Annotated in this window: 55 protein-coding genes; 43 read left to right on the top strand and 12 right to left on the bottom strand. The window is 58.2% G+C overall.

From position 1 onward, the window contains the following. Positions 1–58: 58 nt before the first annotated feature. Both bfr and FW800_RS26425 read right to left on the bottom strand, forming a co-directional pair. On the bottom strand, positions 59–529 hold the full coding sequence (gene bfr / locus FW800_RS26420) for a bacterioferritin (protein WP_005785266.1): 471 nt from the start codon (positions 527–529) through the stop codon (positions 59–61). Between the two features lie 200 nt (positions 530–729). Next, positions 730–948 (bottom strand): bacterioferritin-associated ferredoxin, encoded by a 219-nt coding sequence (locus FW800_RS26425; protein WP_005785268.1) that lies wholly within the window; start codon positions 946–948, stop codon positions 730–732. A gap of 244 nt (positions 949–1,192) precedes the next feature. Here FW800_RS26425 and FW800_RS26430 point away from each other — a divergent pair, with 244 nt between their 5' ends. Beyond that, entirely contained in the window at positions 1,193–1,795 is a 603-nt protein-coding gene (locus FW800_RS26430) for a peroxiredoxin (protein ID WP_003172097.1), read from the top strand. 68 nt (positions 1,796–1,863) lie between these two features. On the opposite strand, the gene rnt is transcribed toward FW800_RS26430, so the two are convergent. Both rnt and pyrC read right to left on the bottom strand, forming a co-directional pair. Next, positions 1,864–2,535, bottom strand: a complete 672-nt coding sequence (gene rnt, locus FW800_RS26435; RefSeq protein ID WP_005785271.1) for a ribonuclease T — start codon at positions 2,533–2,535, stop codon at positions 1,864–1,866. Then, the gene (pyrC, locus tag FW800_RS26440; protein ID WP_223017644.1) at positions 2,532–3,578 is read right to left on the bottom strand and encodes a dihydroorotase; all 1,047 of its coding nucleotides are present in this window, start codon (positions 3,576–3,578) and stop codon (positions 2,532–2,534) included. The genes rnt and pyrC overlap by 4 nt, the downstream gene beginning before the upstream one ends. 156 nt (positions 3,579–3,734) lie before the next feature. On the opposite strand from pyrC, the gene FW800_RS26445 reads away from it, so the two are divergent. The 3 genes from FW800_RS26445 to FW800_RS26455 all read left to right on the top strand — a co-directional run bounded on the left by FW800_RS26445 (position 3,735) and on the right by FW800_RS26455 (position 7,254). Further along, the gene (locus tag FW800_RS26445; RefSeq protein ID WP_446438809.1) at positions 3,735–4,643 is read left to right on the top strand and encodes a flagellar protein MotY; all 909 of its coding nucleotides are present in this window, start codon (positions 3,735–3,737) and stop codon (positions 4,641–4,643) included. A gap of 128 nt (positions 4,644–4,771) precedes the next feature. Next, entirely contained in the window at positions 4,772–5,989 is a 1,218-nt protein-coding gene (locus tag FW800_RS26450; protein ID WP_005785276.1) for an argininosuccinate synthase, read from the top strand. A gap of 632 nt (positions 5,990–6,621) precedes the next feature. After that, positions 6,622–7,254: a response regulator transcription factor gene (locus FW800_RS26455; protein WP_005785278.1), complete on the top strand. Its 633-nt coding sequence runs from the start codon at positions 6,622–6,624 to the stop codon at positions 7,252–7,254. 82 nt (positions 7,255–7,336) lie between these two features. Here FW800_RS26455 and FW800_RS26460 read toward each other — a convergent pair whose 3' ends face one another. The 4 genes from FW800_RS26460 to metG form a co-directional block, all read right to left on the bottom strand. Then, positions 7,337–7,516, bottom strand: coding sequence for a PA3496 family putative envelope integrity protein (locus FW800_RS26460; protein WP_005785279.1), 180 nt, complete (start codon positions 7,514–7,516; stop codon positions 7,337–7,339). Positions 7,517–7,623: 107 nt separating this feature from the next. Then, on the bottom strand, positions 7,624–8,262 hold the full coding sequence (gene nth / locus FW800_RS26465) for an endonuclease III (protein ID WP_032877527.1): 639 nt from the start codon (positions 8,260–8,262) through the stop codon (positions 7,624–7,626). 58 nt (positions 8,263–8,320) lie between these two features. Then, positions 8,321–9,289, bottom strand: coding sequence for an electron transport complex subunit RsxB (gene rsxB, locus FW800_RS26470; RefSeq protein WP_032877526.1), 969 nt, complete (start codon positions 9,287–9,289; stop codon positions 8,321–8,323). 87 nt (positions 9,290–9,376) lie between these two features. Continuing rightward, positions 9,377–11,428, bottom strand: coding sequence for a methionine--tRNA ligase (gene metG / locus FW800_RS26475; protein WP_078820415.1), 2,052 nt, complete (start codon positions 11,426–11,428; stop codon positions 9,377–9,379). Between the two features lie 172 nt (positions 11,429–11,600). Here metG and apbC point away from each other — a divergent pair, with 172 nt between their 5' ends. Next, positions 11,601–12,695, top strand: a complete 1,095-nt coding sequence (gene apbC, locus FW800_RS26480) for an iron-sulfur cluster carrier protein ApbC (RefSeq protein ID WP_032877523.1) — start codon at positions 11,601–11,603, stop codon at positions 12,693–12,695. A 462-nt stretch (positions 12,696–13,157) separates the two neighbouring features. On the opposite strand, the gene fdxA is transcribed toward apbC, so the two are convergent. The 4 genes from fdxA to FW800_RS26500 all read right to left on the bottom strand — a co-directional run bounded on the left by fdxA (position 13,158) and on the right by FW800_RS26500 (position 17,349). Continuing rightward, the gene (gene fdxA / locus FW800_RS26485; protein WP_003208688.1) at positions 13,158–13,481 is read right to left on the bottom strand and encodes a ferredoxin FdxA; all 324 of its coding nucleotides are present in this window, start codon (positions 13,479–13,481) and stop codon (positions 13,158–13,160) included. 142 nt (positions 13,482–13,623) lie between these two features. Next, positions 13,624–16,215, bottom strand: a complete 2,592-nt coding sequence (mutS, locus tag FW800_RS26490; protein ID WP_032877521.1) for a DNA mismatch repair protein MutS — start codon at positions 16,213–16,215, stop codon at positions 13,624–13,626. A gap of 281 nt (positions 16,216–16,496) precedes the next feature. After that, entirely contained in the window at positions 16,497–16,868 is a 372-nt protein-coding gene (locus tag FW800_RS26495) for a hypothetical protein (protein WP_032877520.1), read from the bottom strand. Then, complete coding sequence (locus FW800_RS26500) at positions 16,861–17,349, bottom strand: Panacea domain-containing protein (RefSeq protein WP_032877518.1); 489 nt, start codon at positions 17,347–17,349, stop codon at positions 16,861–16,863. The genes FW800_RS26495 and FW800_RS26500 overlap by 8 nt, the downstream gene beginning before the upstream one ends. A gap of 233 nt (positions 17,350–17,582) precedes the next feature. Here FW800_RS26500 and FW800_RS26505 point away from each other — a divergent pair, with 233 nt between their 5' ends. From FW800_RS26505 to recX, 38 genes are all read left to right on the top strand, one after another. After that, positions 17,583–18,326, top strand: a complete 744-nt coding sequence (locus FW800_RS26505; protein WP_177327421.1) for a LexA family transcriptional regulator — start codon at positions 17,583–17,585, stop codon at positions 18,324–18,326. A 590-nt stretch (positions 18,327–18,916) separates the two neighbouring features. Further along, positions 18,917–19,255: a phage holin family protein gene (locus FW800_RS26510; protein WP_005785384.1), complete on the top strand. Its 339-nt coding sequence runs from the start codon at positions 18,917–18,919 to the stop codon at positions 19,253–19,255. 23 nt (positions 19,256–19,278) lie between these two features. Beyond that, complete coding sequence (locus tag FW800_RS26515; protein ID WP_078820417.1) at positions 19,279–19,794, top strand: hypothetical protein; 516 nt, start codon at positions 19,279–19,281, stop codon at positions 19,792–19,794. 3 nt (positions 19,795–19,797) lie between these two features. Beyond that, complete coding sequence (locus FW800_RS26520; RefSeq protein WP_216090816.1) at positions 19,798–20,409, top strand: phage baseplate assembly protein V; 612 nt, start codon at positions 19,798–19,800, stop codon at positions 20,407–20,409. Between the two features lie 9 nt (positions 20,410–20,418). After that, on the top strand, positions 20,419–20,751 hold the full coding sequence (locus tag FW800_RS26525) for a phage baseplate protein (RefSeq protein ID WP_005785388.1): 333 nt from the start codon (positions 20,419–20,421) through the stop codon (positions 20,749–20,751). Then, a complete protein-coding gene (locus tag FW800_RS26530; protein ID WP_446438810.1) occupies positions 20,748–21,743 on the top strand; it encodes a baseplate J/gp47 family protein in 996 nt (331 codons plus the stop codon). The genes FW800_RS26525 and FW800_RS26530 overlap by 4 nt, the downstream gene beginning before the upstream one ends. After that, a complete protein-coding gene (locus tag FW800_RS26535; protein WP_103733416.1) occupies positions 21,740–22,378 on the top strand; it encodes a phage tail protein I in 639 nt (212 codons plus the stop codon). Before FW800_RS26530 ends, FW800_RS26535 begins: the two co-directional genes overlap by 4 nt. Further along, positions 22,375–22,908 carry a hypothetical protein gene (locus tag FW800_RS26540; protein WP_446438811.1) on the top strand — a complete coding sequence of 178 codons (534 nt, stop codon included), beginning with the start codon at positions 22,375–22,377 and terminating at the stop codon, positions 22,906–22,908. Before FW800_RS26535 ends, FW800_RS26540 begins: the two co-directional genes overlap by 4 nt. Before the next feature lie 59 nt (positions 22,909–22,967). Beyond that, positions 22,968–23,585: a hypothetical protein gene (locus tag FW800_RS26545; protein ID WP_078820423.1), complete on the top strand. Its 618-nt coding sequence runs from the start codon at positions 22,968–22,970 to the stop codon at positions 23,583–23,585. Further along, entirely contained in the window at positions 23,586–23,843 is a 258-nt protein-coding gene (locus FW800_RS26550) for a phage tail assembly chaperone (protein ID WP_078820424.1), read from the top strand. A gap of 85 nt (positions 23,844–23,928) precedes the next feature. Further along, positions 23,929–24,102, top strand: coding sequence for a hypothetical protein (locus FW800_RS26555; protein ID WP_164484409.1), 174 nt, complete (start codon positions 23,929–23,931; stop codon positions 24,100–24,102). A 2-nt stretch (positions 24,103–24,104) separates the two neighbouring features. Further along, positions 24,105–25,271: a phage tail protein gene (locus tag FW800_RS26560; RefSeq protein WP_446438812.1), complete on the top strand. Its 1,167-nt coding sequence runs from the start codon at positions 24,105–24,107 to the stop codon at positions 25,269–25,271. Then, on the top strand, positions 25,271–25,777 hold the full coding sequence (locus tag FW800_RS26565; RefSeq protein ID WP_446438813.1) for a phage major tail tube protein: 507 nt from the start codon (positions 25,271–25,273) through the stop codon (positions 25,775–25,777). The genes FW800_RS26560 and FW800_RS26565 overlap by 1 nt, the downstream gene beginning before the upstream one ends. A gap of 183 nt (positions 25,778–25,960) precedes the next feature. Then, a complete protein-coding gene (locus FW800_RS26570) occupies positions 25,961–26,533 on the top strand; it encodes a phage tail assembly protein (RefSeq protein ID WP_446438814.1) in 573 nt (190 codons plus the stop codon). 127 nt (positions 26,534–26,660) lie between these two features. After that, positions 26,661–28,205: a tail tape measure protein gene (locus FW800_RS26575; RefSeq protein ID WP_446438815.1), complete on the top strand. Its 1,545-nt coding sequence runs from the start codon at positions 26,661–26,663 to the stop codon at positions 28,203–28,205. Then, a complete protein-coding gene (locus FW800_RS26580) occupies positions 28,205–28,588 on the top strand; it encodes a phage tail protein (RefSeq protein WP_078820428.1) in 384 nt (127 codons plus the stop codon). The genes FW800_RS26575 and FW800_RS26580 overlap by 1 nt, the downstream gene beginning before the upstream one ends. Then, positions 28,581–28,793, top strand: a complete 213-nt coding sequence (locus tag FW800_RS26585) for a tail protein X (RefSeq protein ID WP_078820429.1) — start codon at positions 28,581–28,583, stop codon at positions 28,791–28,793. The genes FW800_RS26580 and FW800_RS26585 overlap by 8 nt, the downstream gene beginning before the upstream one ends. 9 nt (positions 28,794–28,802) lie before the next feature. Beyond that, positions 28,803–29,813, top strand: coding sequence for a phage late control D family protein (locus tag FW800_RS26590; protein ID WP_446438816.1), 1,011 nt, complete (start codon positions 28,803–28,805; stop codon positions 29,811–29,813). Between the two features lie 62 nt (positions 29,814–29,875). Next, a complete protein-coding gene (locus FW800_RS26595) occupies positions 29,876–30,073 on the top strand; it encodes a hypothetical protein (RefSeq protein ID WP_228391189.1) in 198 nt (65 codons plus the stop codon). 91 nt (positions 30,074–30,164) lie between these two features. Further along, positions 30,165–30,656, top strand: a complete 492-nt coding sequence (locus tag FW800_RS26600; protein WP_032893279.1) for a phage tail tube protein — start codon at positions 30,165–30,167, stop codon at positions 30,654–30,656. Between the two features lie 8 nt (positions 30,657–30,664). Next, on the top strand, positions 30,665–31,015 hold the full coding sequence (locus tag FW800_RS26605) for a phage tail assembly chaperone family protein, TAC (RefSeq protein ID WP_446438817.1): 351 nt from the start codon (positions 30,665–30,667) through the stop codon (positions 31,013–31,015). 29 nt (positions 31,016–31,044) lie between these two features. Further along, on the top strand, positions 31,045–31,299 hold the full coding sequence (locus tag FW800_RS26610; RefSeq protein ID WP_032803291.1) for a hypothetical protein: 255 nt from the start codon (positions 31,045–31,047) through the stop codon (positions 31,297–31,299). A gap of 62 nt (positions 31,300–31,361) precedes the next feature. Beyond that, complete coding sequence (locus tag FW800_RS26615; RefSeq protein WP_446438818.1) at positions 31,362–32,570, top strand: phage tail tape measure C-terminal domain-containing protein; 1,209 nt, start codon at positions 31,362–31,364, stop codon at positions 32,568–32,570. A gap of 28 nt (positions 32,571–32,598) precedes the next feature. Then, positions 32,599–32,937, top strand: a complete 339-nt coding sequence (locus tag FW800_RS26620) for a phage tail protein (RefSeq protein WP_005785426.1) — start codon at positions 32,599–32,601, stop codon at positions 32,935–32,937. Positions 32,938–32,988: 51 nt separating this feature from the next. Beyond that, entirely contained in the window at positions 32,989–33,672 is a 684-nt protein-coding gene (locus tag FW800_RS26625; RefSeq protein ID WP_057021849.1) for a phage minor tail protein L, read from the top strand. 2 nt (positions 33,673–33,674) lie between these two features. Continuing rightward, the gene (locus tag FW800_RS26630; RefSeq protein WP_005785430.1) at positions 33,675–34,448 is read left to right on the top strand and encodes a C40 family peptidase; all 774 of its coding nucleotides are present in this window, start codon (positions 33,675–33,677) and stop codon (positions 34,446–34,448) included. A gap of 33 nt (positions 34,449–34,481) precedes the next feature. After that, a complete protein-coding gene (locus tag FW800_RS26635) occupies positions 34,482–35,111 on the top strand; it encodes a tail assembly protein (protein WP_005785432.1) in 630 nt (209 codons plus the stop codon). Next, positions 35,108–35,767, top strand: coding sequence for a tail assembly protein (locus FW800_RS26640; protein ID WP_228309406.1), 660 nt, complete (start codon positions 35,108–35,110; stop codon positions 35,765–35,767). The genes FW800_RS26635 and FW800_RS26640 overlap by 4 nt, the downstream gene beginning before the upstream one ends. Before the next feature lie 59 nt (positions 35,768–35,826). Further along, on the top strand, positions 35,827–39,768 hold the full coding sequence (locus FW800_RS26645) for a phage tail protein (protein ID WP_446438819.1): 3,942 nt from the start codon (positions 35,827–35,829) through the stop codon (positions 39,766–39,768). Then, a complete protein-coding gene (locus FW800_RS26650; RefSeq protein WP_446438820.1) occupies positions 39,765–40,160 on the top strand; it encodes a hypothetical protein in 396 nt (131 codons plus the stop codon). The genes FW800_RS26645 and FW800_RS26650 overlap by 4 nt, the downstream gene beginning before the upstream one ends. After that, the gene (locus tag FW800_RS26655; protein ID WP_446438821.1) at positions 40,160–40,891 is read left to right on the top strand and encodes a hypothetical protein; all 732 of its coding nucleotides are present in this window, start codon (positions 40,160–40,162) and stop codon (positions 40,889–40,891) included. Before FW800_RS26650 ends, FW800_RS26655 begins: the two co-directional genes overlap by 1 nt. A 1,098-nt stretch (positions 40,892–41,989) precedes the next feature. Next, entirely contained in the window at positions 41,990–42,337 is a 348-nt protein-coding gene (locus FW800_RS26660) for a hypothetical protein (RefSeq protein WP_228309410.1), read from the top strand. After that, positions 42,334–42,546: a hypothetical protein gene (locus tag FW800_RS26665; protein ID WP_228309411.1), complete on the top strand. Its 213-nt coding sequence runs from the start codon at positions 42,334–42,336 to the stop codon at positions 42,544–42,546. Before FW800_RS26660 ends, FW800_RS26665 begins: the two co-directional genes overlap by 4 nt. Positions 42,547–42,742: 196 nt before the next feature. Next, positions 42,743–43,168: a structural protein gene (locus FW800_RS26670; RefSeq protein WP_228309412.1), complete on the top strand. Its 426-nt coding sequence runs from the start codon at positions 42,743–42,745 to the stop codon at positions 43,166–43,168. Between the two features lie 35 nt (positions 43,169–43,203). After that, positions 43,204–43,677 carry a lysis system i-spanin subunit Rz gene (locus FW800_RS26675; RefSeq protein WP_228309895.1) on the top strand — a complete coding sequence of 158 codons (474 nt, stop codon included), beginning with the start codon at positions 43,204–43,206 and terminating at the stop codon, positions 43,675–43,677. An 81-nt stretch (positions 43,678–43,758) separates the two neighbouring features. After that, the gene (locus FW800_RS26680; RefSeq protein WP_162524987.1) at positions 43,759–44,259 is read left to right on the top strand and encodes a nicotinamide-nucleotide amidohydrolase family protein; all 501 of its coding nucleotides are present in this window, start codon (positions 43,759–43,761) and stop codon (positions 44,257–44,259) included. An 83-nt stretch (positions 44,260–44,342) separates the two neighbouring features. Continuing rightward, positions 44,343–45,401, top strand: coding sequence for a recombinase RecA (gene recA, locus FW800_RS26685; RefSeq protein ID WP_005785454.1), 1,059 nt, complete (start codon positions 44,343–44,345; stop codon positions 45,399–45,401). 8 nt (positions 45,402–45,409) lie between these two features. Continuing rightward, on the top strand, positions 45,410–45,877 hold the full coding sequence (gene recX / locus FW800_RS26690) for a recombination regulator RecX (RefSeq protein ID WP_005785456.1): 468 nt from the start codon (positions 45,410–45,412) through the stop codon (positions 45,875–45,877). The last annotated feature ends 54 nt before the right edge of the window (positions 45,878–45,931 follow it).

The raw sequence follows: 45,931 nt of genomic DNA on the forward strand, positions 1-45,931 counted from the left end.
ACCTGCAATAAAAAGCCCCGTTTCTCTGACGAGAGCGGGGCTTTTTTGTATGTAGGGGTTATTCACCCATCTGCGATTGCAGGTAGTTCTCCAGGCTGACCTTGTCTATCAGGCCCAACTGGGTTTCCAGCCAGTCGATATGCTCTTCCTGGTCTTCCAGGATGTCTTCCAGCAGCTCACGGCTGCCGAAATCGCCTTTGGTCTCACAGTGGGCAATCGCTGCCTTGATGTCGCTGTGGCTTTTGCGCTCAAAGCCCAGGTCACTGCCGATCATTTCCTGAGTGTGCTCGCCGATGTTCAGCTTGCCCAGGTCCTGCACGTTCGGCAGACCTTCCAGGAACAGGATGCGCTTGATCAGCGCGTCGGCGTCCTTCATGGCCTTGATCGATTCTTTGTATTCACGCTTGCCGAGCTTTTCCAGGCCCCAATCGTCGTACATGCGCGCATGCAGGAAGTACTGATTGATCGCGACCAGTTCATTGGCAAGGATTTTGTTGAGTTGCTGGATGACTGAGATGTCGCCTTTCATGACTGGGGTCCTGCCCTGTAATAGCTGTGTATAAGGGGGAGTCTGAGCGGTGAAAATCCCAGTGTCAAACCTAAGTTATTGAATAATAAATGAAAATTAATCGGAATAAGAATGTTTGTGTTCCGCGTCTTGGCGCTAACTAATTGAATTACAGGCATAAAAAAACCGGACACAAGGTCCGGCTCTTTAAAACATGCCTATCAGGCGTGTGTAAATTCTGTCGAGTAGGGGATCGCGGCCTGGGCTGTTTGCAGCTGCGTCAGGGTTTCCCGTACCACTTGCTTGGCGAGGCAGGCGCATTTGCCGCACTGGCTGGCAACGCCCGTGGTTTCACGCACTTCTTTGTAGCTGCAGCAACCTTCGTAGATCGCTTCGCGGATTTGTCCGTCGGTGACGCCAGTGCAGAGGCAGACATACATAAGTGAGAACCGTCGCGGGTTTATGGCTTAAGTGCGATGGATCTTAATGTTAACGAGAATGATTGTCAAAATAGTTTCAGCAGCAATCCGAGAGGAATTGCCCGTGCGCTGACGAACGGTTTTTTCGGTGTATGATGGTCGGTCTTCACGAAGCGTGATTGCGTCATATTTCTGTCTGCTTCCACAGGCAGACTCGACCGGTCCTTTTACTTCAATCGTCACCCCCTATATCAGGAGATATCCAATGAGCGTACTCGTCGGTAAACAAGCCCCGGATTTTGACGTTCCAGCCGTCCTCGGCAATGGCGAAATCGTAGACAGCTTCAAACTGTCTGAAGCCATCAAAGGCAAATACGGCCTGGTATTCTTCTACCCGCTGGACTTCACTTTCGTCTGCCCTTCGGAGCTGATCGCCCTGGACCACCGCATGGACGATTTCAAGGCGCGCAACGTAGAAGTGGTTGCCGTGTCCATCGACTCCCATTTCACCCACAACGCCTGGCGCAACACCGCCATCAACGACGGCGGCATCGGCAAAGTCAAATACACCATGGCTGCCGACATGAAGCACGACATCGCCAAGGCCTACGACGTTGAGTCTGAAGGCGGCGTCGCTTTCCGTGGCGCGTTCCTGATCGACGACAAGGGCGTCGTGCGTTCGCAGATCATCAACGACCTGCCGCTGGGCCGTAACATGGAAGAGCTGATCCGCCTGGTTGACGCCCTGCAATTCCACGAAGAGCACGGTGAAGTCTGCCCTGCCAACTGGAAAAAAGGCGACAAAGGCATGAACGCTTCGCCAGAAGGCGTTGCCGCTTACCTGACCGAGAACGCCGGCAAGCTGTAAGCCTGCGTCGAGGTACAAAAAAACCGGCCTGAAAAGGCCGGTTTTTTTATGGGAGGGGCGGTGCAGGCTCAGTCGTTGAAGTCTTCCCAGCCACCCATCTGTTTCCAGCGGTTGACGATGCCACAGAACAGGTCGGCGGTCTTTTCGGTATCGTAGCGGGCCGAGTGGGCTTCACGACCATCAAAGTCGATACCCGCTGCCTGGCAGGCTTTGGCCAGTACGGTCTGGCCATACGCCAGGCCTGCAAGGGTGGCAGTGTCGAAGCTTGAGAACGGGTGAAACGGGTTGCGCTTCATGTCCAGGCGCGCCACGGCGGCATTCAGGAAGCCCAAGTCGAAGCTGCTGTTATGGCCGACCAGGATCGCGCGTTTGCAGCCATTGGCCTTCAGCGCCTTGCGCACGCCACGGAAGATATCGGTCAGTGCTGCTTCTTCACTGACGGCCATGCGCAGCGGGTGGTCGAGCTTGATCCCGGTGAACTCCAGGGCCGCGGCTTCGATATTGGCGCCTTCGAACGGCTCGACACGGAAGAAGTGGGTGTGTTCCGGGAACACGAAACCCTGTTCGTCCATGCCGATGGTGGTTGCGGCGATTTCCAGCAGGGCGTCGGTGGCGCAGTTGAAGCCACCAGTTTCTACGTCGATGACAACCGGCAGATAACCGCGAAAACGCTCGGCCATCGGGTGGCGCGAGCCGCCGCCACTGTGCTCTTGTTCGTCATCGTAATGGTCTTCACTCACTTGCTTTCCTCCAGCAGGCGCCAGCGCAGTGTTTCACCGGCGCGCAGCGGGATAACGGTCAGCTCGCCAAACGGCAGGCTGGCGGGGGCGGTCCAATCTTCACGGACCAGGGTAATGCGGTCGGTATTCGTCGGCAGGCCGTAGAAACGCGGACCATTGAGGCTGGCAAAACCTTCGAGTTTGTCCAGGGCATTGCGCTGTTCGAATGCTTCGGCATACAGCTCGATGGCGGCAAACGCCGTGTAGCATCCGGCACAACCGCATGCGGCTTCCTTGGCGTGCTGGGCGTGGGGCGCCGAGTCGGTGCCCAGGAAGAACTTCGGGCTGCCGCTGGTGGCGGCATCCAGCAGTGCCACCTGGTGAGTGTTGCGCTTGAGGATCGGCAGGCAATAGAAGTGCGGCCGAATTCCGCCCACCAACATGTGGTTGCGGTTGTAGAGCAGGTGGTGAGCGGTGATGGTCGCGCCAACGTTAGCCGAAGCTTCGGTGACGAACTGCACGGCATCGGCGGTGGTGATGTGCTCGAACACTACCTTTAAAGTCGGGAACAACTCGACCACACGACGCATGTGTTCGTCGATAAAGATTTTCTCGCGATCGAACACGTCCACATCGCCACGGGTCACTTCCCCATGGATCAGCAACGGCATACCAACTTCGGCCATGGCTTCGATCGCCGGCAGGATCTTGTCGATACTGGTCACGCCGGAATCAGAGTTGGTGGTCGCGCCGGCCGGATAGAGCTTGGCTGCGTGTACGAAACCGCTAGCCTTGGCCTGGCGAATCTCTTCAGGCTGGGTGCGGTCGGTCAGGTAGAGCACCATCAACGGTTCAAAGCGGCTGCCGGCCGGTCGTGCAGCGAGAATACGCTGCCGATAGGCGTCGGCTTCTGCGGCATTGCGCACCGGAGGTACCAGGTTAGGCATGATGATGGCACGGCCAAACGTGCGCGCCACATCGGCCACGGTTTGGGGTAACGCAGCACCATCGCGAAGATGAATATGCCAGTCGTCGGGACGCAGCAGGGTCAGGCGGTCGGACATTGGGGATTCCAGGCGGGTCAATCTGGTGGGAATGCTACCGGAAAAGACTCTTGCAGGCACTCGCTATCAAGTTTTGCCGGATGCGACCGATATCCCCGGGTATGCCTTAACGATGTATGACGCTTTGAAGTGTTGTAGAAACCAGTGGAGCCTCCCGTGCGCCAGCATTATCTAGCCCTGCTCAGTGTGTTCGCCAGCCTGCCCGCTATGGCCCTCACGTTCCAGACACGTCTGGAGAATATTGAGTGGAAGGTAGAGGGCGACCAGTTCGAGTGCCGCCTGACGCAGCCGATCACCGACTTTGGTTCCGGGGAGTTCGTGCGCCGGGCCGGCGAGCAGGCGACGTTTCGCCTGAAAGCCTATAACGGTGCGTTTGGCGCAGGCTCGGCAACCTTGTTGGCCGCCGCTGCGCCCTGGCAGCCGGGCCGAGGCGATATCAACCTCGGGGCGGTACGTGTCGGCAGTGGCGACGTACTGTTCAATAGCTCCCAGGCCCAGGCCGGGCGCCTGTTCACTGGATTGCTTGAGGGGCGCAGCCCGACCGTACGGCATTACGCGCGCGAGGGCGGGTACTCGGAGGTGCGTCTGCTGCCGGTGAGGTTCAGCAAGGCTTACAGCGACTATCAGTCGTGCACTGCCAAGCTGTTGCCCATGAATTACGATCAGGTCAAGCAGACTGAAGTCGGATTCCCCGGTGGCGGCATTGAGCTGGACGCTGCCGCCAAGAAGAAGCTGTCTGTGATTCTTGCGTTCATGAAGGCCGACCCTACCGTCAATCATGTCGAGTTGAACGGCCACTCGGATAACAGTGGCAATCGCCTGACCAATCGCGACGTCTCGCGCCGCCGCGCCCTGGCGGTGATGGATTACTTCAAGGCCAATGGCATTCAGGAATCGCAGATCACCCTGCGTTTCCACGGCGAGAGCTACCCTCTGGCACCCAACACCAGTGCCGCCAACCGCGCCCGCAACCGCCGTGTGAATATCCAGCTTGAGCGGGTCGCTGCCCCCGAGAAACCGGCATCCCAAGCCACGGTACCGAGCAACCCGGCGGCTACCTCGTAGGTGCGACCATCGGTCGCCCACTCGACATAATCTGTCGCTTTATCTTCATTTGCTGTCGCGCCCCTGTAATTTCGCGGTTTTGATCGGTAGAATCGTTGCCTTTCCGTACAACCCCGTGGAGTGATGGCATGGCCGACGTAAACAAGGTCGTTCTCGCGTATTCCGGCGGCCTGGACACTTCGGTGATCCTCAAGTGGCTGCAGGATACTTATAACTGTGAGGTGGTGACCTTCACCGCTGACCTGGGTCAGGGCGAAGAGGTCGAACCTGCACGTGCCAAGGCGCAAGCCATGGGCGTGAAAGAGATCTACATTGACGACCTGCGCGAAGAGTTCGTCCGCGATTTCGTATTCCCGATGTTTCGCGCCAACACTGTCTACGAAGGTGAGTACCTGCTGGGTACCTCCATCGCACGTCCGCTGATCGCCAAACGTCTGATCGAGATCGCCAACGAAACCGGCGCTGATGCCATTTCCCACGGTGCCACTGGCAAGGGCAACGACCAGGTGCGTTTCGAACTGGGTGCCTATGCACTCAAGCCAGGGGTAAAAGTGATCGCCCCTTGGCGTGAATGGGACCTGCTCTCCCGTGAAAAGCTGATGGATTACGCTGAAAAGCACGCGATCCCGATCGAGCGTCATGGCAAGAAGAAGTCGCCGTACTCGATGGACGCCAACCTGCTGCACATCTCCTATGAGGGCGGCGTCCTGGAAGACACCTGGACCGAGCACGAAGAAGACATGTGGAAATGGACCGTCTCCCCGGAGAACGCTCCAGACAAGCCACAGTATCTGGAACTGACTTACCGCAACGGCGACATCGTCGCGTTGGACGGCGTTGAAATGTCTCCGGCCACCGTGCTGGCGACCCTCAACCGTATCGGTGGCCAGCATGGTATCGGCCGTCTCGACATCGTCGAGAACCGCTATGTGGGCATGAAGTCCCGCGGCTGCTATGAAACCCCGGGGGGCACCATCATGCTGCGTGCTCACCGTGCCATCGAATCCATCACCCTGGACCGTGAAGTCGCCCACCTTAAAGACGAGCTGATGCCCAAGTACGCCAGCCTGATCTACACCGGTTACTGGTGGAGCCCTGAGCGTCTGATGCTGCAACAGATGATCGACGCCTCCCAGGCCCACGTGAACGGCGTTGTGCGCCTGAAACTCTACAAGGGCAACGTGATCGTCACGGGTCGTAAATCCGATGAGTCGCTGTTCGACTCCAACATTGCGACCTTTGAAGAAGACGGTGGCGCCTACAACCAGGCGGATGCGGCGGGCTTCATCAAGCTGAACGCCCTGCGTATGCGGATTGCTGCCAACAAGGGCCGCTCGTTGTTCTGAGTGTTGCCTCGGTTGTGAAAAATGGCCCCTTATCCAAGGGGCCATTTTTTTTGCTTGTTTATTATTGGATGAACATAAATAGGACGCTGATGTTTATCCGCGTTTAGCGAGTGCTTGAGTGTGTTTTTTCTGAAACTTTGCCGGTTGTTTTACTTTTTTGCGTTTTGTTTTTAACGCTGAATGATTTTTTACATCTGTAGAGGAACTATGTCTGACAGAAAATTCACTCATATAACTGCAATTGCGAGGTTATTCGTTGAATCTTCTGTAGGAATTATGGAAATCTATAAATATGTTAAATGGAACTAATACAGACGGGCTTTCCTTGTCGTTCTGCGTGCAGCCAGGCTCCAGGCAAGGGGTATTTCCTGAAAGTCTTGTGCGGTGCGTTTACCTTCATAGGCTTATGCCAAGGACATTTCACTCAAAATATGTGCGCGTCGAGAAAAGTCTGAAAGCATCCATAAAGCCCTATACATCTAAGTTTGCGATTTTTTGTAGGCTAATTCCTATCTTCCTGTGGGTTGGGTCTCTCCCTGCCGTTGCTCGGGGTGGAATGCTATGCCAACTAGTAATCGACTAGGCTATTGTGTTTGCTCTAAATAATTCGAACAGCGAAATTGGACTTTCTCATGAATAAAGTGCTGATCGTGGATGATCATCCCGTCATTCGTCTTGCTGTGCGCATGCTAATGGAGCGTCATGGTTATGAGGTCGTTGCCGAGACCGATAACGGTGTCGATGCGTTGCAACTTGCACGGGAACACATGCCGGATATTGTGATACTGGATATCGGAATCCCCAAGCTCGACGGCCTGGAGGTGATTTGCCGGTTGGCTTCAACCAAGCAAGCCATATCGTTCAAGGTGCTGGTGCTGACATCCCAGGCCCCTGGCCATTTTTCCATGCGCTGCATGCAGGCAGGGGCGGCCGGCTATGTCTGCAAGCAGCAGGATCTTACCGAGTTGTTGAGCGCCATCAAGGCGGTGCTCTCCGGCTACAGCTACTTCCCGAACCAGGCGCTCAATTCAGTGCGTTCAACCATGGGCAACGCCAGCGAAGCTGAAATGGTTGAACGCTTGTCGGGGCGAGAGATGATGGTGCTGCAGCAACTGGCACGTGGCAAAACCAACAAGGAGATTGCCGACGGCATGTTCCTCAGTAACAAAACCGTCAGTACCTACAAGACTCGCCTGCTACTCAAGCTCAATGCCCGCTCCCTTGTGGACCTGATCGAGTTGGCCCAGCGCAACGGCTTGGTGTAGGAGGACGTTGCACCGCTCAAAACCCGTGTATCCGGCAGAAAAAAGCCTCCGTCAGGGAGGCTTCCGGTCGTTCACGCATCGATCACAGATCGAAGTCGTAATCGGCCAGCTGTTTTTGCAAGCGTCGCTCTTCCAGAAGATTGTCGATAGTGCGACGTTTGCTCAAGTTGGTCTTGGCTACCTCTACAGGTGTCTCTACCGCGTCCTCATCCGACTCAGCGAGGTCGTCTTCCACTTCCAGTTGTTCTTTGCCAGCGCTCATAAGATTAACTCCGGGCTAAGACTGCCATTGGGGCTCCTTATAGCGATAATCTGCGAACGGGTAAAAAAGATTTTTTCAATCGACTGATCAAAAAAATCAATGGTCGCTCAATCGTCGGACGTCTTGTCCTTGTATTCACACAGATCTTCGATGCGACAGCTGCCGCAGCGGGGCTTGCGAGCCTGGCAAACGTAGCGCCCATGCAGGATCAGCCAATGATGGGAGTCGAGCAAATACGGCTTGGGCACGAACTTCATCAGTTGCTTTTCCACCTCGACCACATTTTTGCCCCGCGCAATGCCGGTTCGGTTACTGACCCGGAAGATGTGCGTATCCACAGCCATGGTCAACTGCCGGAATGCGGTATTAAGTACCACGTTGGCCGTTTTGCGGCCCACCCCTGGCAAGGCTTCCAGGGCTTCGCGCGTTTTCGGGACTTCACCACCATGCAGCTCTACCAGCAGGCGGCACGTTTCGATCACATTCTTGGCCTTGCTGTTATACAGGCCGATGGTCTTGATGTACTCGGACAAACCTTCCACACCCAGGGCGTAAATCGCGGCCGGGGTATTGGCCACGGGATACAGCTTCGCCGTGGCCTTGTTGACACCGACGTCCGTGGATTGGGCTGACAGGATCACCGCAATCAGTAATTCGAAAGGGGAGGAGTAGGCCAGTTCGGTTTTCGGTTCCGGATTGTCTTCATGAAACCTGCGGAAGATTTCCAGGCGTTTTGCGGCATTCATAGGGGCGGACGTTTCCTTGCTGGCGGTCGACGTGATGTTAGCAATGCAAAGCGCAGGTTCAGGCGTCGGTGTTGGCCTCGGCATCCTGCAGCGTCTGCTCGGCGGCGTTCAACGCAGCGCTCAAGGCTGCCAGTTGCTGCTCGCCAGCCTGCTCGGCCTGGGCCTTTTTCAACTCGGCTCGGCGCATGGCCAGTTGGATCTTTGCACGCTTGAGGTCGGCGCTCTTGGGGGGCGTTGTCGGCGGCGCACTGTTGGCCTCCAGCGCGGCAAGCGCCTGTTCGCAAGCCTCGAACTGCCGTTGCAGCATAATCAATTGCGACTGTTGCTCAAAGGTCGGGGGATGCCCAAACGCCTTCAACGATTTGTGCAATTGAGCGCGACTCATGGTGACGCTGATTTTGGCCTGCTTGATCGCGGCGTCCTGAGCGGCCTGATGATTATTGACCTGTGTCGTTTCCACCGCAGCTGCGCGTTTGGCCCGTGTCAGGCGTTCGGCGAGCTTGCAGGCTTCCTCACGTTGCAGGCGGGCGTTGCGTTGTTCGAAACGCCGTCGCGCCCGATCACGTTTGAGGTCGCGTTCACGCCGCTCGTCATCGGTGCCTGCCAAGCCGCCCACGATAGGCAGTACGTCAGCGAGCGCACGCATCTCGATACAGTCGACGGGGCAGGGGGCGACACAGAGGTCGCAACCGGTGCACTCGTCGGTAATCACGGTGTGCATCAGCTTGGCGGCGCCCACAATGGCGTCCACCGGGCAAGCCTGGATGCATTTGGTACAACCGATGCATTCGGCCTCACGGATATAGGCAATCTGCGCGGGCGCTTCCCCGCGGCTGGTGTCCAGGTCCAGCACTGGCAGGTGCAGCAGTTGCGCAAGCCCGGCGATGGTTTCCTGCCCACCGGGCGGGCACTTGTTGATGGCCTCGCCCCTGGCGATGCCTTCTGCATAAGGCTTGCAGCCCGGGTGCCCGCACTTGCCGCATTGAGTCTGCGGCAGCAGCGCGTCGATACGTTGAATGAGGTTCATGCTGTGATCATAGCGTTGACGCCCGGCCCAGGGAGGTGGGCAAGCTGAAAAGCCCCGCCGTGGCAACAGCGGGGCATTTTGCAGGGATTACTTGATGCGTTGGCCCGGCTTGGCGCCGCTGTCGGGGCTCAGCAGGTAGATTTCTTCGCCGCCAGGGCCCGCCGCCATCACCATGCCTTCGGAAATGCCAAACTTCATTTTCCGTGGCTTGAGGTTGGCGATCATCATGGTCAGGCGCCCATCGAGCTTGGACGGGTCCGGGTAAGCGCTCTTGATCCCGGAGAACACGTTGCGCTGTTCGTCACCGATATCCAATGTCAGGCGCAGCAACTTGTCGGCGCCCTCCACGGCTTCGGCCTTGATAATCAGTGCTACGCGCAGGTCCACGGCGGCAAAGGCGTCGAAATCGATTTCCGGAGAAATCGGGTCCTTGGCCAGTTCGCCATTGCCCGCAGGCGCAGATTGGCCGGTATCGGTCTGGCTGGCGACCAGGTCTTCCTTCGAAGCATCGGTCATGGCCTGGACTTTCACCGGGTCAATGCGGGTCATCAAGGGCTTGAACGCGTTCAACTGATGATTACCGAGCAAGGTGGCGTGATCGTTCCAGGTCAGCGGCGCCACATTCAGGAACGCCTCGGCATCGGCGGCCAGCAATGGCAGCACCGGCTTGAGGAAGATCACCAACTGGCGGAACAGATTGACGCCGGTGGCGCAGATAGCCTGAACCTCAGCTTCCTTGCCTTCCTGCTTGTTCAGCGACCACGGGGCCTTGTCGGCGATCCAGGCGTTGGCACGGTCGGCCAGGCCCATGATTTCGCGCATGGCGCGGGCGAAGTCGCGGGCCTCATAGGCGTCGGCGATGCTTGGTGCGGCGGCCAGGAAGGCGTCGGTCAGTTCCGGTGCGGCGTTCTCGGCTACCAGTACACCGGCGTTGCCCTTGTGGATAAAACCGGCGCAACGGCTGGCGATGTTGACGACTTTACCCACCAGATCCGAGTTGACCTTCTGTACGAAGTCTTCCAGGTTCAGGTCCAGGTCGTCGACACCCCGGCCCAGCTTGGATGCGTAGTAGTAGCGCAGGTATTCAGGCGACAGGTGGTCCAGATAGGTGCGCGCCTTGATAAAGGTGCCACGGGACTTGGACATTTTCTGCCCGTTCACCGTCAGGTAGCCGTGCACGGCAATGCCGGTCGGCTTGCGGTAGCCCGAGCCTTCAAGCATCGCCGGCCAGAACAGCGCGTGGAAGTTGACGATGTCCTTGCCGATGAAGTGGTACAGCTCGGCAGTGGAGTCCTTGCCCCAGAACGCGTCGAAGTCCAGCTCCGGGGTGCGGTCGCACAGGTTCTTGAAGCTGGCCATGTAGCCGATCGGCGCGTCCAGCCATACATAGAAGTACTTGCCCGGCTCGCCCGGGATCTCGAAGCCGAAGTATGGCGCGTCGCGGGAGATGTCCCACTGCTGCAGGCCACTGTCGAGCCATTCGGAGAGTTTGTTGGCCACGGCGTCCTGCAAGGTACCGCTGCGCGTCCAGGTTTGCAGCATTTGCTGGAAATCCGGGAGCTTGAAGAAGAAGTGCTGCGAGTCCTTGAGCACCGGAGTGGCACCGGAGATCGCCGACTTGGGATCCTTCAGGTCGGTCGGTGCGTAGGTCGCGCCGCATTTTTCGCAGTTGTCGCCGTACTGGTCTTCGGTGCCGCATTTGGGGCAGGTGCCCTTGATGAAGCGGTCGGCCAGGAACATCTTCTTTTCCGGGTCGAAATACTGGGTCACCGAACGTTGGTCGATGTGCCCGGCTTCCTTCAACCGCAGGTAGATCTGGCTCGACAACTCGCGGTTTTCGTCGGAGTGGGTCGAATGGAAGTTGTCGAAGTCCACCAGGAACTCGGCAAAGTCGGCGCTGTGTTCAGCCTGCACGTTGGCGATCAGTTGTTCCGGGGTGATACCTTCCTTTTCGGCGCGCAACATGATGGCCGAACCGTGGGCGTCGTCCGCGCAGACATAAATGCATTGATTGCCGCGATGCTTCTGGAAGCGCACCCACATATCGGTCTGGATGTACTCAAGCATATGGCCAAGATGGATGGAACCATTGGCATAGGGCAGGGCGCTGGTGACGAGGATCTTGCGTGGCTCGGACATGGGGCTCGGCTACTTGATGAAACGGAGGTCGGCCACTATAAAGCGCCGGGAAATTTATTTCACCCCGTGACGCTGTTTCAGAATCTTCCGGAACCTCGAAAGCGTGCCGTTCAACCGCCGGAACGGTTAGGATAGCCGCCTGTTTCAGTCAGTCTTTTTTCGGGAGTAGCCCATGAGCGCCGTCAATCGCGCAGCGGTGGAAGCCGTTCTTCGCCAGTACACCGACCCTTATTTGAACCAGGACCCGGTCAGTGCCGGTTGTGTGCGCAGCATCGAGGTCCAGGGCGACCAGGTGTCGGTACAGATGCAACTGGGCTATGCCGCAGGCTTGTTCAAACGCGGCTGGGCGCAGATGCTCCAAATGGCCATTGAGGGCATCGACGGCGTGGGTTCGGCCAAGGTCGATATCCAATGCGTGATCGCCCCGCACAAGGCCCAGGCGCAGATCCCGGGCCTGGCCAACGTCAAGAACGTGGTGGCGGTGGCCTCCGGCAAGGGTGGCGTGGGCAAATCCACCACCGCGGCCAACCTGGCCCTGGCCCTGGCCCGCGAAGGCGCGCGGGTGGGGATTCTCGACGCCGATATCTACGGCCCAAGCCAAGGCGTGATGTTCGGCATCGCCGAAGGCACGCGGCCGAAGGTCAAGGATCAGAAATGGTTTGTACCCATCGAATCGCTCGGTGTGGAAGTGATGTCCATGGCCTTTCTTACCGATGACAACACGCCGATGGTCTGGCGCGGGCCGATGGTTTCCGGGGCGTTGCTGCAATTGGTCACACAGACCGCCTGGGGCGACCTCGATTACCTGGTGATCGACATGCCGCCAGGCACCGGCGACATCCAACTGACCCTGGCGCAAAAAGTGCCGGTGGCCGGTGCGGTGATCGTCACCACGCCTCAGGACCTCGCGCTGCTGGACGCCAGGAAGGGCGTCGAGATGTTCCGCAAGGTCAATATCCCGGTGCTCGGCGTCGTGGAAAACATGGCGGTGCACATCTGCTCCAACTGTGGTCATGCCGAGCATCTGTTCGGTGAAGGTGGGGGCGAAAAGCTCGCGACCCAATACGGTGTCGAGCTGCTCGCTTCGTTGCCGCTGGCGATGGGCATTCGTGAACAGGCAGATGGTGGCAAACCAACCGTGGCGTCCGAACCGGACGGGCAGGTCGCGATGATTTACCAGGAACTGGCCCGGCATGTCGGCGCGAGAATTGTCTTGCAGGAAGCTGCTGCGCCGGCGATGCCGACCATTACTGTCAGTGACGACTGATGCCTTTCAACAGTAAGCGGTGGGGGCAATGAGGCTTATTGCCCTTTTCCGCAATTGTGCGTGTAAGCATTTGCTTACCTTTGCGTAAGCGATCGGTTTTTTTATCATGCATGGACGTCTCGATTTTTTTGAGACTTTTTTCATCTCATTGAAAAACAAGACTTATTTATCTGTGTTTAGGTGTCAGAGCGTGCCAGTCGATCGAACCGGGTCGCGTTGAACTTATCTTCGAACCCTCTAACATCAGCCCTGTGTCCACGGATTGACACAGCCATCAAGGAACGATGGTTTGAAGGAACGTCGCAGGATGCGATTCATCAGGATGATGAAAAGGAATACAGGGACTAGGGAAAAAATGTGGGCGGGTCATACCGCCCCTTTTTTCGCCTGTAGAAAAGTAAAAACGCTCCCATCAGAAACGCAAAAAGGCCCGCAAGGGGCCTTTTGGGGGCGGCGACGCTATCAGCGTTCGAGGTCTGCAATCTTACCTTTTTTGCCATCCCACTCCGCTGCATCGGGCATCGGGTCTTTGCGCTCGGTGATATTCGGCCAGATTTCCGCCAACTCGACGTTCAGCTGAATAAACTCCTGCATCTCCGCAGGCACTTCGTCCTCGGAGAAAATCGCGACGGCCGGGCATTCTGGTTCACACAGGGCGCAGTCGATGCACTCATCCGGGTGAATAACCAGGAAGTTCGGGCCTTCGTAGAAGCAGTCCACCGGACACACTTCTACGCAGTCGGTGTACTTGCACTTGATGCAGTTGTCGGTGACGACGAAGGTCATTTCTAATTTTCTCCTCAGGCGGCGGCAGCGAAACCCCTTGTGGTGGGGTTCGCGAGGTTTGAGAGCGATAGTCTGCGGACCAGGCTAAAAGCCCGCAGCATCCCAAACCGCGCGAGATTCTATCAGCTTGCAAGCGTCTGCGTTATATCCGAGTCTTCAGTGCATATAACATTTCGAGCGCTTTACGCGGCGTCAAGTCATCCAGATCAAGCTTTGCCAACTCATCCAGCACCGGATGGGGCAGGCTGGCGAACATATCGCTCTGGTGCGGCGCGGCGGGTTTCTTGCTGGCCTTGGCAGGGCTGGCGACCACGGTTTCATGGGGCAGGGCTGTGGTTTCCAGGCGGCTGAGGTGTTCGCGGGCGCGAGTAATCACGTCATTCGGCACGCCGGCCAACTGTGCTACGGCCAAGCCATAGCTCTGGCTCGCCGGCCCTGGCAGCACATGGTGCAGGAACACGATGCGCTCATTGTGCTCGGTGGCATTGAGATGCACGTTGGCCACCAGTGGCTCGCTTTCCGGCAACACCGTGAGTTCGAAGTAGTGCGTGGCAAACAGTGTATAAGCGCGCAAATGCGCCAGGCGTTCGGCCGCCGCCCAAGCCAGGGACAGGCCGTCGAAGGTGCTGGTGCCGCGACCCACTTCGTCCATCAGCACGAGACTGCGCTCGGTAGCGTTGTGCAGGATGTTGGCGGTCTCGCTCATTTCCACCATAAAGGTCGAACGGCCACCCGCAAGGTCATCACTGGAGCCGATCCGCGTGAAGATGCGGTCCACCAGGGACAGCTCGCAACTGGCCGCCGGCACAAAGCTGCCGATATGGGCCAACAACACGATCAACGCGGTCTGGCGCATATAGGTGGATTTACCACCCATGTTCGGACCGGTGATCACCAACATGCGGGTATCGTCGTCCAGCGACAGGTCGTTGGCGACGAACGGCGTGGTCAATACCTGCTCCACCACCGGGTGGCGACCTTGCACAATGCGCATGCATGGCTCGCTGACAAACCGTGGGCAGTTCAGGTCAAGGTTCAGCGCTCGTTCGGCGAGGTTGCTCAGTACATCCAGCTCCGCCAGGGCGGCCGCAGTGTCCTGCAATGGCGCCAAACGGCTGATCAAATCCTCGAGCAAGGCTTCGTAAAGCATCTTTTCCCGGGCCAGGGCGCGGCTTTTGGCTGACAGCGCCTTGTCTTCGAACTCCTTGAGCTCTGGGGTGATAAAACGCTCGGCACCCTTGAGCGTCTGGCGGCGTTGATAATCGATAGGCGCCGACTCCGCTTGCTTGCTCGGCAACTCAATAAAGTAGCCATGCACGCGGTTGTAGCCCACCTTCAGGTTAGCCAGACCGGTGCGGGCTTTTTCGCGGGCTTCCAGGTCGATCAGGAACTGGCCGGCGTTTTCGCTCAGGGACTGCAGCTCATCCAGCTCGCTGTCGTAGCCGGTTTTCAACACGCCGCCATCACGGATGATCGCGGGCGGGTTGTCGATGATGGCTTTTTCCAGCAGCGCCGCGAGGTCCGGGTAAGTGCCGGCAGTCACCGCCAGCTGTTGCAAGTGAGGCGTATCCAACTCAGTCATTGCCAGTTGCAACTGCGGCAGGGCGCTCAAGGCATCACGAAGGCGCGCCAGGTCGCGGGGTCGTGCATTGCGCAGGCCGATCCGCGCCAGGATACGCTCGATATCACCGATTTCTTTGAGTTGCGGCTGCAGCTTTTCAAAGCGATAGCCATCGAGCAGGCAGGTAATAGAGGTTTGACGCGCTTGCAGCACGGTCAAGTCCCGCAGCGGACGGTTCAGCCAACGGGTCAGCAAGCGACTGCCCATCGCGGTCTGGCAGCGGTCGACCACCGATTGCAGGGTGTTATCGCGCCCGCCGGCCAGGTTGGTATCCAATTCCAGGTTGCGACGGCTGGCGCCATCGAGCACCACGGTATCGTCCAGGCGTTCATGACGCAGGCTGCGCAAGTGGGGCAGGGCGGTGCGCTGGGTTTCCTTCGCGTAGCTGAGCAGGCAGCCAGCAGCGCCGATGGCCAGGGTCAGCGTTTCACAGCCAAAACCTTTAAGGTCTTGCACCGAAAACTGCTGGCACAGACTTTTCAGCGCCGAATCACGCTCGAAATCCCACGGTGCACGCCGCTTGGTCCCACGACGTTTCTCCGCCGGCAAGTCCTTGGGCCAATCATCCGGGATCAACAACTCCACCGGGTTGATACGCTCCAGCTCCGCCAGCAGGTTCTCCCAGCCCTTGATCTCCAGCACGCTGAAGTTGCCGCTGGTGATATCCAGCACCGACAGGCCGAACAGACGCTCATCGCCCAACACCGCAGCGATCAGGTTATCGCGACGCTCATCCAGCAACGCTTCATCACTCACCGTACCCGGCGTAATAATGCGCACCACTTGACGTTCCACCGGCCCTTTACTGGTAGCCGGGTCGCCGATCTGTTCACAGATCACCACCGACTCGCCCAGCTTCACCAGCTTGACCAGGTAGCCTTCCAACGAGTGATAAGGAATCCCACACATCGGAATCGACTGCCCCGCCGACTGGCCGCGCGCGGTCAGGGTAATGTCCAGCAGCTTGGCGGCCTTCTTCGCGTCTTCGTAGAAGATCTCGTAGAAATCGCCCATGCGATAGAACATCAACTGATCAGGGTGCTGGTTTTTCAGGCGCCAGTACTGCTGCATCATCGGGGTGTGGGAGGACAGGTCTGAAGTGTTTTTACTCATTGGGTAGTAGGCAAATTCGTTGAAAGTGATGGGGCAAAGGGGGCGCTTGGCCCAGCATTTTTTGCGATGGCGGCAAGGTTAACACGCGAGGTCGGCCCTTCGCAGGTCGCAAACGGCCAGGTAAAACGCGAAAGCGGCGTCGCCTCAAGAAGCTCCCTCGCCACAGGTTAGCGGTTTAATCAGGCATTGCAGCAGCGTTAAACAATCCGGTCAGTGCCTGGAAGATGATGAGCTGACTTTTCATATCTCAATGCAGGATGCAGATCGTGAAGACGACCAAGCTATTTGGATCTACGCCCACTGGCCGGAAACAACCCTCTGATCACCCCAAGAAACGCCGCAAACAAGTTGATTGAAGTCGCCGTAGTGATGGCAATCAATACATTGTCCGAGAACGGCGCTTTACCCGAGTAATACGTCGACCAGCCATTCCACACCAGCAGGACCGCCCAGAAGATCACGCCGCAGGCAGCAAACCAAAACGCACGCCCCGCATACTTCTTGCGCAGTTGCCGCTCGGCTTTCTGGTCTTTGAGGTTCTGGCTTCTTTCATCGTCGGTGCCTATGGCTTGCTCGCCACCGGCCTGGGAGTCCTGGTCAGGCCCTGCCACGGGGGGCAGGGTGAGTTCCAGGTTGTCGAGTTCTTCACTCACGGATGCGGCTCTTTGGGTGAATGAGTGCTGCCATGTCTTCCCAGTCTATGGCGGAGCCGTCGGCGCCCTTGAGGGCCCAGGCTGTGCCATCCTCGTGGGACAGGTTGGACAGTTGGGTGCCGGACCATTTGCCGTATTTGTTAATGATCCGGTCAATCAAACGATGGGTATAGGTATCGCTCTCCGGAACCCTCGGTGTAACGAAGACAATGTCTTCGGCGTCGGGCTTCAGGTTGCTGAGCAGTGAGGTCACCGGGCGATTACCGTAGGATTTCAGCTCATGGTAAAGCGACGGAATGACCGGGCCATATTGCCAGCGGGCGAAGTGGTCATCCATCAGGGGCTGGTCTCGCTCGCGCAAATGCCAGGACTGTGTATAGAACAGCAGTTTCTGCAGCTTCATCGGGGTCAGGCCCGAAACCTTGCCTTCCTTCGCGCGTTCAATGAAGGCGTTAGCAACAGCTAGCGCTGAATAAGCCATGAGCACCTCCGTCGTTGCTGGCTAGGTGATTGACGAGTTTTATACATAGCCCCTGAATTGTCGATAAGCAAGGGAGGCTGTTCATTTGCCGCGTCTTACCTCAGGCGCTCGGAATAATAGTGAGTATTTAACTGTCTGGATATACAGTATTTTGTTTCAGGCTAAACACAATTGGATGTTTAATGCATAAATATGCAAATTAGCATTTGCCAACCTTAAAAACTCCCGTCACTATCCGCGTTATGCAAAAACGCAATGTTTCTATCGTCTTAAGAGAGCTGCTGGATCGCGACCGGATCTCCCCCACGGAGCTTCATCGGCGCACCGGCGTGCCTCAATCCACACTGTCCCGGATCCTCAGCGGCAAGATCGTTGATCCGTCGGATAAACACATCTCCCGTATCGCCGAGTATTTTCGCGTGAGCACCGACCAACTGCGCGGGCGCGCTGCGGTGGGAGCCTTGCGCGATGACGGGCGCGACCCGATGCATTCGGAACTCAAGGACATAAGCCTGTGGGACGACGACACCCCCGTCAATGATGACGAGGTGTCGATCCCCTTTCTGCGCGAGGTTGAATTGGCTGCTGGATCAGGAAGATTCGTCATCGAGGAAAGCGAGAAGGCCAGCCTGCGGTTCGGCAAGCGCAGTCTGCGGCATAACGGCGTGCAGTTCGACCAGGCCAAGTGCGTGACGGTACGCGGCAACAGCATGTTGCCGGTGCTGCGCGACGGCGCCACGGTTGGCGTTAACGCCGGTAAAAGCGGCATTGGCGATATCGTCGATGGTGATCTGTATGCCATCAATCACAACGGCCAGCTGCGAGTTAAACAGCTCTACCGCCTGCCTTCCGGGATTCGCCTGCGCAGTTTCAACCGTGATGAGCATCCGGATGAGGACTACAGCTTCCAGGATATACAGGATGAGCAGATCAGCATCCTCGGTCATGTTTTCTGGTGGGGCATGTACGCCCGCTAACCCCCTCGCGTAAGACGAAACCCGCCCATGAGCGGGTTTTTTTTCGCCCCGAAAAAACCGGCAAACCCCATGCTGGCAAGGCCTTAAATGCATTTGTGCATTTCCATAGCAAAAATAAATGCATTGATGCATTGACTGTATATGCATACATGCATATTCTCCATCTCAAGCCAGCCAACAAGGCCTGGTGGAGGTGGCAAGGATGCTGCCAAGGAAGACAAGGAAGGCACGCAACATCGGCAAGGACGCCATCGAAGCGATGGCAGGGATGCCAGGCAATACCGGCAAGGATGCCGACGCTCTTTAGTTTCAACGCTTCAAAAACAGGCAGCGATGAACCGGCCTTGACGGTTCAGAGGGTTGGCAACTGACCCGGGTGTGCAGCGTAAAGCACCAGAAGCAGTTATCCGGCAGACAGGGATCGTGGTCGGAAAAACATCGAGGAAAGGACCGTACCGCGCCAGTAGCGCCGAAAGTCCGAGGACAGCATTACTGAAAAGCCCGGGCAACCGGGCTTTTTGGAATGCCTACCTATCGAAGCATCTGTAAATGAAATATGGATTATTAAATGCTCAGCCAGGAGGCGTGACATGACAAATGAACAGCAAGCGTTAGCGGAAATGCCTATCTGGCTGGTCATCGTATTGGCCGTGATCGGCGGCGTATCCGGCGAGATGTGGCGGGCCGATAAGGAAGGGGCTCGCGGTTGGTCGCTGATCCGCCGCCTGGCCCTGCGTTCCGGGGCGTGCATGGTCTGTGGGGTTTCGGCTCTGATGCTGTGCTACGCAGCGGGGATGTCGATCTGGACCGCCGGCGCCATTGGTTGCCTGACCGCCATGGCCGGTGCCGACGTGGCTATCGGCCTTTATGAGCGGTGGGCGGCCAAGCGCATCGGGATCAACCAAGGCTCCCGCCAGGACCCGCAGTAATCGTTGCAAGGACGCTACATAAAATGACGCTTATCGAAAAGCCATCCCAGCTGCCCCAGGCCGTGGGCGCTGCGCTGCATGCAGCCTTCCCGGACCTCAAGGTCGGCAGTCATCAGGACTTCCAGGGCGACACTGAAAAAACCGGTGTGCAGGTCACAGTCGAAGGCAATGGCCCGGGCATTCGCTCTCGCGAAGGGCGCAAGGCTCACGTGCTGAGCATTTCACTCAGGGCCATGGTCGCCCCCGGGGCATTGCCGTTCGATGCCTGCGACCTGGCCAGCCAACTCATGGACCTTGTGCTGGATAACCGTTGGGACCTGCCCCAGGCACAGTGCGATTTGCCCGCAAATATCGTCGCCGCTCCGGCTGTGCGCAGCACCCTTGACGCGGACTACGACACCTGGACGGTTTCCTTCACTCAAACCCTCTATCTGGGGCCGCCGTTACTTGAAGATCCTACAGGCCAGCCGCTGTTTGCCTGCACCTGGGACGTCTCCAACATCGACGACCCAGCCCAATACAAACCACTGGCGGAGTAGGCCATGTTCGACGCGCTGTTACGCATGCAATTGGGACCGATCGTCGAACGCCTGGCAGAGATGGAGACCCAACTCGAAGACCTTTACCGCCGCGCTGAAAGCTTCTGCCGGATTGGCATTTGCCAGCAGGTCGATGCGGCCAGCAACACCTGCAAGGTCAGCCACGGTGATTTGCTGACCCCGGCGATCCGCTTTTTCAACCCCAGCGCCGGTGCGCAAACGGAAACCCGCATCCCCACGGTGGGCGAGCAATGCCTGTTGCTTAACTACGGTGGCGGGGAGGGCGGCGTGCAGTCAGTGGCGCTGTTCGGCCTCAACAGTGATCGCTTTCCGCCGGTCTCCAGCGTCGCGACGCTGACCAGGCGTCGCCATCAAGACGGCACCCAAAGCGACTACGACGACGCCAGCCATACCTTCAACTGGGTCAACGGCCCAACCATCGTCAGCGGCTCCCGTGAACAGGTCGACATTAAAGTCGGCGCTGCCAGCCTGACCATGAATGCCCAGAGCATCACTTTGCAAATCGGCGGCACCAGCCTGTTGCTGGATGCTGGCGGCGCGCACTTCAGCGGCCCGGTAGTGGACCATCAAGGACGCGTCATCAGCCCCCGATAAGGACATCCCATGCTCGGAATCGAGAGGAACACCGGGGCAGCCGTCGATGACTGGCTGCAATTTGTGCAGCGCGCCACCCGAGCGCTGACCACCCCCGTGGGCACCCGGCAAAAGCGTCCGTTGTATGGCTCGCTGATCCCGCAGTTGCTCGGGCAAAACCTCGGCGACGACCTGCTGATTCTCGCCCAGAGCCACGCCGCCCAGGCGTTCTACAACACCCATAACGGCATCAGCGATTTTGACCCCCAGGTCATCGTCGCCACTCGCCAAGGTGCCGGCCTGTTGCTGCGGTTTGCCGGCACCTGGAAAAACCGCCAACAATCCTTCGAGGTCGTGACATGAGTATGTTGATCCCCGGCCAGAACCAACTGGCGGAACCGACCATCATCAAGGTGGATGAGTTCGAACCGTTGCTGGCCGAGTTCAAGATGTTTGTCATCGACTACGTCGCCACCCGCGCGCCGCAAAGCGCGGCCAAACTCAAGGCCAGCCTCGACAACGAAAGCGAACTGCTGACCCTGGCCCTGGAAGCGTTTTGCGTGCGTCTGCAAACCCACGAGCGCAAATACAACGCCCGCATCAAGCAGATGCTGGCGTGGTGGGCTACCGGCAGCAACCTGGATGCGCGCCTGGCCGATATGGGCCTGGAACGCCAAGTGCTCGACCCTGGCGACCCGGCGGCGTTCCCGCCCGTGCCGCCCACCCTGGAAAGCGACGACGACGCTCGCCTGCGTTACTACCTGGCCCCCCACGCCCCGGCTGCGGGCTCGCGGATGCAGTATCGCCGCGAAGTGTTCACCCTTGGCGAGCGCCCGGCGGTGAAAGTGCAAAGCGCGACGCCGGGAGTGGTGAGCGTCATCTACACCTTCGATCCGGATGGTTATGCGGCCCAGGTCAAGGACGGCAACGCTCGACGCACCGCACCGGGCGAAGTCATGGTCACTGTGCTTTCCCGCGAGGGCGACGGCACGCCGTCTGCGGACTTGCTTGACGGTGTACGTCGACATTTCGCACGGCCGGATGTAAGGCCGGAAACCGATCTTGTCAGCGTCCAGGGCGCTCAAATTCAACCCTACAAAATTCGCGTGGTGGCCAAGATCAACGCCGGCCCGGACTCGGGGCTGACCCAAGTGGCGGCGCAGAAACTGCTGCAAGACTACGCAGAGTCCTGCCATCGGCTGGAAGGGCGGGTCGACCCCAGCTGGATCGACTACGCCATCCACAGCGCCGGTGCTACGCAACTGCAGATCCTGGAACCGCTGGCGCCGATTGTCAGCACCGCGTTCCAGGCCCCGTATTGCACGGGTGTCGAGGTGGAGGTGCGCACGCTATGAGTGAACCCAACGCGAGTCTGTTGCCGGCCAACAGTTCACCGCTGGAAAAGGCCCTGGACCTGGGCTTCGGCACATTGCTTGAGCGCGTCACGCCGCCGTTTCCAGCGCTGATGAACCCACTTCAAACCCCCAGCGAATTCCTCCCGTACCTGGCCGCCGACCGCGGCGTCAGCGAATGGGATGCCGAAGCCAGCGAGGCGGAAAAGCGCCTGACCGTGGCCTTGTCCTGGCAAATCCAGCGCCAGGCCGGTACGCCCAAGGCGCTGAGTCATGCGGTGGAGTCATTGGGCTTCACTCCCAACATCAGCGCCTGGTATCAGCAGCGCCCCTTGGGTGTGCCTTACACCTTCGACGTACAGGCGATCATCGGGCGCAGTTGGTCCAGCGGCGATCACAACCGGCTGATCCGGCGTATCAATGCGGCCAAGAGTGAGCGCGATCAGGCGACGATCACCATCGTGCATGAAACCGAAGGTCAGCTTGCATTCACGCAAGTGCTCGACGCCCCTTTAAGCGACGGCGAGTTTTATCTAAACGGCGCGTTGCCGGAATTGGCGCTGGTTGCTCGGCTTAACAGTGCCGGGGTTGCCCAGCACTACACCATTAACGACTACGACCTCAGGGCGCAGCCATGACAGATGAAATCACGCGCCTGGTGCGCTTCACTTCCAAAGGTTTGGATGAAGTGCTGCAGGCAAAGAACCAGGGCCTCAAAGGCGAAATTACCCACATCGGCGCCGGCACCAGCCGCTACAACCCCGACGGCACGGAAGTGGCCTTGCGTGACGAGCGCCAACGGGTGGCCATCGTCGATTACGAAGACCTGGGCGAGCGCCAACTCAGGATGGCCGCGCTGTTTGATGGCGACGGCGAGTATGAGATTGGCGAGTTCGGTTTTTACCTCGCAAGCGGGACTTTGCTGGCGGTGTATTCCGTGGCGGGGAAGTTGCTGACATATAAAGCAGCGGCGGCTCGGGTGCTGCAGAAGTTTACGTTGGATGTTTCGCCGTTGCCGACGGATAGCGTGACGATTGTGGTGGGTAGCGAAAGCCTTAATTTATTTTTTACGGAAGAGTTGGCGGCTGTTGCCGCTGCTAATGTGAATAATATGGGGCGACATTTAGGTATGTTGTTTCGAGTGATGGCACTGGAACACAACGTTTAATGCGTGTCCGTGAGGGATGTTTACGTGACTCCCTTGGCATTTGAAATTAGAGGTTAAGTATGGGTATTGAGCAGAAAATTGGTGACTTGGTCACCGCCGCAGATAATCTGACAACTGCGGTTAATGGAAAGATTTCTCAAATAGATAGCCGTATGGACATTGCACGGGCAGAGTTTGATGATTTCCGCAGCAAAAAAGATATGGTTGGGCTGGTCGGTGCCGCAGGTTCGGTTCAGCTAAACGTCTTCCAAGGTGGCGTATGGGGTACTGGTGGCCCTCAGAATACTGGGGCGTCAGGTGGTTTTTCCGTCGTTGATCTAGGAACTTCAGCTGAAGTGTACATGCACTTTAAATTGCCAGTTAACATTAATACTCACGATCAGATGTTCTGGTTTAATATTCGTGGCTATAGCTATGGCAGTGCAAGTATCGTGGATGAGACTGTCGTGGGTTATTGCTACTCACCACAGCGTGCGGTCTTGAATAAATCTGTATTCGGGAATATGTCTCCGGGAATTTATACGGATGCGAGTGGTAATGTGATTATGCGGTTGAAATTTCCAAGTATTTATGTGACTACGATTCGTATTGATACTATGCAAGTCGGTATTGGCGGCTTGTTCGCCGTTGGAAGCATTAAGTCGAAATTGTCGCTTACTGATAAGGTGGAATTTTAAGTGAATGAGATAGTTGAATCGGAGTCTCAGTATAAACCTAATCCTGAGTCTATTGCTCTTGCCGAATGGGCCTCTATTCGCACTCGTCGTCAACAGTTGCTGGCTGTTACAGATGTAATGCAGTCCTTAGATAGTTCCCTCACTGACGCGCAACGTAGTGAGCTTGCACTTTATCGACAGGCAGTGCGTGAGGTTCCACAAGACACGGGCGACCCCTACAAGGTTGAATGGCCAGAGTTGCCTACCTTCCTGAAATAACCCACCGCGAAAGCGGTTTTTTTTCGCCTCCCCAAAGCCCCTCCTCGCAGGGGCTTTGCCGTTCTACACCCGGAGAATTCCACATATGTCTGATCGCCAAACCTACACCGTCCTTATCCCATTCCCCATCGGCAACGGCCATTGGTCCACCGCTGGCGAAGAACTGGAACTGCTGGACGTCGAAGCATCCGCCTTGCGCACCGCTGGCCGCCTGGAACTGACCAGCGTCCTCAACTCCACCCCCAAGAAGGCTGAATAATCATGGCTGAGGTTTTGAACTTCGAGCACAACGGCATCACTGTGAATGCCACCGAATCACCCGAGGCCATGGGTGGCCTTGGCGATAACGTGATTGGCTTGGTCGGCACTGCCCCCAACGCCCACGCATCGATCCCGAAAAACGCCCCGTTCCGTATCAACAGCTTCACCACCCAGGCGCTGCTGGACCCCACCGGCACCGAGTCGGGCACCTTGTTCCAGGCGGTGTACCAGATCCTCAAAGTGGTCAAGGTGCCGGTCTACGTGGTCATCGTCGAAGAAGGCGCCACCCCGGCCGATACGATCAACAATGTGATCGGCGGCAACGACCCGATCACCGGCCGCAAGCTGGGCCTGGCGGCCCTGAGCAGCGTGCCTGAAGACCTGACCATCATCGGCGCCCCAGGCTTTACCGGCACCAAGGCCGTGGCCGGTGACTTTGCCTCCTTCGGCAAGCGCATCAAGGCGCGTGTGGTACTGGATGGCAAGGACGCTTCGGTGGCCGATCAAGTGACCTACAGCGGCGAGCTGGGCGGTGCTGACCTCGGTTTCGACCGTTGCCTGCTGGTGCACAACATGCCGTCGGTGTACTCCAAGGCCGCGAAGAAAAACGTATTCCTGTCGCCATCCTCGTTGGCCATCGCCGCACTGGCCAAGGTCAAACAGTGGGAAAGCCCGGGCAACCAGGTGACCTTCGCCGAAGACGTTTCCCGCGTGGTCGAGTACAACATCCTCGATACCTCCACCGAAGGCGACCTGCTCAACCGCTACGGCGTGAGCTACTACGCCCGCACCATCCTCGGCGGTTTCTCGCTGCTGGGTAACCGCTCCATCACCGGCAAGTTCATCAGCTACGTCGGCCTGGAAGATGCTATCAGCCGCAAGCTGGTCAAGGCCGGCCAGAAAGCCATGGCCAAGAACCTCACCAAGTCCTTCATGGACCAGGAGGTCAAGCGCATCAACGACTGGCTGCAAACCCTGGTGGCCGACGAGACCATCCCTGGCGGCAGCGTATACCTGCACCCGGAATTGAACAGCGTCGAGAAGTACAAGAACGGCACCTGGTTCATCGTTATCGACTACGGCCGCTACGCGCCGAACGAACACATGGTTTATCAACTCAACGCCCGCGATGAAATCATCGAGCAGTTCCTGGAGGACGTTCTCTAATGTTTACCAACCGAGTCAGACAGGCCATTGCGGCCACCCTTCAAGGCCTGCCGTTGTCCGCAACCGTGGAAGAGTTCACCCCGCCGAAGATCGAGTTCGACATGGAGCCCATGTCCGGAGGTCGCTTTATCGCCGAGGAAATGGCCAAGAGCGGCAAGGTGCTCAATGCCAAGCTGGTGCTGCAAGGTGCCGGCCCGGAAATCATGCTGGCCCTGGGCGTGCGCATGGGTGACGACATCCTGCTGAACGTGCGGGAAGCCGGCCAGGACCAGGACGGCAAGACCTACTTCACCTACCACACCGTCGGCGGCAAGCTCAAATCCCTGGATGAAGCGAAGCTGAAGATGGGCGACAAGGCGCTCACCACGCTGGAACTGTCCTGCCGTACCTACAACCGTCTGGAAAATGGCATTTCGGTGATCGACATCGACGTGCGCACCCAGAAGTTCGTGCTCAACGGCGTCGACATTCTTGGCGATGCGCGCCGCGCCGTACTGATGCCTTAAAAAATGACCGCAATCTAAGGCAGGCACGGTCAATGTGGGAGTCGGGCTTGCCCGCGATGCAGGCGACTCGGTGTGTCTGGAGCACCGAGTTGATGCCATCGCAGGCAAGCCTGCTCCCACAGGGACCGCGTTCAGATCTGGATTTTCGGTACTTTTCAATACCGTTCAACAAGGAATTGCCCCATGGCCTGGATGCCACCGTTGCATACCCTGCTGGCTCCGATCACCGCCGACACCGGCGCGACGATCCAGCAGGTTCAGCTCAAACCGTTGTTTTACGCCGCGCAAAAAGACGCGCTGGCCCGGGCCGGTGATGACGAGGACGATCAGTTTTTCGAACTGGCGAAACTCGCCACCGGCCTGTCGGAAAAAGAGCTCGACCAGCTCAAGCGCCCTGACTACGTAAGCATTGCCCAGTACGTACACGAGATGTCGACGCGCCCGACGTCGTTCTTCCTAAATGCGGATGAAGCGACGCTCTACGACCAACCCGTCCAGTTGCTATTGCCCCTGAACGCAGCCGGCCGAACCCTGACCGAACTGCCCCTGGAAATGCCTGCCCTGCGCGCCACCAAGGTGATGAAAAAACTCGCCACCAACAAAGAGCGCGCCGAGTTCATCACCGCCCATTGCACCGGCCTGATGATCCCTGACCTGGCCGGCTTGACCGTGCCCGACTGGACGGAACTGCAGGAGCGTATCGACGATTTTTTAAATCAACCGGCGGACTTCTTTCGCAGCGCGACATCGAAGTAATCCTCGATGTGGTGCCGCTGATCTACTCGGTCAATGAGGCGGAGATCCTCGACTGGGACGCCGGAAAAGCATTGCGCCGCTACGACATAGCGATCACTCGCCTTGGCGTTAAACAGGAGTAAGCGGGATGCAAGAGACTCAATTTGGGACCAGGCTCGTTCAGGAGGACAAGCGTTGGCTGCTTGGCGATGCGGAAATGGGCAATGTGCTGGCGCCGTTTTCCGCAGACCTCGCCGCGCCTGTCAGCCTTGAATCGGTGCCACAATCGTCGCCGTTATTGTTGCCGCAGCCGCAGCCGCAACTCCAGCTGCAACCCCAGCCCCAGCCGCAACCGCAACCGCAACCGCTGCCGGAGCTGACCTCGGCGCTGATCACCGTCAGTGTGGACATCAACGCTCTGGCCCAAGAGCAAATTCGGTTGCGCGAAACACTGGAAACGCTCACCAGCACGCTGTTCATTAGCGCCAATTCGCTGGCAACCAAGACGGCAGAGGTCCGCGCGGGAGTCGCAGAAAGCAAGCAGGACAAGCCTGCGTCTGCTACCCCGTCCTGGGGGGGAAAAAGTGTTGAACTGGCCACGGATGCCGTCAAGTTCGTCGGCAAGGAAGTGTTCACCGGTTTGTGGGATAAAGCCAAAGACCGTCTTTCAGGCAAGGCGATTGATGCGGTGGCTGCCAGGTATCCGAAGGGTGCCAAGTGGCTCAAGGACGATAACGGCAAGGGCGCTGAAAAAGGCAAGGACTGTTGCTGCACCGGAGCAGTGCCTGCGCAGATTCGCGGCCCGCTTGATAGCGCTGCCGCACAGTTGCCAGAGAGTGTCGGTGAGACCGCCAGGAAAGAAGAGAAGGCACGCCCCCAAGATAATCCCAGGAGGCCGCGCGGCAAGCGTAACAAGGCCCGTCAAATAAAATCGCGCGAGGTAAAAATCCCAGAGGTCAGAGGGCGGACCGATCTCAAATCGCAGCCTACTGTCACGCCAGCCCCTGCTGCGCCGCCAGTCAATATCATGGGCCAGCCGCAGCTAGCGTTCGACAGCAAACGGGTGAGCGAGACTACACGCAGTATTTCCGGCAACTCATTGACCTCTTACGCAGCCGCTTCGGCAGACCGAGTCGCAGCACAGGGTGGGCCCAAGGGTTTGGCCCCTGGACTGTCGGGGACGCTCGCAAAGCTTGAATCGTCCGCCGTACGCCGCCTTGGCCCGCTGAAGTACGTCGACACCGCCGTGGATGTGATCCAGGGCGTACGCAATGGCGACGCCAAGGCCGTCGGTGCTGGCCTTAGCACCGCTGGCGGCACCTGGGCGGGAGCATCCGCCGGCGCCGCGCTCGGCACTCTGGTTTTCCCTGGCATTGGCACCGCAGTCGGTGGCGTCATCGGTGGCTTGCTGGGCAGCGAAGCAGGCAGTTGGCTCGGTGACAAACTGTTCAGCGCAAGTGATCGCCTGCCCGCGCCCAACGCGCTGAGCAAGGAACTCAACAGCGCCCGCACCGACAACGTCCAGGTCACGCTTGCACCGAGTATCCAGATCACCGGCGTCAACCCCGCCGATGCCCAGCAGGTCGTCAACCAGGTGATCCAGGCCCTGCAATTTCAATGCGTGCCGATGGTCACCGATTCCCTGGGCATCCGGCGCAACGCGGCACTGGCCGATCCTTCAGGAGGTGATTGATGCGACAACAAATGGTGCTGGGCGACTTTATTTTTGGCTTATCCCGAGGGTTCGCCTATTCCACACTGGCCCGCAACAGCGACGGCGGCTGGAGTGACCTGGCGATTATTGCCAGCAAACCCCAGTCGCGGCAGAACGGCCAGAAGCTGGAAAAACTCACCTTCAGCGGCACGGCCATGTACGCCGTTGGCATGCAGCGCCTGGACGAATTGCGCGCTCTGCAAAATGCGCGGGCGCCGTTGCCGCTGGTCGACGGTATCGGCCGTAACTGGGGCCTGTGGCGGATCAATTCGGTGGTGGAAGCCCAAAGCAATGTGATCGATGACGGCACTGCCATGGTCATGACCTGGACCCTTGAGCTGGAGGAGTTCGTCAATGCGTAGAGTGCGAAGTATTGCCGGTGATTCGGTCAACCTGCTGCTCTACCGTGAGCTGAAGCGTTGCGATGACGCGGCGGAAGAAACCCTCTGGCGCTTGAACCCTGAACTGGCTGAATACGGCCCTGTACTGCCGGCAGGCGTATGGGTGGTCGTGCCTGAGATGCAAGCCCGGCCGGCTGCTGTACGGCCCGTTCTGGCCTGGGATTGAGGAGGTTGCATGGCACAGGGATTTACCCCGATCGTAGAGTTCTACGGCGCCAACGCGGCGCTGCTCAATCAACGCCTGATGCACTGGAGCCACACCGACGCCGCGGGCATCCAGACTGACCGCCTGGAACTGACCCTTAACATAGAAGGGCTGGAGGGCTTGCCCAGCCTCAGTGGCAAGATCGGCCTGCGTGTCGGTTACCAGGAAACCGGCTTGGTGGAAAAAGGCGAGTTTGTCGTCACCCAACGCACCCCAGTGTTGTTTCCGATGCGCCTGATGATCGTGGCCACCGCCGCGCCCTTCAGCGAGGCGGATAAAAGCGGCTATCGCCAGCGCCGCTCCGCCAGCCATGGGCCGACTACCTTGGGGGCGTTGTTTCGTCAACTGGTCAGCCGCCATGGTTTTTCACCGCGAGTGGCACCCGCGTTGGACGGCATTGCGATTGCGCACATCGACCAGTCCAACGAAAGCGACATGGCCTTCATCACCCGCTTGGCCAAACGCTACAACGCGGTCACCAAGCCGTTCAACGAACTCTATGTGCTGGCCGAAGCGGGGCAAGCCAAATCACTCTCCGGCCAGCTATTACCGCAAGTGAAATTGTCGGTGACCGAGGACAACCGGCCCGGTGAGCAGGCCTTTATCACCGCCAAGCTCGACGAAAAATCGCGCTCCAAGTACATGGGCAGCCGCGTCAGCTGGTGGGATTCCGGAGCTGGCAAGCAGCGCATGGTCCAGGTCGGGATTGCCCCGTTCAAGACCCTGCGCCAGCGCTGCCAGAACGAAGCCGAAGCCCGCGCCGTGGCCGAAGGCGAACTGCGCCGGGTGGGCCGTGAAGGTTTGAAGCTGCAGATCGATTGCCCCGGTAACCCGTTGCTCGCTGCCGAAGGCTTGCTGGTGCTGGATGAAACCTGGCCTTCGTATATGCAGGGGCGCTGGTCGATTACCCAAGTGACCCACGTCGGCGACCCGGCGACGGGGTATCGCAGCTCGATCATGGCCAGTGGACTGGCGTCTTGATCGTCACTACTGCACGCCGTTGAAGCTCCCCATTACCGACCTGAAGCGATACAGGAACCAAGATGCCTATGAACGACGAAGAATTGGCCGCGATCAACCGCTTGATCGCCGCCCTGCAAACCCAGACCGATGGCCAGGTGGCGCTCAACGCGGCCATTCGACTGTTGGCCCAGAGCAACCAGGCGTTGGTCGACCTGATCAAGAGCCGAGAGCCGGACCCGAATGCGCCGCCTTACCTGGATGGCAAACCGGCCCCCTGATCCCGTCTCGACCTGCCTTGCACGCAGCAACACAGCCGTTGCACCCACAGCCCGCCTTCGCGGGTTTTTTATTGTTCATGGAGAACATTCGATGTCGATTCTTACCCAAGGTACCCAGATTTTTGCCCTCGTCCCGCCGGTCTCCGGCACCGGGCCCTACACCGTGCTGGAAGTCGAGCACGCCACTTCGTTCGAACCGGGCGGTGCCCCGGCCGAACAGATTGAAGACACCAGCCTCAATGCCGAAGAGCGCAGCTACAAGAAAGGTTTGCGTACCCCTGGCACGGCGAGCCTGGGCCTGAACGCCGATCCGACCAACGCCAGCCATATCCGCCTGCACCAGCTCTCCGAGGCCAAGGGCGATACCGGCGTGAAGTGGGCGGTAGGCTGGTCCGACGGCAAGGACGTGCTGCCAACCGTCAACGCCAAAGGCGATGGCTTTGAGCTGCCGGCAACCCGCACCTGGTTCACATTCGACGGCTACGTCTCGGACTTCCCATTCAACTTCGCACTGAACGCAGTCGTGACCACCACCGTCACCATTCAACGCACCGGCGCCAGCGCCTGGATCAAGAAAGCCTGAGAGACGCCATGAACCTCAAACAACTGAAAGCCAAGGGCGGCATCGTCGATGCCCAGCCGGTGAAGAAAGACATCAGCTGGACGCACCTGGACAGCAAAACCGGCAAGCAAGTGACTGACACATTCACATTGCACATCCGTCGCCAGTCGTTCGGTGTGATCGAACGTCTGTTCAGCCAGGGCGAGTCGGCACAGAGCCGCAACGCCAGCTACCTCGCGGCCTCAGTGTCGTTGGGGGCCGAGGGGGATGAAGCCCTGAGTTACGACGATGCGTTCGGTCTTGAGCCGTCATTGGGGTTTGTGATCCTCAATGCAGTCAATGAGGTCAATGGCACCCAGGGTGGTGGCGCAAAGAGCTGACGGCCGCCGATGAGTTCTGGCACGAACTGGTGCTGAACGGAGTGGGCGGCCGCACGATCGCCGAAGCCAAGGAACGCATGACCTACCACGAAGCCCTGGCCTGGGGACGCTATATCGACCGATATGGCTCCCTGCACGCCGGTAGGCGGCTGGAGGCGGGCAGCGCGTTGGTGGCGCTGCAGACCCACCGGCTGGGCGGCGGCACGGCCGAGATGATTGACTTCATGCCCCACGAGCTGCGCCGGGGTGTGTCGCTTGAACGTGCGATGAACGAGTGGCGTTAAGGACGACGCCACTTTCCTTGAAACCCGTTTCGACGGGTTTTATCCATGACCCGGAGAAACCTATGGCAACTGCTTCCCAGGGTAATCTGACGCTCAACCTCGGCAGCCTGGAGCAGGCCCTGGCGAAGGCGTCACGGATTACCGAAAACAGCATGCGCGAGATGCAGCAGAAGATCGAGGACGCCAGTAAAAAGGTCAGCGCCTCTGCCGCAGCTGCGCTACAGGTCACGTCCGGCCAGTTCAAGGGCTTTCAAAGGGCCTATGACCCGGCCACGGATGCGGCGGAAAAATTTATCCAGAAAAATGCGCAACTGGTGCAAGTGCTCAAGCAGAGCCAGGGTGCGCAGAATGATTTTGTTGGCGCGCTGGATGCGCAGTCCAGTTACACCGAGCGGGCGGGGCTGAAGTTTCCAGTGGGTGGGCCGTATAGGGATGTACCTGCGCCGGGCGCGAGTGATGACTCGTCCGGGTTTGCCTTCCTGGACGATGACAAGACACAGCAGGTTCAAGGTCATTTCACCTTGCTGACCAAGCTGGTCGATGATTGGAGCGCAGGCGCTCAAAGTGCGTTCAAGGATTACCTGAGTAGCGCCGGAACCGCCGCCGAACAATCGAAAGCCATGTTCACCGGAGCGTTCAAGCAGATGGATGACGCCGTCGCGACGTTTGTCACCACCGGCAAGTTCAACTTCTCCGAGTTCGCCAAGTCGGTGCTCAGGGACATGGCGACGATGGCGGCGAAAACTGCCGGGTCGAGTGCGTTGAGCTCATTGTTCGGCATCGCCAGTTCAGCACTGCAGAGCTTGTTTACGCCAGGTGCCGGAGCGGCAGGCGCCAGCACCGCAGTTGGACCTGGAGGCTATACCAACGCGCTTAAGCCACCGGCGGATTTTAGCTACTCATCTCCCGGCACATTCAGGTTTGCCAACGGTGGTGCGTTCACCAATTCCGTCGCCTCAGGCCCAACCCTGGCCCCCATGGCCCTCTTCGGCGAAGCCGGCCCCGAAGCCATCATGCCTCTGAGCCGTGGCTCCGACGGCTCCCTGGGCGTGCGCGCACTGGGCGGCGGTCAATCAGGCAGCACCAGCAGCAACCAGGTGGTGATCCAGCAAACCATCAACGTTGCCGACGGCCAGGGCTCAGGCACCGACACCAACGCCCAGAACGTCGCCCGCGCCTATGCCGGTTCCGCCCGCCAGGGTGCTGCCGAGCAGATCGCCCGTGACCTCAAGCCGGGCGGGCAAATCTGGTCGGCCATCAACGGCCGCTGATCATCAACGGCTTACGCCTGGAGAAAACATGAGCACAGAAACTTTCACATGGGTGCCCAAGGTGGAGCCCGTCGGCAGCGTCGAGTTTCGTCTTAAGACGGCCAAATTCGGCGATGGCTACCAGCAAACGGCAGCGGACGGGATCAACAACAAGACCCAGTCCTGGCCACTGACGTTCGTGGGTGATGAAGCGCGCATCAAAGCGATCGTTGCTTTCCTTGATCGCCATGCCGGCGCCAAGGCGTTCAACTGGACCGCACCACTGGCAGCGCCTGCGTTGTATCGCTGCAAGGGTTACCAGCCAACGCCCATGGGCGCCGGGCTCTACTCCCTGACGGCAACGTTCGAGCAAGCCTTCCACCCCTAGCGCCGCCTCCACCCCGCCGTAGTGCGGGGTTTTCTTTGCCCGGAGAATCATATGTCCATCACTGCAGATATCCAGACCCTGGAGCCCGGGGCCTGGGTGGAGCTTTTCGAGCTCGATGCCACCCCCCTGGGTGCCGAGTTGTACCGATTTCACGGTTACCCCCAGGAGTCATCGATCTTCTGGCAGGGCCACGAATATTCACCCTGGCCGATCCAGGCCGAGGGCTTCGAAATGTCGGGGCAGGGCACCCAACCGACGCCGACACTGGCCGTAGGCAACGTCGGCGGTTTCATCACGGCGCTGGTGCTGTATTTCGAAGACCTGGTAGGCGCGCGCCTGATCCGCCATCGGACTTTGGCCAAGTACCTCGACGGCCAGCCCGAAGCTGACCCGGAAGAGGAACTGCCGCCAGACATCTGGTACGTCGAGCGCAAGGTTGCCGAAAGCAGTGAGACGGTGAAGTTCGAACTGGCCAGCGCGCTGGACTTCAACGGCGTGCAACTGCCCCGTCGACAGATCGTTGCCAACGTATGTTGGTGGCTCAGCTGCGGCGGTTATCGCGGCCCCTATTGCGGCTACAACGGCGGCCCGGTGGCGGATGCCAATGACGTGATTGTCACCGACGCGGCCAAGGATAAATGCGGTGGGCGGCTGACCAGCTGCAAGCTGCGTTTCGGCGAGAACAACCCACTTCCCTACGGCTCATTCCCGGCAGCCGGACTGTTGCGGAGCTGAGCATGAACAAGACCAATCTGGCGGCGATTGCCCGGCACGCCGTGGCCGCGTATCCCCATGAGTGCTGCGGCCTGCTGATTCGTGAAGGGCGCAAGCGTGTGTATGTGCCGTGTCGAAATACGGCGAGCACACCCAGCGAACACTTTCGCCTGGCACCCGAGGACTACGCTGGCGCCGAAGAGCGCGGCGAGATTCTCGCGGTGGTGCACAGCCATCCGGATTGTCCGGCGACACCCAGTGAAGCAGACCGCGTGGCGTGCGAAGCCTCCGGGTTGCCCTGGCACATTGTTGAGGTACGCACCGACGACGACGGACAGGTGCGTACCGGTGAATGGGCCAGTTGCACGCCAAACGGCTACCAGGCGCCCCTGATCGGTCGTGCCTTCGCCCACGGCGTGCATGACTGCCTGAGCATCATCCTCGACTACTACCGCCGCGAGCTGGGCATCGAGCTTGGCGACTATCAGCGTGAAGACGGTTGGTGGGACAAGGGCGGCAACCTCTACCTGGACAACCTGCCGGCCGCCGGTTTCGTGCAGGTCAGCCAACTGCAACAGGGCGATATCGTGCTGATGCAGATCCGGTCGCCAGTGCCCAACCATGCCGCGATCTACTTGGCCGACGGCGTGCTGCAAAGCGAACCCGAGCATTACCCGGCCCCAGGTTCCATCCTGCACCACCTGTATGGTCGCGACAGCAAGCGCGATACCTACGGCGGCTATTGGGGCGAGGTGACGGTCAGCTATTGGCGACATGGCCTGCGGGCCAAACACTAACCACATCGGCGGATCATTCGCCTGGAGGATGCCATGCATCATGAAAAAGTCAGGACGGTGCGCCTCTACGGCAGCCTGGGCGCGAGCTTCGGGCGTGTGCATCGGCTGGCGGTGAGCAATGCTTCGGAAGCGATCCATGCGCTGTGCATTCTGGTGCCGGGGTTCGAGCGTTTCTTGATGGAGTCCAAAGACCGGGGCGTGACGTATTCGATTTTCCTGGGCCGCGACAACATTGGCCAGGATCGCCTCAAGGCACCTCCAGGCGCTGCGGATATCCGTATCGCACCGGTGCTGATGGGCAGCAAGCGCGCAGGGTCGATGCAAACCATTATTGGTGTGGCGCTGATTGTGGCTGCGTCGTACTTCTCTGGCGGTCTGGCCTCGGGCAGTTCCTCTGCCTTGATCGGCGCTTCATCCACCACCGGTTGGACCTTCGCCGCGAGCATGGGGATTTCCATGGCCATGGGTGGCGTCGCGCAGTTGATGTCACCCATGGCCAAAGGCCTGGGAACCATGGACCGTCCGGAAAACCGTGCGAGTTACAGCTTCAATGGGCCGGTCAATACAAGCATTCAAGGCAGCCCGGTGGGCCTGCTTTATGGTCAGTTGACGGTAGGCAGCGCGGTAATCAGCGCAGGCATTTATGCACAGGACCAACTATGAGGAAGATTGCGGTGACTCCCGATTCCCCAACGTGCGTGCCAGCCATACAACAAGCCGCCACTGAAAAGGTGCGCACGGTTCGCTTGTACGGCGTGCTGGGTGCGCGCTTTGGCAGAGTGCATCGATTGGCGGTCAGTAGCGTTTCAGAAGCCATCCGGGCCCTGAGCATTCTCCTGCCTGGCTTTGAACGTTTCCTGATGGAATCCAAAGACAACGGGCTGACCTATTCGGTGTTCATGGGCAAGCAAAACATTCCCCAGGAGCGCCTCGGTGCCCCTGTCGGCAATGACGACATCCGCCTGGCGCCAGTGCTGATCGGCAGCAAGCGCGCAGGCGCCCTGCAGACCATTGTCGGTGCGGTGCTGATCGTCGTTGGCGCAATTATCACGGGCGGCACCTTTGGTGCCGGCGCACCGTTTGGTTCGAGCCTGATCATGATGGGCGCCTCCATGGTAATGGGCGGGGTAATGCAAATGTTGTCACCCGTGCCCAAGGGCCTGGCGGCGCAAGATGGCCCCAACAACCGCGCCAGCTACAGCTTCAACGGACCGGTCAACACCAGCGCCCAGGGCAACCCGGTAGGCCTGCTTTACGGCCAACTGATCGTCGGCAGCTCGGTGATCAGCGCCGGGATCTACACCCAGGATCAACTCTAACGTTCCTGCTCTTCAACCAGCCCGCCAAGTGCGGGCTTTATTTCGCCTGAAGGAAAGCCATGACTGACCTCACTCTCGCTGGCAGCAAAGGCGGCGCGTCCAAGCCCCGTCCCTCCGTGGAGGCGCCAGACAGCCTGCAAAGTACGGCCTATGCCCGTATCCTCGATCTCGTCAGCGAAGGCGAGATTGTCGGTTTGAAAAACGATAAGCGCTCGGTGTTTCTCGACGAGACTCCGCTGGCCAACGCCGATGGCAGCCTCAACTTCAGTGGCGTGACCCTCGACACCCGCAATGGCAGCCAGGACCAGTCACATATCCCTGGCTTCCCGGCCGTGGAAAACGAAAGCCCGGTGTCCATCGAGCTGCGCAGCGATCAGCCCTGGACCAAGTCCTACTCCAACCTGCAATTGTCGGCAGTGCGGATACGCTTGGCGGTCACGCGGCTGTCGCAGACCAACACCAGCAATGGCGACACCAACGGTTATACCGTGCAGTACGCCATTGACCTGTCTACCGACGGCGGTGCGTTTACAGAGGTGCTGGCCGCCGCGTTCAGCGGTAAAACCACCACCAAGTACGAACGTTCCCACCGCGTTGACTTGCCCCCTGCCAAAGTGGGTTGGGCCCTGCGCGTGCGGCGGATCACACCGAACTCCACCAGTGGCGCGATTGCCGATACCACCACCGTGGAGTCTTCCACCGAGGTGATTGATGCCAAGCTGCGCTACCCAGGCTCGGCGTTGATCGGTCTGCAATTCGATGCCGCGCAATTCCAGTCGATCCCCTCGCGCTCTTTCGAACTGCGTGGGCGAATCATCAAGGTGCCGAGTAACTACGACCCGCAAACCCGCACCTACAGCGGTGTATGGGACGGCACATTCAAATCGGCCTGGACCGACAACCCGGCCTGGATCTACTACGACCTGCTGTTACACCAACGCTATGGCCTGGGCCACCTGCTCAACGCCGGCCAAGTGGATAAGTGGGAGCTTTACCGCATCGGGCAGTACTGCGACCAGCCGGTGTCCGATGGCAAGGGCGGCACCGAACCGCGCTTCACCTGCAACCTGTACCTGTCGGTGCGCGCCGATGCCTTGAAGGTGCTGCAAGACCTGGCGACCACCTTCCGGGGCATGGCCTATTGGGGCGCGGGTTCGGTGATGGCGGTGGCGGACATGCCGGAAGACCCGGTCTACACCTACTCCAACGCCAACGTCATCGGCGGCCAATTCATCTACGGCGGCTCGGCGAAAAAGACCCGCTACACCGTCGCCCTGGTCAGTTGGAATGACCCGACGGATTTCTATCGCCAGAAGGTGCAGTACGTCGACGACGCCGAAGGCATCGCGCGCTACGGCATCCAGCAAACTGAAATCAGTGCCACCGGTTGTACCTCCCAGGCGCAAGCCCAGCGCATCGGCAAGTGGGCGTTGCTGACCAACCGCCTGGAAACCGAAAGCGTGACCTTCGCAGTCGGCCTGGACGGCACCCTGGCGCGGCCCGGCCAGATCATCCGCGTGGCCGACAACGACCGCGCCGGCCGCCGCATTGGCGGGCGCCTGCGTGCTGCCACACTCGACACCCTGACCCTGGATGCCGAAGTCACCGCCACTGCCGGAGACACCATCACCCTGGTGATGCCCAACGGCAAGGCGGTGTCCCGAGCGGTCAAATCCGTCAGCGCCGCAGGTGCGGACGAGCAGTTGGTTGCCCTGCAAACCAAGCTCGATGAACTGCCGCCGGCCCAATCGATCTGGGCCATCGACTCCGCGACCCTGGCTTTGCAACAGTTTCGCGTGTTGTCGATTTCCGAAGACTTTTCGGATGACGAAATCAAATACAGCCTCAGCGCGGTCAAGCACGTACCGAGCAAATTTGCCGCCATCGACAACGGCGCCAAAATCGACAGGCCGCCGATCACCGTGATCCCGCCGAGCGTGCAAGCAGCACCTACCGGGGTAACGGTCAGCAATGACCATTTCGTCGAGCAAGGCAGCGCGGTCAATGTCATGACCATCGAATGGCAGCGGGCGGCCAATGCCATTGCCTATGAGGCTTACTGGCGCAAGAACGACGGTGAGTGGGTCTACGCTGGCCGCACGGGCGGCAGTTCTATCGAGGTGTCCGGCATTTATGCCGGGCGTTATGTGGCCAAGGTGCGGGCGATCAACGCGCTGGATATCGGCTCTCTGTATAGCGAGTCTGTAGAGACTGTACTTAACGGCAAGACCACATTGCCGCCGACCGTGGCAGCGCTGACGACGGAGTCGTTGGTGTTTGCGATCAAGGTCAAATGGCAGATTCCGCAGGGTGTAAGCACCGCGGATTTGCAACGCACGGAGATCTGGTACGGGAAAACCGCTGATTTGGCGATGGCAACCAAGTTGGGGGATTACGCCTATCCGCAGACCGATTTGACCATGATGGGGCTGGCGGCGGGGACATCGTTGTTTTTCTGGGCACGGTTGGTGGATCGCACGGGCAATATCGGGCCGTGGTTTCCAAGCGGGTCGGGCGTCAACGGGCAAGCGAGTTCGGATGCGTCGCCGATTCTGGATCTGATCGCAGGGAAGATTGGTGAAACGGAGTTGGGTAAGCACCTGTTGGATCGCATTGAGCTGATTGACGGTGTGGGCGTGGGCTCGGTCAACGAGCGCCTGGACAAGACGCGCAAGGATCTGGAAGGGCTGGTGGATCAGGTAACGGATGCGTTGCTGTTTGATTCGGCCAAAGCATATACCAGTGGTGAGTTTGTGCGGTTGGGCAATCACCTATACCAGGCTGTTGCGTCGGTGCCTGCTGGAAATACACCACCCAATACAACGTATTGGGTGGATATCGGCACGCTTGTGCAAACCACTGCGGCACTGGCTACACAGATACAGCAGAACTCGGCGGCGATTGCTCAGCATGGCAACGACATTAACGCTCAGGCCCAGCAACTGAATGCTGTGAAGGTCACGGTTGATGATCCGGTCACAGGTGTAAGCGCTACAGCTAATGGGTTGAACACCTTGAAGGCTACGGTGACCACGCTGGATGGCAAGGTTACTAGCACGGCAGAGCGGGTAGATGGCATTTCGTTGCAGGTAAACCCTTCTATGCAGGGTGACGAAACCGGGTGGCAGGGTTCCGAACAGCAGTACGTCGGCGTCTGGTCGATTCAGTCGGCGATTATCGAGGGCGACCTGATCCAGGGGCAGCGCACGGAAGCTCTGGAGGTAAAGAGTTCCGCGAACACTGCTGCTGTGCAGTCTGAACAGACTGCGCGTATCAATGCCGACGGGGTACTGGGTAGCAGGATCGATACGGTCATGGCGCAGACCAACGCCAACAAAGCGGCTGTTCAATCCGAACAGATTGCACGTATCAATGCCGATGGCGCTCTCGGTAGCAGGATCGATACCGTCACTGCACAAACCGACGCCAACAAAGCGGCTGTTCAGAACGAGACCAACGCGCGGACAAATGGCGATCAGGCGCTGGGCCAGCGCATCGACACCGTCCAAACCACGGTAGGGGGTCATACGTTGGCTATCCAGACCAACGCGACCTCTATTCAGACTGTGGACGGTAAGGTCTCGGCCAACTGGTCTGTACGCATGCAATACGATGCAGGTAAGGGACAGTATTCCTATGCCGGTATCGGGCTTGGTTTGGAGAATGGGCCGGGTGGGTTGGAGAGTCAGTTCATCATCAGTGCTGATCGGTTTGCAGTAGGGCAGAAGAATCAATTCCCGTTCGTTATTCAGGATGGGCAGACGATTATTGCTGATGCCTTTATTGGAAATGGAACTATTACTAACGCCAAGATCGGTAATTACATTCAATCTAATAACTATAAGGAGGCAGAGAGAGGTTGGAGGTTGTTCTTCGACGGCACCTTCGAAATGAATGGCGTCGTACCAGGGCAGGGTCGCTCTACCATGACGCATCGCTCTATGCGTTTTTGGGACAATAATAATATTAAAAGGGTTCAGCTTGGAGATTTAACCGAATGAGCTATGGTTTGAATATTTTTGATGAGAGAGGCGTGCAAACATTTGGTATGGATGACTTTACGCTACAGCTGCTCTACTCCATTGTATTGCCAGCTTCAAATCTCGGTGGTGTTGGCAGAAGGTCTGACTATATGACCATTGATGTCCCAGGGTACGATCCGAATACAGGGATCGTAGTCATCACACCAACAAAATATGCCAATTATGAGCAAGGGGCAGGTCAGCCTGCTTGGGGCTTTTTGCCCACCTATCGAGACCTTGGTGGAACTAGTATTGCTCTGTATCAGTATGTTAACTACGGCACCCCTGATGGTGGCGGGCGCGGGAAATATCGAGAAGTTTGGAAACAGTTCACTGTTGAATGCACGGTGGAGGTTTTTAGGAGGTTGTAGTGGCAGGTGACTACGGTTTATCGGTTGTAAATAATTCAGGTTCTACCGTAATTAACTCTAGCAAGAAGATACTTGTTTTTTCAGAAAGGGGGGCGTTTGCTATTAAATCAAGACATTCAGATTCTCAGGGTGTCGGCATCTATAATTTTATAAAGCCCATTAAGACTCTGGCGCCCCCACAGATATTTTTGCGAACCGTATCTGCCACGAGCTCATCAATCATACTGTACGTTGTAATTATGTATGGTGGTGCAGGTAATTGGACTGGTGTCGGATTTACTTCAGGGGCTGGTGGTATCGATTTGCAGAATCACAACATGGAAATTGTAGTTTGTAAATATAGTGATGCATTTCCGGCCTCGCAGTACGGAATGGTTTTGAGAGATGAGAACGGTGCGATTCTTTTTTCGGCAGAGGATAGGGTGGTTAGATATAGTAGGTTTACAAAGAATTGGATAAGAACCAGAAGTACCTTTACCGATACGTACTCATCCGATATTACGCCAAGCGCTGATGAGTTTATATGTATGTCGCAAATGGATAGGGGAGTGAATTGGTATGCTGGTCAGTCAGCCTACGCTACTTTGCAAATTCGATTAAATAATGCGCCGGCGCTGAATATGAAGGTTCAGTTGCAGAACTTAGGAGATCTTTATGGGCAGGGGACGAACGGCACCTGTTTTAGTATTCCAGTTTGTAGGTTTCCAGTTGATAGGTATTACAACGTTTAGCTTGGCTGGAAATAGGCGCCTGAGTGTTCAGGTTTGAAATTTATAACGCTTGGAGGTTAATTAAATGGCGAGACAAGAAATCAATCTGGGCGCCGCACCGACCGGAGCAGGTGGCGACACTACACGAAGTACCGGTGTCAAGATCAACGCTATGACCCAGGAACTTTACGTTTCAGCAGGCCTCGCAAATAATAGTGGGTGGGGTGGGGCAAGTCCTATAGTAATGCCAGAAGGGTTTGACGCGAATACACTAACCGGTACCAAGCTGGTCCTGTTCAATAACGGGGTAAATCTGCCAGACGTTCAATATTGGTTCGTGGAGAACATTGATAATGGTGGCGGTTATATAACTCAACGCGCAATGAAATTTACGTCTCGCGGGTACGCCGTCAGGCAGAGACACCCCACAACCGGTTGGACAGCTTGGGAAAGGCAGATTACGTCCAACGAATGGAACGCAAAAACCGATCTTCCTAATGCTAACGCTAACACCTTGATGGTTGAGGGGTCATACACTACGACCTCGACCTGGGTGGGGTCCCCGTTTCCAGGCACTGACGGTACGAACCAGGGTTTTCTGACTAATAGAATGTGGAATGCGGCTCAGGACCAGTACCGGAGCCAGACATTCCGCTATCTAGATGGTACTAGGTCGGGAGGCAGCCTATTCGAGAGGCGTTGTGTTGCGGGAGTATGGCAGCCGTGGGCTCAAGCAACTGACGCCTATAGCTTGGTTGGCTCAGTCGCCTCCGATACATCTGGATCAGCCTTTCAAGTGGGCACTGCCGGATCGGGGGTAGGCCAAGGATGGTATCAGTTCGATAGAGGTGGGAGGCTTATTTGCACCGTGTACCTTGGTGACAGGGCAATGGCCGCTAACGAAGTTTACGCAGTTGGAATAAGTCTTCCTGCATCCTTCACCTTGACAAAAAGCATTGTTGTAACCGGTTCCGTCATCCCCACTCACACACATGACCATTACGGTTTGGCGAATGGCCACATAACGTCACCAACCAACTGCGTTGTCGCGTGGAGAAATGGGCCGATGGCGCAAGGCTTCAACAATATGGCGGTTTGCGTAACCGGATGGTGGAAATAATGAAAATCGTATTTAAGTTTTTTCCGCTGCTTTCGATGGATGATACTGAAATCGTACCGCCGACCCTGTCGGTGAGGGGCGAAAAAGTCACGCTCAATGGTGTTGAGACAGACTTTTCAGTATTACCTGATGGGTACGAAATTTGGTATGCCGATATCGATGCGCCTGGTTATCGCGACTACTCGCGGCGCCTCGGAAATGTACTGACGATCGGTATTGAACTGCAGTTCAAGCACGGAGCACCGGTGACTGTCAGATGCCCCGCCGACATCACGGTTACGAAGGACGGCAACGTACCCGTGCCGGAAGATCAAACAAACAGTGAGGCGGAGCTAATCAAGCCATGAGTATCAATCTCGATCATCTTAAGAAAATCGTCACACCTGCAGATATTAAACGTGCCGCAGAGCGGACTCTTGCACTTCAATACTTGCAGTCTACCGATTGGCAGGTTATCGCCGACTATGAGCGCAAGCGACCAATTCCTGACGAGGTGCAGGCAAAGCGAAAAAACGCTCTCGACATCGTGACCGCTGAGCTTGTCACCGACACCTGACCGAAACGTACACCGATACCGCCGTGAACGGTTTTTTTTCGCTTGAAGATAAGTGCGCCGATCATCGAGCAACATCGCTTCAGATTTACCTAGCGCGCCAGCCGCATAACCTGAGCCACTTATACGGACCCGTATGTACGGTGGTATGAGAGACGGCGGACGTAAGTCCGCCTCCTACTTGATTCTGGAGAACACAATGCCAGTCACAGAACCTCGCGGGGTACGCAATCGAAACCCCGGGAATATCGACTACAGCCCAGCCAATCGATGGCAAGGCCAGCTCAAACCTGACCCGGCTATCGAGAAGCGATTTGTACGATTTGATACCCCCGAGAACGGTATCCGCGCCATGGGCAAGTTACTGCTCACTTACCAGCGCAAATATGGGCTCAGAACGGTGAGGGGGCTTATTGACCGCTGGGCACCCAATGTTGAGAACGATACGGCGGCATATATACATGCCGTAGAGGTGAGCAGCGATACGCCGTCTGAAGCCGAGATCGACCTGACCAAACCATTTGTGATGCGTGGGATCGTGAGGGCAATTATTCGTCATGAGAACGCGGGATATGTTTACCCCGATGCAGTGCTGGCCGAAGGTGTGCGAAGGGCTTTGCTTTGAGTCGGGTGCAGAAACTGGTCGGCTTGCTGGTGTTGATGGTGTTGTCGATGGCAGGAGCGGCAGCGGTTGCTTGGCAACTCCAGGCCTGGCGCTACGGTTTGCAACTGGAACGTCAGTTAACATCCCAGGCCGCCAAGCTAAACCAACAAATTGAGGCGGCGCTGAGTCAGCAGAGAACGGAACAGGAAAAGCGCCTGGCCCTTGAGCAACAGCTCAACGCCAGCGACCAGCAACACACCCAGGAATTAACCAATGCCCAACGCAACCAAGCGGCTCTGCGCGATCGCCTGGCCACTGCTGATGTGCGGCTGTCAGTCCTTCTCGACAGCGCCGCCACTGGCTACGCAGTGCCTGCCACCTCCACACCCGGCAGCGTGGTTCATGCAGCCCCGCGAGCCCGACTTGACCCGGCGCATGCTCAGCGAATTATCCGCATCACCGACGACGGCGACAGCGCCCTGATCGCCTTGCGCGCTTGTCAGGCCTATGTGCAGGCCGTCGCGCGTTAGCCTCTTGATGCACTCTGTATCTTGCATGGCCGATAGGCTCCTGTAGGGTAGGCGAACCCCCGCCCATTCCTGGAGACGACCGTGAAGGAAATCACTCAACTGGCTGCCGAACTGGGGCGCCGTTTGCAGGTGCTCAGTGCCCACGTCACCACTGCCGAGTCCTGTACCGGCGGCGGCATTGCCGAAGCCATCACGCGGATCCCGGGCAGTTCGGCCTGGTTCGAGGCGGGCTATGTCACCTATTCCAACCGACAGAAGACCCGGCAGTTGAATGTGCCAGAAAAACTGTTCGCCAAAGTCGGCGCCGTCAGCCAGGAAGTGGTGGAAGCGATGGCTCGCGGCGCGCAGGAAAAAAGCCTGGCGCGGTTTGCCGTGGCGGTCAGCGGTGTCGCCGGCCCGGATGGCGGCTCGCCGGACAAGCCGGTGGGCACCGTTTGGCTGGCTTTTGCCGTGGGTGAAGAGGTGACGGCTGAGCTTGCGCACTTCCCCGGCAACCGCGACGAGGTCCGCCGACAAACGGTAAAAGCCGCGCTGGAGGGCTTGTTGCGACGAGCTGCAGCAGAAATCGAGAATCAGGGGTAGGCGATCACCGATCTTTGTGGAACAATACTGTCTACTTATACAGGTGTTGGCCGTCAGGCCTTATTGATTACGTGAGGACTTTAATGGACGACAACAAGAAGAAAGCCTTGGCTGCGGCCCTGGGTCAGATCGAACGTCAATTCGGCAAGGGTGCCGTAATGCGTATGGGCGATCACGACCGTCAGGCGATCCCGGCTATTTCCACTGGCTCTCTGGGTCTGGACATCGCGCTCGGCATTGGCGGCCTGCCAAAAGGCCGTATCGTTGAAATCTACGGTCCTGAATCTTCCGGTAAGACCACCCTGACCCTGTCGGTGATTGCCCAGGCGCAAAAGATGGGCGCCACCTGCGCGTTCGTCGACGCCGAGCACGCCCTGGATCCTGAGTACGCCGGCAAGCTGGGCGTCAACGTCGATGACCTGCTGGTTTCCCAGCCGGACACCGGCGAGCAAGCCCTGGAAATCACCGACATGCTGGTGCGCTCCAACGCCATCGACGTGATCGTGGTCGACTCCGTGGCTGCCCTGGTACCCAAGGCTGAAATCGAAGGCGAAATGGGTGACATGCACGTGGGCCTGCAAGCCCGCCTGATGTCCCAGGCGCTGCGTAAAATCACCGGTAACATCAAAAACGCCAACTGCCTGGTGATCTTCATCAACCAGATCCGCATGAAGATCGGCGTGATGTTCGGCAGCCCGGAAACCACCACCGGTGGTAACGCGCTGAAGTTCTACGCTTCGGTCCGTCTGGATATCCGCCGTACTGGCGCGGTGAAGGAAGGTGACGAGGTTGTCGGTAGCGAAACTCGCGTCAAGGTTGTGAAGAACAAAGTGGCCCCGCCATTCCGTCAGGCTGAGTTCCAGATTCTCTACGGCAAGGGTATCTACCTGAACGGCGAGATGATCGACCTGGGTGTACTGCACGGTTTCGTCGAAAAGTCCGGTGCCTGGTATGCCTACAACGGCAGCAAGATCGGTCAGGGCAAGGCCAACTCGGCCAAGTTCCTGGCGGACAACCCGGATATCGCTGCCACGCTTGAGAAGCAGATTCGCGACAAGCTGCTGACCCCGGCGCCGGACGTGAAAGCTGCCGCTAACCGCGAGCCGGTTGACGAGATGGAAGAAGCCGACACTGACATCTGAAGCAAACGATGACCGTTGTACTGGATACACTCGTTGCCGTTCGGCGCACTGCAATGGACCTGCTCGCTCGCCGCGAGCATGGCCGAGTCGAGCTGACGCGTAAATTGCGTCAGCGCGGCGCAGAGCCTGAGATGATCGAAACAGCCCTCGACCGTTTGACAGAAGAAGGGCTGTTGTCGGAAGCCCGTTACCTTGAAAGTTTTGTGTCCTACCGAGCGCGCTCCGGTTACGGCCCTGCGCGGATTCGTGAAGAGCTGAGCCAGCGTGGTCTGCAACGTGCCGATATCGACCTTGCCCTGCGTGAGTGCGGTATCAACTGGCAGTCGCAGTTGGAAGACACTTGGCGCCGCAAGTTTGCGGGGCACCTTCCGATTGACGCCAGGGAGCGTGCGAAGCAAGGGCGCTTTCTGAGCTATCGCGGGTTTTCGATGGACATGATCAGCCGCTTGTTGAGCGGCCGCGATATGGACGACTGAACGCCCCAAAACGAAAAGGCCCACTATGAAAATAGTGGGCCTTTTTTTTCGCCT

Source organism: Pseudomonas sp. 910_23, assembly GCF_052850795.1.

What these genes read in the sequence shown, in the direction of transcription:
- bfr (WP_005785266.1), bottom strand. Translation starts at nt 529, where the DNA reads ATGAAAGGCGACATCTCAGTCATCCAGCAACTCAACAAAATCCTTGCC.
- FW800_RS26425 (WP_005785268.1), bottom strand. Translation starts at nt 948, where the DNA reads ATGTATGTCTGCCTCTGCACTGGCGTCACCGACGGACAAATCCGCGAA.
- FW800_RS26430 (WP_003172097.1), top strand. Translation starts at nt 1,193, where the DNA reads ATGAGCGTACTCGTCGGTAAACAAGCCCCGGATTTTGACGTTCCAGCC.
- pyrC (WP_223017644.1), bottom strand. Translation starts at nt 3,578, where the DNA reads ATGTCCGACCGCCTGACCCTGCTGCGTCCCGACGACTGGCATATTCAT.
- FW800_RS26450 (WP_005785276.1), top strand. Translation starts at nt 4,772, where the DNA reads ATGGCCGACGTAAACAAGGTCGTTCTCGCGTATTCCGGCGGCCTGGAC.
- FW800_RS26455 (WP_005785278.1), top strand. Translation starts at nt 6,622, where the DNA reads ATGAATAAAGTGCTGATCGTGGATGATCATCCCGTCATTCGTCTTGCT.
- FW800_RS26460 (WP_005785279.1), bottom strand. Translation starts at nt 7,516, where the DNA reads ATGAGCGCTGGCAAAGAACAACTGGAAGTGGAAGACGACCTCGCTGAG.
- nth (WP_032877527.1), bottom strand. Translation starts at nt 8,262, where the DNA reads ATGAATGCCGCAAAACGCCTGGAAATCTTCCGCAGGTTTCATGAAGAC.
- rsxB (WP_032877526.1), bottom strand. Translation starts at nt 9,289, where the DNA reads ATGAACCTCATTCAACGTATCGACGCGCTGCTGCCGCAGACTCAATGC.
- metG (WP_078820415.1), bottom strand. Translation starts at nt 11,428, where the DNA reads ATGTCCGAGCCACGCAAGATCCTCGTCACCAGCGCCCTGCCCTATGCC.
- apbC (WP_032877523.1), top strand. Translation starts at nt 11,601, where the DNA reads ATGAGCGCCGTCAATCGCGCAGCGGTGGAAGCCGTTCTTCGCCAGTAC.
- fdxA (WP_003208688.1), bottom strand. Translation starts at nt 13,481, where the DNA reads ATGACCTTCGTCGTCACCGACAACTGCATCAAGTGCAAGTACACCGAC.
- mutS (WP_032877521.1), bottom strand. Translation starts at nt 16,215, where the DNA reads ATGAGTAAAAACACTTCAGACCTGTCCTCCCACACCCCGATGATGCAG.
- FW800_RS26500 (WP_032877518.1), bottom strand. Translation starts at nt 17,349, where the DNA reads ATGGCTTATTCAGCGCTAGCTGTTGCTAACGCCTTCATTGAACGCGCG.
- FW800_RS26510 (WP_005785384.1), top strand. Translation starts at nt 18,917, where the DNA reads ATGACAAATGAACAGCAAGCGTTAGCGGAAATGCCTATCTGGCTGGTC.
- FW800_RS26515 (WP_078820417.1), top strand. Translation starts at nt 19,279, where the DNA reads ATGACGCTTATCGAAAAGCCATCCCAGCTGCCCCAGGCCGTGGGCGCT.
- FW800_RS26520 (WP_216090816.1), top strand. Translation starts at nt 19,798, where the DNA reads ATGTTCGACGCGCTGTTACGCATGCAATTGGGACCGATCGTCGAACGC.
- FW800_RS26525 (WP_005785388.1), top strand. Translation starts at nt 20,419, where the DNA reads ATGCTCGGAATCGAGAGGAACACCGGGGCAGCCGTCGATGACTGGCTG.
- FW800_RS26530 (WP_446438810.1), top strand. Translation starts at nt 20,748, where the DNA reads ATGAGTATGTTGATCCCCGGCCAGAACCAACTGGCGGAACCGACCATC.
- FW800_RS26535 (WP_103733416.1), top strand. Translation starts at nt 21,740, where the DNA reads ATGAGTGAACCCAACGCGAGTCTGTTGCCGGCCAACAGTTCACCGCTG.
- FW800_RS26540 (WP_446438811.1), top strand. Translation starts at nt 22,375, where the DNA reads ATGACAGATGAAATCACGCGCCTGGTGCGCTTCACTTCCAAAGGTTTG.
- FW800_RS26545 (WP_078820423.1), top strand. Translation starts at nt 22,968, where the DNA reads ATGGGTATTGAGCAGAAAATTGGTGACTTGGTCACCGCCGCAGATAAT.
- FW800_RS26555 (WP_164484409.1), top strand. Translation starts at nt 23,929, where the DNA reads ATGTCTGATCGCCAAACCTACACCGTCCTTATCCCATTCCCCATCGGC.
- FW800_RS26560 (WP_446438812.1), top strand. Translation starts at nt 24,105, where the DNA reads ATGGCTGAGGTTTTGAACTTCGAGCACAACGGCATCACTGTGAATGCC.
- FW800_RS26565 (WP_446438813.1), top strand. Translation starts at nt 25,271, where the DNA reads ATGTTTACCAACCGAGTCAGACAGGCCATTGCGGCCACCCTTCAAGGC.
- FW800_RS26570 (WP_446438814.1), top strand. Translation starts at nt 25,961, where the DNA reads ATGGCCTGGATGCCACCGTTGCATACCCTGCTGGCTCCGATCACCGCC.
- FW800_RS26575 (WP_446438815.1), top strand. Translation starts at nt 26,661, where the DNA reads ATGCAAGAGACTCAATTTGGGACCAGGCTCGTTCAGGAGGACAAGCGT.
- FW800_RS26580 (WP_078820428.1), top strand. Translation starts at nt 28,205, where the DNA reads ATGCGACAACAAATGGTGCTGGGCGACTTTATTTTTGGCTTATCCCGA.
- FW800_RS26585 (WP_078820429.1), top strand. Translation starts at nt 28,581, where the DNA reads ATGCGTAGAGTGCGAAGTATTGCCGGTGATTCGGTCAACCTGCTGCTC.
- FW800_RS26590 (WP_446438816.1), top strand. Translation starts at nt 28,803, where the DNA reads ATGGCACAGGGATTTACCCCGATCGTAGAGTTCTACGGCGCCAACGCG.
- FW800_RS26595 (WP_228391189.1), top strand. Translation starts at nt 29,876, where the DNA reads ATGCCTATGAACGACGAAGAATTGGCCGCGATCAACCGCTTGATCGCC.
- FW800_RS26600 (WP_032893279.1), top strand. Translation starts at nt 30,165, where the DNA reads ATGTCGATTCTTACCCAAGGTACCCAGATTTTTGCCCTCGTCCCGCCG.
- FW800_RS26605 (WP_446438817.1), top strand. Translation starts at nt 30,665, where the DNA reads ATGAACCTCAAACAACTGAAAGCCAAGGGCGGCATCGTCGATGCCCAG.
- FW800_RS26615 (WP_446438818.1), top strand. Translation starts at nt 31,362, where the DNA reads ATGGCAACTGCTTCCCAGGGTAATCTGACGCTCAACCTCGGCAGCCTG.
- FW800_RS26620 (WP_005785426.1), top strand. Translation starts at nt 32,599, where the DNA reads ATGAGCACAGAAACTTTCACATGGGTGCCCAAGGTGGAGCCCGTCGGC.
- FW800_RS26625 (WP_057021849.1), top strand. Translation starts at nt 32,989, where the DNA reads ATGTCCATCACTGCAGATATCCAGACCCTGGAGCCCGGGGCCTGGGTG.
- FW800_RS26630 (WP_005785430.1), top strand. Translation starts at nt 33,675, where the DNA reads ATGAACAAGACCAATCTGGCGGCGATTGCCCGGCACGCCGTGGCCGCG.
- FW800_RS26635 (WP_005785432.1), top strand. Translation starts at nt 34,482, where the DNA reads ATGCATCATGAAAAAGTCAGGACGGTGCGCCTCTACGGCAGCCTGGGC.
- FW800_RS26640 (WP_228309406.1), top strand. Translation starts at nt 35,108, where the DNA reads ATGAGGAAGATTGCGGTGACTCCCGATTCCCCAACGTGCGTGCCAGCC.
- FW800_RS26645 (WP_446438819.1), top strand. Translation starts at nt 35,827, where the DNA reads ATGACTGACCTCACTCTCGCTGGCAGCAAAGGCGGCGCGTCCAAGCCC.
- FW800_RS26650 (WP_446438820.1), top strand. Translation starts at nt 39,765, where the DNA reads ATGAGCTATGGTTTGAATATTTTTGATGAGAGAGGCGTGCAAACATTT.
- FW800_RS26660 (WP_228309410.1), top strand. Translation starts at nt 41,990, where the DNA reads ATGAAAATCGTATTTAAGTTTTTTCCGCTGCTTTCGATGGATGATACT.
- FW800_RS26665 (WP_228309411.1), top strand. Translation starts at nt 42,334, where the DNA reads ATGAGTATCAATCTCGATCATCTTAAGAAAATCGTCACACCTGCAGAT.
- FW800_RS26670 (WP_228309412.1), top strand. Translation starts at nt 42,743, where the DNA reads ATGCCAGTCACAGAACCTCGCGGGGTACGCAATCGAAACCCCGGGAAT.
- FW800_RS26675 (WP_228309895.1), top strand. Translation starts at nt 43,204, where the DNA reads ATGGTGTTGTCGATGGCAGGAGCGGCAGCGGTTGCTTGGCAACTCCAG.
- recA (WP_005785454.1), top strand. Translation starts at nt 44,343, where the DNA reads ATGGACGACAACAAGAAGAAAGCCTTGGCTGCGGCCCTGGGTCAGATC.
- recX (WP_005785456.1), top strand. Translation starts at nt 45,410, where the DNA reads ATGACCGTTGTACTGGATACACTCGTTGCCGTTCGGCGCACTGCAATG.